Origin of the sequence: Pseudomonas sp. SWRI68 (assembly GCF_014269165.1) — a bacterium.
Classification (GTDB): domain Bacteria; phylum Pseudomonadota; class Gammaproteobacteria; order Pseudomonadales; family Pseudomonadaceae; genus Aquipseudomonas; species Aquipseudomonas capeferrum.
Genome location: NZ_JABWRU010000020.1, coordinates 1 through 57,671 on the forward strand (window position 1 = coordinate 1; position 57,671 = coordinate 57,671).

51 protein-coding genes and 2 tRNA genes (1 of these 53 running past the window's edge) are annotated in these 57,671 nt (G+C 61.9%); 18 read left to right on the plus strand and 35 right to left on the minus strand.

Annotation, left to right across the window (positions count from 1 at the left end; all coding sequences use genetic code 11):
• Positions 1 to 421 precede the first annotated feature (421 nt).
• From msrQ to mrcB, 9 genes are all read right to left on the minus strand, one after another.
• Positions 422 to 1,036 carry a protein-methionine-sulfoxide reductase heme-binding subunit MsrQ gene (gene msrQ, locus HU770_RS22120; RefSeq protein ID WP_186665523.1) on the minus strand — a complete coding sequence of 205 codons (615 nt, stop codon included), beginning with the start codon at positions 1,034 to 1,036 and terminating at the stop codon, positions 422 to 424.
• A complete protein-coding gene (gene msrP / locus HU770_RS22125) occupies positions 1,036 to 2,049 on the minus strand; it encodes a protein-methionine-sulfoxide reductase catalytic subunit MsrP (RefSeq protein WP_186652583.1) in 1,014 nt (337 codons plus the stop codon). The genes msrQ and msrP overlap by 1 nt, the downstream gene beginning before the upstream one ends.
• A 79-nt stretch (positions 2,050 to 2,128) precedes the next feature.
• Entirely contained in the window at positions 2,129 to 2,980 is an 852-nt protein-coding gene (gene pssA / locus HU770_RS22130) for a CDP-diacylglycerol--serine O-phosphatidyltransferase (protein WP_027594991.1), read from the minus strand.
• Between the two features lie 149 nt (positions 2,981 to 3,129).
• Positions 3,130 to 4,146: a ketol-acid reductoisomerase gene (gene ilvC, locus HU770_RS22135; RefSeq protein ID WP_033701544.1), complete on the minus strand. Its 1,017-nt coding sequence runs from the start codon at positions 4,144 to 4,146 to the stop codon at positions 3,130 to 3,132.
• Between the two features lie 55 nt (positions 4,147 to 4,201).
• On the minus strand, positions 4,202 to 4,693 hold the full coding sequence (ilvN, locus tag HU770_RS22140) for an acetolactate synthase small subunit (RefSeq protein ID WP_003250040.1): 492 nt from the start codon (positions 4,691 to 4,693) through the stop codon (positions 4,202 to 4,204).
• A gap of 1 nt (position 4,694) precedes the next feature.
• Positions 4,695 to 6,419 carry an acetolactate synthase 3 large subunit gene (locus HU770_RS22145; RefSeq protein WP_033702567.1) on the minus strand — a complete coding sequence of 575 codons (1,725 nt, stop codon included), beginning with the start codon at positions 6,417 to 6,419 and terminating at the stop codon, positions 4,695 to 4,697.
• A 414-nt stretch (positions 6,420 to 6,833) separates the two neighbouring features.
• Positions 6,834 to 7,160 carry a YqcC family protein gene (locus HU770_RS22150; RefSeq protein WP_186652584.1) on the minus strand — a complete coding sequence of 109 codons (327 nt, stop codon included), beginning with the start codon at positions 7,158 to 7,160 and terminating at the stop codon, positions 6,834 to 6,836.
• Complete coding sequence (locus HU770_RS22155; protein WP_186665525.1) at positions 7,160 to 7,948, minus strand: tetratricopeptide repeat protein; 789 nt, start codon at positions 7,946 to 7,948, stop codon at positions 7,160 to 7,162. Before HU770_RS22155 ends, HU770_RS22150 begins: the two co-directional genes overlap by 1 nt.
• Before the next feature lie 15 nt (positions 7,949 to 7,963).
• The gene (mrcB, locus tag HU770_RS22160; RefSeq protein WP_033701549.1) at positions 7,964 to 10,285 is read right to left on the minus strand and encodes a penicillin-binding protein 1B; all 2,322 of its coding nucleotides are present in this window, start codon (positions 10,283 to 10,285) and stop codon (positions 7,964 to 7,966) included.
• A gap of 116 nt (positions 10,286 to 10,401) precedes the next feature.
• Between mrcB and HU770_RS22165 the strand changes: the two genes are divergently transcribed.
• Positions 10,402 to 11,964 (plus strand): AAA family ATPase, encoded by a 1,563-nt coding sequence (locus tag HU770_RS22165; protein WP_186652586.1) that lies wholly within the window; start codon positions 10,402 to 10,404, stop codon positions 11,962 to 11,964.
• 215 nt (positions 11,965 to 12,179) lie between these two features.
• Complete coding sequence (locus HU770_RS22170; RefSeq protein WP_047583985.1) at positions 12,180 to 12,458, plus strand: TfoX/Sxy family protein; 279 nt, start codon at positions 12,180 to 12,182, stop codon at positions 12,456 to 12,458.
• A 178-nt stretch (positions 12,459 to 12,636) separates the two neighbouring features.
• Here HU770_RS22170 and HU770_RS22175 read toward each other — a convergent pair whose 3' ends face one another.
• Genes HU770_RS22175 through HU770_RS22190 form a run of 4 tightly spaced genes read right to left on the minus strand, consistent with a single transcriptional unit; the run spans position 12,637 to position 16,222 of the window.
• Positions 12,637 to 13,524, minus strand: coding sequence for a ChaN family lipoprotein (locus tag HU770_RS22175; protein WP_186665534.1), 888 nt, complete (start codon positions 13,522 to 13,524; stop codon positions 12,637 to 12,639).
• Positions 13,525 to 13,536: 12 nt separating this feature from the next.
• Complete coding sequence (locus tag HU770_RS22180) at positions 13,537 to 14,304, minus strand: heme ABC transporter ATP-binding protein (protein WP_186652588.1); 768 nt, start codon at positions 14,302 to 14,304, stop codon at positions 13,537 to 13,539.
• Complete coding sequence (locus tag HU770_RS22185) at positions 14,304 to 15,287, minus strand: iron ABC transporter permease (protein WP_186665562.1); 984 nt, start codon at positions 15,285 to 15,287, stop codon at positions 14,304 to 14,306. Before HU770_RS22185 ends, HU770_RS22180 begins: the two co-directional genes overlap by 1 nt.
• 50 nt (positions 15,288 to 15,337) lie before the next feature.
• Positions 15,338 to 16,222 carry an ABC transporter substrate-binding protein gene (locus tag HU770_RS22190; protein WP_186665536.1) on the minus strand — a complete coding sequence of 295 codons (885 nt, stop codon included), beginning with the start codon at positions 16,220 to 16,222 and terminating at the stop codon, positions 15,338 to 15,340.
• 149 nt (positions 16,223 to 16,371) lie between these two features.
• Between HU770_RS22190 and HU770_RS22195 the strand changes: the two genes are divergently transcribed.
• Positions 16,372 to 16,689 carry a Rieske (2Fe-2S) protein gene (locus HU770_RS22195; protein ID WP_186652590.1) on the plus strand — a complete coding sequence of 106 codons (318 nt, stop codon included), beginning with the start codon at positions 16,372 to 16,374 and terminating at the stop codon, positions 16,687 to 16,689.
• Here HU770_RS22195 and sfsA read toward each other — a convergent pair.
• Both sfsA and HU770_RS22205 read right to left on the minus strand, forming a co-directional pair.
• Positions 16,679 to 17,392 carry a DNA/RNA nuclease SfsA gene (gene sfsA / locus HU770_RS22200; RefSeq protein ID WP_186652591.1) on the minus strand — a complete coding sequence of 238 codons (714 nt, stop codon included), beginning with the start codon at positions 17,390 to 17,392 and terminating at the stop codon, positions 16,679 to 16,681. The genes HU770_RS22195 and sfsA overlap by 11 nt on opposite strands.
• Complete coding sequence (locus HU770_RS22205) at positions 17,392 to 18,564, minus strand: pyridoxal phosphate-dependent aminotransferase (RefSeq protein ID WP_033701559.1); 1,173 nt, start codon at positions 18,562 to 18,564, stop codon at positions 17,392 to 17,394. The genes sfsA and HU770_RS22205 overlap by 1 nt, the downstream gene beginning before the upstream one ends.
• Positions 18,565 to 18,774: 210 nt before the next feature.
• On the opposite strand from HU770_RS22205, the gene dksA reads away from it, so the two are divergent.
• The 13 genes from dksA to HU770_RS22270 all read left to right on the plus strand — a co-directional run bounded on the left by dksA (position 18,775) and on the right by HU770_RS22270 (position 37,494).
• Positions 18,775 to 19,221, plus strand: a complete 447-nt coding sequence (gene dksA, locus HU770_RS22210) for an RNA polymerase-binding protein DksA (protein WP_095063786.1) — start codon at positions 18,775 to 18,777, stop codon at positions 19,219 to 19,221.
• Positions 19,222 to 19,284: 63 nt separating this feature from the next.
• A complete protein-coding gene (gluQRS, locus tag HU770_RS22215) occupies positions 19,285 to 20,172 on the plus strand; it encodes a tRNA glutamyl-Q(34) synthetase GluQRS (RefSeq protein WP_095063787.1) in 888 nt (295 codons plus the stop codon).
• Between the two features lie 301 nt (positions 20,173 to 20,473).
• Positions 20,474 to 20,650: a hypothetical protein gene (locus HU770_RS22220; RefSeq protein WP_003250005.1), complete on the plus strand. Its 177-nt coding sequence runs from the start codon at positions 20,474 to 20,476 to the stop codon at positions 20,648 to 20,650.
• Positions 20,634 to 23,609: a sensor histidine kinase gene (locus HU770_RS22225; RefSeq protein WP_077068659.1), complete on the plus strand. Its 2,976-nt coding sequence runs from the start codon at positions 20,634 to 20,636 to the stop codon at positions 23,607 to 23,609. The genes HU770_RS22220 and HU770_RS22225 overlap by 17 nt, the downstream gene beginning before the upstream one ends.
• Positions 23,610 to 23,613: 4 nt before the next feature.
• Positions 23,614 to 25,053 carry a sigma-54 dependent transcriptional regulator gene (locus HU770_RS22230; protein WP_047583820.1) on the plus strand — a complete coding sequence of 480 codons (1,440 nt, stop codon included), beginning with the start codon at positions 23,614 to 23,616 and terminating at the stop codon, positions 25,051 to 25,053.
• 798 nt (positions 25,054 to 25,851) lie between these two features.
• On the plus strand, positions 25,852 to 27,240 hold the full coding sequence (locus tag HU770_RS22235; protein ID WP_033701566.1) for a polynucleotide adenylyltransferase PcnB: 1,389 nt from the start codon (positions 25,852 to 25,854) through the stop codon (positions 27,238 to 27,240).
• The gene (gene folK / locus HU770_RS22240; RefSeq protein WP_186652592.1) at positions 27,237 to 27,716 is read left to right on the plus strand and encodes a 2-amino-4-hydroxy-6-hydroxymethyldihydropteridine diphosphokinase; all 480 of its coding nucleotides are present in this window, start codon (positions 27,237 to 27,239) and stop codon (positions 27,714 to 27,716) included. The genes HU770_RS22235 and folK overlap by 4 nt, the downstream gene beginning before the upstream one ends.
• A gap of 246 nt (positions 27,717 to 27,962) precedes the next feature.
• A complete protein-coding gene (gene panB / locus HU770_RS22245) occupies positions 27,963 to 28,763 on the plus strand; it encodes a 3-methyl-2-oxobutanoate hydroxymethyltransferase (protein ID WP_033701569.1) in 801 nt (266 codons plus the stop codon).
• Entirely contained in the window at positions 28,760 to 29,623 is an 864-nt protein-coding gene (gene panC / locus HU770_RS22250) for a pantoate--beta-alanine ligase (protein ID WP_033701570.1), read from the plus strand. Before panB ends, panC begins: the two co-directional genes overlap by 4 nt.
• A gap of 196 nt (positions 29,624 to 29,819) precedes the next feature.
• Positions 29,820 to 31,484, plus strand: coding sequence for a glucose-6-phosphate isomerase (pgi, locus tag HU770_RS22255; RefSeq protein WP_186652594.1), 1,665 nt, complete (start codon positions 29,820 to 29,822; stop codon positions 31,482 to 31,484).
• Positions 31,485 to 31,638: 154 nt separating this feature from the next.
• Positions 31,639 to 33,573, plus strand: a complete 1,935-nt coding sequence (gene acs / locus HU770_RS22260; RefSeq protein ID WP_186665538.1) for an acetate--CoA ligase — start codon at positions 31,639 to 31,641, stop codon at positions 33,571 to 33,573.
• A gap of 42 nt (positions 33,574 to 33,615) precedes the next feature.
• A complete protein-coding gene (locus tag HU770_RS22265) occupies positions 33,616 to 34,485 on the plus strand; it encodes an oxygenase MpaB family protein (protein ID WP_033701574.1) in 870 nt (289 codons plus the stop codon).
• Positions 34,486 to 34,563: 78 nt separating this feature from the next.
• Entirely contained in the window at positions 34,564 to 37,494 is a 2,931-nt protein-coding gene (locus HU770_RS22270) for a DUF748 domain-containing protein (RefSeq protein WP_186652596.1), read from the plus strand.
• Positions 37,495 to 37,559: 65 nt separating this feature from the next.
• On the opposite strand, the gene HU770_RS22275 is transcribed toward HU770_RS22270, so the two are convergent.
• Positions 37,560 to 37,973 (minus strand): VOC family protein, encoded by a 414-nt coding sequence (locus tag HU770_RS22275; protein ID WP_047583816.1) that lies wholly within the window; start codon positions 37,971 to 37,973, stop codon positions 37,560 to 37,562.
• Between the two features lie 60 nt (positions 37,974 to 38,033).
• Between HU770_RS22275 and HU770_RS22280 the strand changes: the two genes are divergently transcribed.
• Positions 38,034 to 38,336, plus strand: a complete 303-nt coding sequence (locus HU770_RS22280; protein ID WP_186652597.1) for a putative quinol monooxygenase — start codon at positions 38,034 to 38,036, stop codon at positions 38,334 to 38,336.
• An 81-nt stretch (positions 38,337 to 38,417) separates the two neighbouring features.
• Here HU770_RS22280 and HU770_RS22285 read toward each other — a convergent pair whose 3' ends face one another.
• From HU770_RS22285 to rlmE, 16 genes are all read right to left on the minus strand, one after another.
• A complete protein-coding gene (locus tag HU770_RS22285; protein ID WP_186652598.1) occupies positions 38,418 to 38,768 on the minus strand; it encodes a BON domain-containing protein in 351 nt (116 codons plus the stop codon).
• A 262-nt stretch (positions 38,769 to 39,030) separates the two neighbouring features.
• Positions 39,031 to 41,136 carry a polyribonucleotide nucleotidyltransferase gene (gene pnp / locus HU770_RS22290; protein ID WP_033701582.1) on the minus strand — a complete coding sequence of 702 codons (2,106 nt, stop codon included), beginning with the start codon at positions 41,134 to 41,136 and terminating at the stop codon, positions 39,031 to 39,033.
• 247 nt (positions 41,137 to 41,383) lie between these two features.
• Positions 41,384 to 41,653 (minus strand): 30S ribosomal protein S15, encoded by a 270-nt coding sequence (gene rpsO, locus HU770_RS22295; protein ID WP_016489163.1) that lies wholly within the window; start codon positions 41,651 to 41,653, stop codon positions 41,384 to 41,386.
• 147 nt (positions 41,654 to 41,800) lie between these two features.
• Positions 41,801 to 42,718, minus strand: coding sequence for a tRNA pseudouridine(55) synthase TruB (truB, locus tag HU770_RS22300; RefSeq protein ID WP_033701583.1), 918 nt, complete (start codon positions 42,716 to 42,718; stop codon positions 41,801 to 41,803).
• Between the two features lie 3 nt (positions 42,719 to 42,721).
• The gene (gene rbfA, locus HU770_RS22305; protein ID WP_033701584.1) at positions 42,722 to 43,120 is read right to left on the minus strand and encodes a 30S ribosome-binding factor RbfA; all 399 of its coding nucleotides are present in this window, start codon (positions 43,118 to 43,120) and stop codon (positions 42,722 to 42,724) included.
• 116 nt (positions 43,121 to 43,236) lie between these two features.
• Complete coding sequence (gene infB, locus HU770_RS22310) at positions 43,237 to 45,762, minus strand: translation initiation factor IF-2 (protein WP_033701587.1); 2,526 nt, start codon at positions 45,760 to 45,762, stop codon at positions 43,237 to 43,239.
• A 27-nt stretch (positions 45,763 to 45,789) separates the two neighbouring features.
• Entirely contained in the window at positions 45,790 to 47,271 is a 1,482-nt protein-coding gene (nusA, locus tag HU770_RS22315) for a transcription termination factor NusA (protein WP_027595024.1), read from the minus strand.
• Between the two features lie 59 nt (positions 47,272 to 47,330).
• The gene (rimP, locus tag HU770_RS22320) at positions 47,331 to 47,789 is read right to left on the minus strand and encodes a ribosome maturation factor RimP (protein ID WP_033702568.1); all 459 of its coding nucleotides are present in this window, start codon (positions 47,787 to 47,789) and stop codon (positions 47,331 to 47,333) included.
• Positions 47,790 to 47,919: 130 nt separating this feature from the next.
• Positions 47,920 to 47,996 (minus strand) — tRNA-Met (locus HU770_RS22325).
• A 99-nt stretch (positions 47,997 to 48,095) separates the two neighbouring features.
• Positions 48,096 to 48,181, minus strand: a tRNA-Leu gene (locus HU770_RS22330).
• Positions 48,182 to 48,202: 21 nt separating this feature from the next.
• Positions 48,203 to 48,598 (minus strand): preprotein translocase subunit SecG, encoded by a 396-nt coding sequence (gene secG / locus HU770_RS22335; protein WP_047583813.1) that lies wholly within the window; start codon positions 48,596 to 48,598, stop codon positions 48,203 to 48,205.
• A 4-nt stretch (positions 48,599 to 48,602) separates the two neighbouring features.
• On the minus strand, positions 48,603 to 49,358 hold the full coding sequence (gene tpiA, locus HU770_RS22340; RefSeq protein WP_186665540.1) for a triose-phosphate isomerase: 756 nt from the start codon (positions 49,356 to 49,358) through the stop codon (positions 48,603 to 48,605).
• A gap of 65 nt (positions 49,359 to 49,423) precedes the next feature.
• Positions 49,424 to 50,764, minus strand: a complete 1,341-nt coding sequence (glmM, locus tag HU770_RS22345; RefSeq protein WP_186652599.1) for a phosphoglucosamine mutase — start codon at positions 50,762 to 50,764, stop codon at positions 49,424 to 49,426.
• Between the two features lie 16 nt (positions 50,765 to 50,780).
• Positions 50,781 to 51,632, minus strand: coding sequence for a dihydropteroate synthase (gene folP / locus HU770_RS22350; RefSeq protein ID WP_186665543.1), 852 nt, complete (start codon positions 51,630 to 51,632; stop codon positions 50,781 to 50,783).
• A gap of 8 nt (positions 51,633 to 51,640) precedes the next feature.
• Entirely contained in the window at positions 51,641 to 53,545 is a 1,905-nt protein-coding gene (ftsH, locus tag HU770_RS22355) for an ATP-dependent zinc metalloprotease FtsH (RefSeq protein ID WP_186652601.1), read from the minus strand.
• Between the two features lie 203 nt (positions 53,546 to 53,748).
• Complete coding sequence (rlmE, locus tag HU770_RS22360; RefSeq protein WP_186665545.1) at positions 53,749 to 54,375, minus strand: 23S rRNA (uridine(2552)-2'-O)-methyltransferase RlmE; 627 nt, start codon at positions 54,373 to 54,375, stop codon at positions 53,749 to 53,751.
• A gap of 102 nt (positions 54,376 to 54,477) precedes the next feature.
• Between rlmE and HU770_RS22365 the strand changes: the two genes are divergently transcribed.
• Positions 54,478 to 54,786: a YhbY family RNA-binding protein gene (locus tag HU770_RS22365; protein WP_186665547.1), complete on the plus strand. Its 309-nt coding sequence runs from the start codon at positions 54,478 to 54,480 to the stop codon at positions 54,784 to 54,786.
• Positions 54,787 to 54,798: 12 nt separating this feature from the next.
• Here HU770_RS22365 and HU770_RS22370 read toward each other — a convergent pair whose 3' ends face one another.
• The 3 genes in view from HU770_RS22370 to carB are tightly spaced (each overlapping or abutting the next) and all read right to left on the minus strand, a layout consistent with a single transcriptional unit that may run on beyond the window.
• Positions 54,799 to 55,248: an MFS transporter gene (locus tag HU770_RS22370; protein ID WP_081874760.1), complete on the minus strand. Its 450-nt coding sequence runs from the start codon at positions 55,246 to 55,248 to the stop codon at positions 54,799 to 54,801.
• Positions 55,226 to 55,708 (minus strand): transcription elongation factor GreA, encoded by a 483-nt coding sequence (gene greA, locus HU770_RS22375; RefSeq protein ID WP_077068663.1) that lies wholly within the window; start codon positions 55,706 to 55,708, stop codon positions 55,226 to 55,228. Before greA ends, HU770_RS22370 begins: the two co-directional genes overlap by 23 nt.
• A protein-coding gene (carB, locus tag HU770_RS22380; RefSeq protein WP_033701599.1) for a carbamoyl-phosphate synthase large subunit crosses the window boundary here: on the minus strand, positions 55,705 to 57,671 show its 3' portion. The gene runs 1,255 nt beyond the window's last position; only the last 1,967 of its 3,222 coding nucleotides appear in the window; its start codon lies beyond the right edge, outside the window; the stop codon is at positions 55,705 to 55,707. The genes greA and carB overlap by 4 nt, the downstream gene beginning before the upstream one ends.

Consider the following 57,671-nt stretch of genomic DNA (forward strand, 5'->3'; position numbering starts at 1 on the left):
TTTCGATCGGAGCACTTCCACCACTACCTGGCTCGATCAACTCATTGAAACTCAAGGAGTTTTTCGTTCCGACTACGCTGGAAGTGGGGCGCATTATAAGGGGATTCGAAATCGCGTCAACCCTTAATGTTCATTAAAGTGAAATAACCGCAGAAAAGACCGCATCAAGGCTGACAGGTGCCCGCCATTACCCTTTCGGCGCCTATGAGATCGAGCGCCGCCCGCGCGGCGCATCGCGACGCAAGGCCGCTCCTACATTTGTTTCGGGCCAGTTATTCCAGAGGCATTGGCGCGCGACCCCTTGGTGTTCGCCTCAATATCGCGTCGTACGAACAAGGCGGTCGCGCGCAAATGGCACAGGCCTCACTGGTCCGAAACAAATGGAGCGACGGTTCGGCGCCCCCCGCAACGAGCATAGCCCCTACGAAGCCACTCTCCCCCGCCGCCCCACCAACCGCGGCACGCGCCGCGCCACTGCGGGAATCCGCAATACCATCAGCAAACCACCAATGCCCGCATAGATAGCCCACTCCCGCAGGTCCGAGCGCACAATCCACAGAAAATGCAGCAACCCCAACCCCAGAATCACATACACCAGCTTGTGCAGCTTTTTCCAACGGGCGCCCAACCGCCGCTGGCTGTACCGATTGGAGGTGACCGCCAGGGCCAGCAAACCAAGAAAACCCAGCGCACCCACAAAAATGTAGGGCCGCTTGCGTAGCTCGACAGCCAACTGCCCCCAGTCCAACCCCAGAATAAAGAACAGATAACAAAGGATGTGCAGCACGATATAAGCAAAACACCACAACCCCAGCTGCCGGCGCACGACGATCCAGCCCGACCACCCGGTCAGCCGCTGCAACGGCGACATGCTCAACGTCACCAGCAAGAACGTCAGCGCACCCAAACCCAGCCGGTCCATCAGGATCTTGCCCGGGTCAGGCCCCAGCAGGCTCATCGCCGCTTCATACAACCACCAAAGCGGCAACGCGCCCCCCACTATAAAGATGGCCAGGCGCAACCAGGGATAACGCATCAATAGTTCTTCCGCAGGTCGAGGCCGGTATACAGCGACGCCACCTCATCGGCGTAGCCATTGAACATCTGGGTCTGCCGCACATTGGGGCTGAACAGGCCACTGGGTAAACGGCGTTCACGCGCCTGGCTCCAACGCGGGTGATCGACTTCCGGGTTGACGTTGGCATAGAAGCCATACTCGTCTGGCGCCAGCCCCTCCCAGGTGGTTTGCGGCTGCTCGGCCACCAAGCTGATACGCACGATCGACTTGATGCTCTTGAACCCATACTTCCACGGCACCACCAGCCGCAGCGGCGCGCCATTCTGGTTAGCCAGCTCGCGGCCATACATGCCCACCGCCAGAATCGCCAAGGGGTGCATCGCCTCATCCAGGCGCAACCCTTCTCTATAAGGCCAGTCGATCAAGGCAAAGCCTGAGCGCTGCCCGGGCATATGCTCCGGGTCCTTCAACGTCTCGAATCGCACGTAGCGCGCTTTCGATGTCGGCTCTACCTGTTTGAGTACCTGCGCCAGCGGGAAGCCAAGCCAGGGGATGACCATTGACCAGGCCTCGACACAGCGCAACCGGTAGATGCGCTCTTCGAGCTGATACGGCTTGACGAAGTCTTCGAGGGCATAGCGCCCTGGCTTACCAACCTCGCCATCGACCACCACCGACCACGGCTCGGTCTTCAAGCTATCGCCATTGGCCGCTGGGTCGCCCTTGTCAGGCCCGAACTCATAGAAGTTGTTGTACTGGGTCGCATCTTTGAACGGGGTGATGGCCTCACCCTTGACCGTTACCGCCTGCCATTGCGTGGCAGCAAGCTTGTCGCTGAACCAGCCTGGTGCGGCGCCCGCCTCGACATCAGCGTAACGGCTGGCCTCGGCCGCATGCGCCAGGCCTGGCAGTGCGCCCAGGGCTAGCCCTGCCAGCGAACCACCGAGCAAGCTGCGACGAGAGAGATAGAGACCTTCGGGGGTGATCTCCGATGCATTGCACTCGGACGACCTGGGTAGCTTGATGAGCATGGACGGCTCCACAGCACTGGATAACGGATGTACCAGTAAGACTATGGAGCCGGAGGGTTATTCCATCATTAAATCATTGTCACGACTTACGACGGCGAGACCGCAGCAGGAACTGGATCGGCCCAGACGCCGCGTAGGCAAGGAAGATCAGCAGCAGAATGCGGGGCGGGTCACTGAAGACCACCGCGAATACCAGCACCACAGCCAGGATAGCCACAAACGGCACGCGCCCTTTGAGGTCGAGCTCCTTGAAGCTGTTGTACTTGATGTTACTGACCATCAGCATGCCCGCAGCCGCAACCAGCAGCGCCACCAGGAACGACAGCTTGGAGCCCTGGATGCCGTAGTCACTGAAGGCCCACACGGTACCTGCAACCACCCCGGCAGCCGCGGGGCTGGCCAGGCCGATGAAGTAACGCTTGTCGGCGGTACCCACCTGGGTGTTGAAGCGCGCCAGCCGCAGAGCGGCGCCCGCCACATAGATGAAGGCGACCATCCAGCCGACCTTGCCCATGTCGCCCAGTGCCCAGCCAAAGGCCAGCAGCGCCGGGGCCACACCGAAGGCGACCATGTCCGACAGCGAATCGTACTCGGCGCCGAAGGCGCTCTGGGTGTTGGTCATGCGTGCTACACGGCCATCAAGGCCATCGAGCACCATGGCAACGAAGATAGCGATGGCGGCGAAGGCGAAGTACTTGCTTGCCTCGCGCGGGTCACCGGCGCTCAGCGCACTCTGCGCGCTCATCGAGTTGATGATGGAATAGAAGCCGGCGAACAGGTTGGCGGTGGTGAACAGGTTGGGCAGCAAATAAATGCCGCGATGCCGGACCTTGCGCCCTTCGGCGTCATGGCCTTCTTCAATGTGCTCATCGACAGGTAGCAGGCTTTCGGCGTCGGAGGGCTTGTTCGGCTCTTCGGGACGTTCGCTCATGTAGGGTACCTTGCAACAGGGTGGAATATGTTCGACACGGGCCTGCGAAACAGGTTCTGACGGCAGGCCACTGGTCTGCTTTATACCAGATGCCGGCTGCCTAAACGAAAAAACGCGGCCGAAGCCGCGTTTTTCATGTTGCGAGAAACTTAGTTCTTGGCTTTGTCGACGATCTTGTTCGCCGAGATCCAAGGCATCATCGAGCGCAGTTGCTCGCCGATGACTTCGATGCCGTGGGCAGCGTTGTTGCGGCGCTTGGCGGTCATCGATGGGTAGTTGGTGGCACCTTCGGAGATGAACATCTTCGCGTACTCGCCGTCCTGGATGCGCTTCAGAGCGTTGCGCATGGCCTTGCGGGATTCTTCGTTGATGACTTCTGGGCCGGTGACGTACTCACCGTACTCGGCGTTGTTCGAGATCGAGTAGTTCATGTTGGCGATGCCGCCTTCGTACATGAGGTCAACGATCAGCTTCAGCTCGTGCAGGCACTCGAAGTAGGCCATTTCTGGCGCGTAGCCCGCTTCGACCAGGGTTTCAAAGCCGGCTTTGACCAGCTCGACGGTACCGCCACACAGAACAGCCTGCTCACCGAACAGGTCGGTTTCAGTCTCGTCCTTGAAGGTGGTTTCGATGATGCCGGTACGGCCGCCACCGACGCCTGCAGCGTAGGACAGCGCAACGTTCTTGGCGTTGCCGGAAGCGTCCTGGTAGATAGCGATCAGGTCAGGGATGCCGCCGCCTTTGACGAACTCGGAACGCACGGTGTGGCCCGGGGCTTTCGGCGCGATCATGATCACGTCGAGGTCGGCACGCGGAACAACCTGGTTGTAGTGGATAGAGAAGCCGTGGGAGAAGGCCAGGGTGGCGCCTTTCTTGATGTTCGGCTCGATCTCGTTCTTGTACAGAGCGCCTTGGAACTCGTCCGGGGTCAGGATCATGACCAGGTCGGCAGCAGCGACAGCGGTAGCCACGTCGGCAACTTTCAGACCGTGGGCTTCGGCCTTGGCAACGGTGGCCGAGCCTTTACGCAGACCGACGGTAACGTCTACACCGGAGTCTTTCAGGTTGCACGCCTGGGCGTGGCCTTGGGAACCGTAACCGATGATGGCGACTTTCTTACCCTGGATGATGGAAAGGTCGCAGTCTTTATCGTAGAAAACTTTCATGAAAATACCCCTGGTTATATCTCGGCCCCTGCGGAGCCATCGCTAATTTTTGAATTTAGATGCTGAGCACTTTGTCGCCACGGGCAATGCCGGTGACGCCACTGCGCACGGTTTCGAGAATCGATGCGGTGCCGATGGCCTGGATGAAGCTGTCCAGTTTGTCGCTGGTGCCGCTCAGTTGCACGGTGTACACACTGGCGGTCACATCGACGATCTGGCCACGGAAGATATCCGTGGTGCGCTTGATCTCGGCGCGCTGGGCTCCGGTGGCCTTGACCTTGACCAGCATCAGTTCGCGCTCGATATGAGCGCTTTCCGACAGGTCGACAAGCTTCACCACTTCGACGAGCTTGTTCAGGTTCTTGGTGATCTGCTCGATCACTTCGTCATGGCCAACGGTGGTCAGCGTCAGACGCGACAGGGTCGGGTCTTCGGTCGGCGCCACGGTCAGGCTTTCAATGTTGTAGTTACGCTGGGAGAACAGGCCAACGACGCGAGACAAGGCACCGGGTTCGTTTTCCAGCAGCAGGGAAATGATGTGCCGCATATCAGGTACGCTCCGTCTTGCTCAGCCACATGTCACGCATCGAGCCATCCTTGATCTGCATCGGATAGACGTGCTCGGTACGGTCAACCGCGATGTCGATGAACACCAGGCGGTCCTTCATCGCAAACGCCTCTTCCAGCTTCGGCTTGAGGTCCTTCAGGCTGGTGATGCGGATACCCACATGGCCATAGGCCTCGGCCAGCTTGATGAAGTCAGGCAGCGACTCGACATAGGAGTGCGAATGACGGCCGTTGTACGCCATGTCCTGCCACTGGCGGACCATGCCCAATACACCGTTGTTCAGGTTGACGATTTTTACCGGCAGGCCGTACTGCATGCAGGTAGACAGCTCCTGGATGTTCATCTGGATACTGCCTTCGCCAGTGACGCACGCCACGTCCTGATCCGGGAAGTTGAGCTTGACGCCCATGGCCGCCGGGAAACCGAAGCCCATGGTGCCCAGGCCACCGGAGTTGATCCAGCGATTCGGCTTGTTGAAGCGGTAGTACTGCGCCGCGAACATCTGATGCTGGCCAACGTCGGAGGTGACGAAGGCATCGCCCTTGGTCACTTCGCACAGGGTTTCGATCACGGTCTGCGGCTTGATGACGCTACCGTCCCCTTTGTTGTAAGGGAACAGGTCGCCATCGCCACGCCACTCGTCGATCTGCTTCCACCAGGCTTCTGCGGCGGCCTTGTCAGGCTGCTCGCCGATTTCCTTGAGGATGCCGAGCATCTCGTTCAAGACGCTGTCGACCGGGCCCACGATAGGCACGTCGGCCTTGATCATCTTGGAAATCGACGCAGGGTCGATGTCGATGTGGATGATCTTGGCATTCGGGCAGAACTTGGCCGGGCCGTTGACCACGCGGTCATCGAAGCGCGCGCCGACGGCGAAGATGACGTCGGCATTGTGCATGGCCATGTTGGCCGTGAAGCTGCCGTGCATGCCGAGCATGCCGACGAACTGACGGTCAGTACCCGGGTAGCTACCCAGACCCATGAGGGTATTGGTAACCGGCAGGTTCAGCGACTTGGCGATTTCGGTCAGGGCTTCGGAGCCACCGCCGAGGATCACGCCACCACCGGCATAGACGATGGGGCGCTTGGCAGCCAGCAGCATCTCGGCGGCCTTGCGGATCTGGCCGGAGTGGCCACGTACCGCCGGGCTGTAGGAGCGCAGCTTGACCTTCTTCGGATAGACGTACTCGAACTTCTCGGCCGGGTTGGTCATATCTTTTGGAATGTCGACCACGACCGGGCCGGGACGGCCGGATTGCGCCAGATAGAAGGCTTTTTTCAGAACTTCAGGGATCTCGGTGGCGTTCTTGATCATGAAGCTGTGCTTCACGATCGGCCGCGAGATACCGATCATGTCGGTTTCCTGGAAGGCATCGGTACCCACCATGGTGCTAGGCACCTGGCCGGAGAGGATGACCATCGGAATCGAATCCATGTAGGCGGTGGCAATGCCGGTGATGGCATTGGTCGCACCCGGGCCGGAGGTTACCAGCACCACACCGGCCTTGCCGGTGGCACGGGCGTAGCCGTCCGCCATATGGGTCGCAGCCTGTTCGTGACGAACCAGGATGTGTTCGACTTCCGGTTCCTTGAACAGGGCGTCGTAAACATGAAGAAGAGCACCGCCAGGGTACCCGTAGATGTGCTTAACGCCTTCGTCACGCAAGAAGCGGACGACCATCTCAGCGCCAGATAAAAGCTCCACGTTGTTCACCTCTAAAACGCCAGAATACCGTCCCTAGTGGACGGGTCTTAATAGGTTTACTGCCAAGCAGAGCACGAGCGAACGTCAGCACTGACTGAGCAAGTATTGGGAGCGCCCCAGAGTGTTGCGGGGTTTTCCCACCCAGCGCGAGGTAACGCGTTGCGGGGTGTTACAGGTCGGCGCGGGTGTGCGCCTCATGATCTGCTTAGCGGGTCTGCTTCTGGCAGTCCCTCTACAGCGGAAGTTGGATTCTTGTGATTTGGCGGCTACAAGTCAAGAAAAATTATTGCCAATTTTTCCTCAAGATGAATTCCTGCCACCACTAAAAAGGATAGCAGCAGCAGAATTAAGAAGATTTCCATAAAAAAGGGCCACAATCTGCGGCCCTTGAAGGAAAAAGAGAAGAAATCAGGCTCAAGCAGCGATCAATTGATCGAACTCTGCTAGCAGGCGCCGTAGCTCGCGACTCTGCTCCGGGCGATCGGTGAACACCGTTTCGGCCATTACCAGAATGCCCGATGCGTTAGGCAGCGGCTGGCCGAGCTCGATGATGATCTTCATGCGCGGCAGGAAGATCCATTGCAGCCACTGCTCCAGGCTCATGGTGTCGACCGCGAAGGGCACGGTGCTGGCCAGCGCTTCATCGCTGGGCGGCTCATCGTCCCACCAGCCCTGCACCTTCAGTTCACGCTCGATCAGCAGCAGGTGGTCGGCGATGTCCAGAATGCGTTGCTCGATCATTACGAGTTCACCCGTGCCTTCTGCCGCGCCAGCGCCGCACCGGCACTGTCACCTTGCTTCTCGCGGGCCTGGGCGATGGTGTTCCACAGTTCGGCCTGCAGGTCAGGGCGGCCATTGGCATAGGTCAGGGCTCGGCGGGCCAACTGCTCGGCCTGCGCGGCATCACCCTGGGCCAGGCGCACCTGGGCCAGGCGGAACAGCACCTGCGGTTCGCGCGGCGCGATACGCTGGGCACGCTCCAGGCTCGACGAAGCACCATTGAAGTCGCCACTGCCCTGTTGTTGCTGGGCAGTGGTCAACAGCGCCAGCACTGGCCCGTCGAGCTGTTCATCGGCAGACAGCCCACCGGCTGCGGCAGTGCTACGCGGAATACCGGTCGGCGCGCTGCTGGCTTTCACCGGGCTGTTCATCGACGCGATGTCGAACGGTTCGTCGGCAATCGGGTTGGGGTTGGTGGTCATCGGCCCGGTGGAGACCGGGCCAGGGGTAATCGGCATGGCGCTGATCGGTGCCGCCCCATTGGCGGCCGGGAACGTCTGGATGCCCGAGGCACCGGCACCCTGCGGAATCATCACAGTCACGCCGGAGTCCTCAGGCAGCGTTTGCGCTTGTGAGGTGCCGCTGTTCATGCCAGCCGCCGAGCGGTTGGCCGTTACGCGTTCACTGTTGGACACGCGCGTGCTCGAGTCGACCACCGGGATATTGCCACGCTGGACGCTGGAGCAACCCTGAAGCACAACCAACGCCGTCAAGGCAGGAAACAGCCACTTATTCACTTCACACCTCATCAATGCAGCTCGCGCTTAATTCATCCAGCCTTTGACCCAGTCCATGACCGATTCTGCCGGATTCTGCTCACCGCCACAGGTTGCCCCGGCGGGCGGTTCGCTGCCGCGAATATACGGCATCTGCACCGCTCCCGGACAGCTGCCATCAGAACCTTGCCCGCTGTACGGGTCGATCCAGGCTTGCACGATGTTGTCCGGCTGCGGCATGTCCAGCGGCAACGGGTCGGCCTTCTTCATGAAGCTGGTCCAGACCTGCAGGGCGCCAGTGGCACCGGTGAACGGCGTCTTGCCGTTATCGTCGCGGCCCATCCACACCACCGCCAGCAGGTCCTGGCTGAAGCCGGAGAACCAGCTGTCACGCGAGTCGTTGCTGGTACCGGTCTTGCCGGCCAGGGTGAGCGAACGCGGCAACACGTTGTACACCGAACGGCCGGTACCTTCGCGCATCACCCGTTGCATGGCGTTCTGCACCAGGTAGATGGAACCCGGGTCGAAGGTTTGCTGAATCTGGAACGGGTAGCGCTTGAGCGGTTCGCCCTCGGCGGTCAGCACGCTGCGGATACCGCGCATCGGCGTGTTGAAACCACCGTTGGCAATCGTCTGGTACATGGTCGCGACCTGCATCGGCGACATGCCACCGGCCCCCAGCAGCATCGCCGGGAAGGCTGGCCAATCGACATTCACGCCCAGCCGACCAATGGTCTTGATCACATTGGGCACGCCCACTTCCAGGCCGAGCTTGGCCGTCGACAGGTTGTAGGAGTTGGCCAGGCCCTGGTACAGATAAATGGTGCCATGGGGCCGGCGGTCATAGTTCTGCGGGCGCCAAACCTGGCCGTTGGCCCCTTTGACCGAGAACGGCTCGTCCTGTATCCAACTGGTCAGGGTGTATTTGCTGGGCTGCTCCAGGGCGGTCAGGTACACCGCCGGCTTGACCAGCGAACCGATCGGCCGCACTGCGTCGATGGCCCGGTTGAAGCCGGCAAAGCCCGACAGACGGCTGCCGATCAGCGCTTGGACTTCCCCGGTTTCCGGGTTGGTCACGACCATCGCCGACTCGACCTCATCAGCCCCCTTGCGCCCGGCCAGGCGCTTGAAGGTCTCGTTCATCGAGGTTTCGGCCTTCATCTGCAGGATCGGGTCGAAGCTGGTGAAGATACGCAGGCCTTCTTCGGTCAAGTCTTCGTCGCGGTAGTCCTGGCGCAACTGGCGCTTGACCAGGTCGAGGAACGCCGGGAACGAGCTGTCTGCCAGGCTGCCGCGCTTGGTCACGCCCAGCGGCATCTTCTTCGCCGCCTCGATCACGTCCTTGCTCGCCACGCCCTGCTCGGCCAGCAGGTCGAGCACCAGGTTACGACGGGCCAGGGCGCGGTCAGGATAACGCCGCGGGTTGTAGTAGGACGGCCCCTTGACCATGCCCACCAGCAAGGCGATCTGGTGCAGCTTGAGCTCTGACAGCGGTTGGCTGAAGAAGAACTGGCTGGCCAGGCCGAAGCCATGCACCGCACGCTGGCCGTCTTGGCCGACGAATACCTCGTTGAGGTAGGCCTCGAGGATCTCGCGCTTGTCGTAATGCAGCTCCAGCAGCACGGCCATCATCGCTTCAGTCAGCTTGCGGCTGAGGCTGCGCTCGCTGGTGAGGTAGAAGTTCTTCACCAACTGCTGGGTCAGGGTACTGCCGCCCTGGCGCATGGCCCCGGACGAGGTGTTGACCCACACCGCACGGGCGATGGACTTGGGCGACACGCCAAAGTGGCTGTAGAAGTCGCGGTCCTCGGTTGCCACCAGGGTTTCGAGCAGGTACGGCGGCACCTGATCGATCTTGATCAGGATGCGGTCTTCGAGGTTTTTCGGGTAAATGCCGCCGATCATCAGCGGCTCCAGGCGTACCACATCGAGCTTGCCGTTGTTGGCGCCGGAAAGCCCGGCGACATAATCGCCAGAGAAGCGCACGCGCACGAACTGCGCCGGCTCCATCCCTTCGTAGAACTGGAAGCCACGGGTATTGAGGTCGACGGTATTACCGTTGACTGCCGCTGCGCCCGGGCCGTTGGCCGCGCTTTCACGGCGATAGCCAAGGGCGTCGAGTTCGGTGAGGAAGTCGTTCTTGCTCAGTTTTTGGCCGACGAACAGCTCCAACGGCCGGGCATACACCTTGGCCGGGATGGTCCAGCGCTTGCCGGAGAACTTTTCCTGGACGACAGCATCGAGGTAAACCGCGAAGCCGGCGATGATCACCAGGCCGACCAGGCTGAGCTTCAAAGCCCAGCCCAGCCAGGCGCGAGAGCGGCCGGTCGGGCGTTTCTGAGGGGTACGAGCGTTTCGAGTTCGAGTCATGGCGGCGGATTATACGCACTTTGTAAAGGCTGGGCAGGCGCCCCCGGCGGTATGCAGGGACGGCACCATTGACCATAATGGCGCATTCGAATTCCCTGCCCTCGGAAGGATTTCCCGTGAGCCAAGCTCTTATTACTGCGTTGCAGAACCCAGCCCTCTACCCTCACCCCGTGGATGGGTTCCAACTCATCGAGACGCATATCTCCTGGGTCCTGCTGACTGGCGACTACGCCTACAAGGTCAAGAAGCCAATGAACTTCGGCTTCCTCGACTTCACCCGCCTGGATCAGCGCGCGCATTTCTGTAACGAAGAATTGCGCCTGAACCAGCGCCTGACCGAAGACCTGTACCTTGAAGTGCTGCCGATCACCGGCAGTGCCGAAGCCCCGCAAATCGGCGGCGAGGGCGAGGCCATCGAGTACGCACTGAAGATGCGCCAGTTCCCCCAAGGGCAGATGCTCAGCACCTTGCAGGCCAACGGCGAGCTCAACGCCGAGCACATCGACCAGATGGCCCGGCAGGTTGCCGAATTCCACCTGCAGACGCCCAAGGTGCCGGCAGAGCAACCTTACGGCTCACCTGAAAGCGTGATGGCCCCGGTCGAGCAGAATTTCGAACAGATCCGCCCATTCCTCACTGACAAGGCCGACCTGCAGCAACTGGACAACCTCCAGGCCTGGGCACGTAGCAGCTTCGAGCGGCTCCAAGGCCTGTTCGCGGCCCGCAAGGCCAATGGCTTCACCCGTGAATGCCACGGTGACATCCACCTGGGCAACGCCACCGTGATCAACGGCAAGGTGGTGATCTTCGACTGCATCGAGTTCAACGAACCGTTCCGCATGACCGACGTCTGGGCCGACACCGGCTTCCTGGCCATGGACTTGGAAGACCGCGGCCTCAAGTGCCTGGCCCGGCGCTTCGTCAGCCAGTACCTGGAACTGACCGGCGATTATGAAGGCCTGGAAGTGCTGAACTTCTACAAGGCCTACCGCGCCTTGGTGCGCGCCAAGGTGGCGCTGTTCAGCATGCCGGCCGATGCCGATGGCGTGCAACGCGCCACGACCCTGCGCACCTACCGCAACTACGCCAACCTGGCGGAAAGCTACAGCGCCATCCCTTCGCGGCTGTTGGCCATCACCCATGGCGTCTCGGCAGTGGGCAAGAGCCACGTGGCGATGCGCCTGGTCGAGGCCCTGGGCGCGATCCGCGTGCGCTCCGATGTCGAGCGCAAGCGCCTGTTCGGCGAACAGCAGCAAGCAAACGTCGGCCAGCTGACTGCCGGCATCTATGACCAGGATGCCAGTGCCGCCACCTACCAGCGCCTGCACGAGGTAGCGGAGACGGTATTGCGCGCGGGCTTCCCGGTCGTGCTGGATGCCACCTACCTCAAGCGTGAACAGCGCCAGGCGGCGGCAGATGTCGCCAACCAGACGGGCGTCCCCTTCTTGATCCTCGATTGCCACGCACCGGAGGCGGTCATTGCCAGCTGGCTGGCCCAGCGCCAAGCCGCAAACAGCGACCCGTCGGACGCCACCCTGGAGGTGGTCAAGGCGCAACAGGCCAGCCGTGATGCGTTGAGCGAGGAAGAACTGCTGGTCAGCAAGCGCGTCGACACCCAGGAAGGTGCCAGCATGGACCAGGTGATCGAACAGGTGCGTCAGCGCTTGCCGGGCCTGTAATCCTCGCAGGGCCCCTGTGGTAGCGGGTAAACCCGCCCCACTGGGGCCCTGCCACACCAAAAGAGGCGGCTACTGAAAGCCAGAGGCCCCGTATTCAGGGCTGCTCGTCGCCACAGATGGCAAAAAGCCGCGCATTTTCCAAGCCCCGCTACACTCCTCTCTGACCTGCTCGCGATTTATCCCCAAGACCCGTTCAGCCATCGCAAGGAGGCTCGATGAACGATGAATTGCAGCATCTGAAGAATCTTGGCAAGACCTCTGCGCAGTGGTTGCACGCAGCCGGTATCCACAGTGCGTCGGATTTGCGCCGCCTGGGCGCGGTGGGTGCGTACCAGGCGGTAAAAACGCGAGGGTTCCGGGCCTCTAAAGTGCTGTTGTACGCCATAGAAGGCGCGTTGCTGGACATGCACTGGAATGATTTGCCGATCGAACGAAAGGAAGCGCTCAATCAACAACTGGATGAAAAAAGACCTCCGCAAAAAAATTCAAAATAAACCTGTGCAGGGGATTGACTCCGAAATGAGAATCGTTATGATTATCACAACTGGTCGCGAGACTGGTTGGATAAACTGAAAGCCCCTGGTTCGGACTCTCAGATTATCTCCTCATCAGGCTAATCACGGTTATTGACCCGGCTTTTTGCCGGGTCTTTTTTTTGCCTGCCGTTTGGCCTTACTGACGCAGTTGAGCGCAATAGTCCTGCTCAGGCACCGCCGCCGTGAACCAGACATAGTCGGCCATACCCGCCTCGACCTCTTCCCCCACCTCGGCCAACAGCACGACCGCGCTGCGCCCCTGCGCCCCGAGGTCGGCCAGATGCAACGGCACCCCCAGGTCCTTGCGTACGTGGTAAGCGCCCGCCAACAGCAAGGCGGGCTGCGGTGCCGCCATCAAGCGTTCGGCCATGCGCCGGTCACGTTGCTGCTGGACCGCAAGCATGGCTGGCAACTGGCTTTGCGGTAGCAGGCCGCAGTGCCCGATACGCACCTGCTCAAGCAGCGCGGCCTTCACCCCTGGGGCATTGGAACGCGCGCCCGACAACGGCGCCGGCTGGCGATAGGCTTGGCGCATCTGCGCGGGCGAAAGGTTGGCGGCCAACAGCGCAATGTTGCCCTGCAAAGCGTGCGTCACAATAGGCCCGTACAGCTGCCAGTCCCAGCCATCCTCCCAGGCCAGTGCCTTGGGCAGGTCCGCAGGCAGCGTTTGCTGCGCCTCAAGTGTGTCGACCAGCGGCTGCTGCTCGGGCTGCAGCATCTCCAGCAGCAGGCTGCCCTGGGGGCGCTGAGCCTGCAGGGCGCGCAACAGCCACAACTGCAACGCATGATGATCGGGGTTGTCATGCTTCTCCCCTACCAGCACACGTGGCGCGTCGGCCAACTGCCTGACCAGTTGCTCAGGGCTGATGAGCCGGCCGCTGGCCAGGTCCGTGATTTGCCCAAGCTGGGCGTGGGCACGCCCTTCGGGGCTCTGCCAGCCCGGTAACGGCGGCAGGCTGGCCTGGCACCCCGCCAACGCCAGCACCAGGCACAGCGCAAGACCGGACAGCAACGGATGGCGCATCGGCAATGCCTCCTAACGCGTGATGATCAGCGGGTGGCCGCGCTCGGGGTGCGCCTGCACCAGCACATCGATGCCGAACACCGCCTTCAGTGCCCCCGGCGTCAACACCTCCTGGGGTGATGCAAGGGCATGGCAGCGGCCCTGTTCGAGCAGCAGGATACGATCACAGTAGCGTGCCGCCAGGTTCAGGTCATGCAGGATCACCAGCACCGCAGCGCCGCGATCAGCGAAACGCCGCACCGCTTGCAGGGTCGTGTGCTGGTGCAGCGGGTCGAGCATCGAGGTCGGTTCGTCAAGCAGCAGTGTAGTGCCCTGCTCACCTGGCCACAGCTGGGCCAGCACGCGGGCCAGGTGTACCCGTTGCCGCTCACCGCCCGACAATGCCAGGTAGCTGCGCCCCAGCAGGTGCCAGGCATCCGCCGCACGCAAGGCCGCTTCGACGATCTCGGCGTCGCGCAGCTGGCCGCTGCCATGGGGCATCCGCCCCATGGCCACCACCTCTTCGACCCTGAACGAAAAGCCCAGGCTGGACACCTGCGGCAGCACCGCCAGGCGCTGTGCCCGCGCCTGCCCGGCCCAGTCAGTCAATGGCCTGCCCTGTAGCGTCACTCGCCCCTGGCCGGGGGCCAGTTCGCCACACAACACCCCCAGCAGGCTGCTCTTGCCCGCGCCATTGGGGCCGAGCACACCCACGACCTGCCCCGGGGTCAGTTGCAGGTGGACGTCATGCAGCACTTCATTGCTGCCCCGCCGCAGGTGCAGGCCCTCGACTTGCAACATCAGCTACGCCCTCGAATCAGCAGGGCCAGGAAAAACGGCGCACCGATAAGGGCGGTGACGATACCGATCGGCAGCTCGGCCGGCGCCAGCACCAGCCGCGCCACCAGGTCGGCGAACAGCATCAGCACACCGCCGGCCAGCAACGAGGCGGGCAACACCACCCGATGGTCGGGCCCTGCCAGCAATCGCACCAAGTGCGGCACCACCAAGCCAATGAAGCCGATCAGCCCGGCGGCGGCCACCGCCGCACCCACCCCCAACGCGGTACAGAACACCAGTTCGCGCTTGAGCCGCTCCACCTCGATACCCAGGTGCCGCGCCTCCGATTCACCCAGCAGCAAGGCATTCAGCGCCCGCGCACGACGCGGCAACCACAGCGCCACGCCCCCGGCCACCATCAGCAGCGGCCACAACCGCTCGTAGCTGGCGCCATTGAGGCTGCCCAGGTTCCAGAAGGTCAAGGTGCGCAAGGTGGCATCATCGGCCAGGTAAGAGAACAAGCCCACCGCTGCGCCGCCCAATGCGGTCATCGCCACGCCGGCCAGCAACATCGTGGCGACATTGGTCTGGCCGTCACGCCGCCCCAGGCGATAGACCAGCGCGGTCACCCCCAGGCCACCGATAAAGGCACACAGCGACAACAGATAGGGCGCGAGCACATCGGGCATGCCGCCAAACCAGCTGCCACCGACGATGGCCACCGCAGCGCCCATCGCCGCCCCGGCAGCGACCCCCACCAGCCCCGGGTCGGCCAGCGGGTTGCGGAACAGCCCCTGCATGGCCACGCCGGACAGCGCCAGCACCGCCCCGACCGCCAGCCCCAGCAAGGTGCGCGGCAGGCGGATCTGGCCGAGGATCATCTCGGCCTGCTGCAGGTCATCACCCGCCACGGGCAGCCCCAACAAACGCAGGCCCGCGCGCAAGGTATCGAACAGCGGCAGGCTGACCGGCCCCAGGGCCAGGGACAACCACACCGCCAACAGGCACAACAGGCTCAGGCAGACGATCAGTGTGCGTGGCTGAACGCGCTGCTTCATTGCGCGAAGCTGGCCTTGGCTGCTGGGTAGAAGGCCCCAGCCAGCGTGCGCAGGGTCGCCGGCAAGCGTGGCCCAAGGCCGCCCACCAGCAGCGTCGGGTCGAGTGACACCAGGCGCTGCTCACGCACCGCACGGGAGGCCGCCAGCGCCGGGTTCTCCTTGAGCAACGCCTGCAGCGCCTGCTGATCGGCCAACGCACGGTCGGAAAACACCACCACGTCCGGGTCCAGCGCTGCCAGCGCTTCGCTGGAGAAGTTCTTGTAGCCTTGGTGCTCCGCCAGGTTGCGCGCCCCGGCCTGTCGCAGCAGCCAATCGCCCGCGGTGCCTTGGCCAGCGATCAACGGCTTGGCACCGGCATGGCCAACCAGCAGCAACACGCCGGGCGCCTTCTGGCCCGCCTGGGCCTGCTTGACCTCGGCCTGCAGCGCATCCAGCTGCTGGCGATAGCCTGTTGCCAGCGCAGTGGCTTGTTGCTCTGCACCAAGCAATTGCCCCAGGTGCCTGAGGTTTTCATCGACCGCGTCGAGTTCGGCCTTGCCCGAGAACAGTTCAACCCGCACGCCCGCCTTGCGGATCTGCGCCAGCACCGGTGGCGGCCCCATCTCTTCGGTACCCACCAACACATCAGGACGCAGGCTCAGAACGCCTTCGGCGGACAACTGCCGCTGATAGCCGACACTCGGTAGCGCCTTCAGCGACTCGGGGTGTTGGCTGGTGGTATCGACGCCAACCAGGTGCGCTTCGCCGCCCAGCGCACTGACCCATTCGCTAAGCGCGCCACCAGCGCTGACCCAACGCTGCGGCAGTTCGGCAGCCAGGGCCTGGGTAGACAGCACTAAACCTGCGCACAGGGCGATCAGGGCGACGGGACGGCGCATCATCGGATTTCCTTCTGAAGGCGGGCCGCGCGCCTTGTGGCGGGCGGCGGAACTGCGCACCATAGACGGCTGGGCGCAGCGAATGCGGGCAATTTGATAATTATTCGCATTGAAGCGTCAAGCCATCACGTGTTTCACGAGTCTTCCTTGCCATGCACTTGCTTTGTACTTCCAGCTCATTGGCCGAGGGCCACAGCCGCGCCTTCAGCGTAGACGGCGTCGACCTGTTCGGCGTCCGCCGCCAGGGCCAGGTGTACCTTTATCGCAACCGCTGCCCACACCGGGGCATCCCCCTGAACTGGGCAACCGATGCGTTTCTCGATGACAGCGCCAGCCTGATTCACTGCGCCCATCATGGCGCCTTGTTTCTTATAGAGAACGGCGAATGCGTGGCTGGGCCTTGCGAGGGCGAGGTGCTGCAGGCCCTGGGCTGCCACGAAGACAGCCAGGGCATCTGGCTCACGGGTTGAGCAACACGGGCAATGGGCGGTTGATGACAATGCGTTCGGCATCCAGATGGGTGCCGTAGGCCAGCACCTCGACCCCTTCAGCCACGGCGGCGCGCAATGCCTGGGCATAGGCCGCGTCGATTTCCTCGGCTGGGCGCACCGCTCCGACCCCGGTCAGGTTCACACAATAAAGCTGCACGGCACGAACACCATTGCGGGCCAACGTCGCCAGCTCGCGCAGGTGCTTGGCGCCGCGCTGGGTGACGGCATCGGGGAATGCCGCAACGTCAGTGTCGGGGTAGCCCAGGGTCACGCTCTTGACCTCGACATAGGCCGGGCCGCTGTCGAACTCCAGGCGAAAATCGATGCGGCTGCCCTCTTCGCCATAGGCCACTTCGCGCCTGAGCGCCGTGAACCCGGCCAGCTCGCTGATCACACCGGCCCGCAACGCCTCTTCAACCAGTGCGTTGGCGCGCCCGGTGTTCACGCAGGCCAGCCGCCCCTGTGGCGTTTCGCTGATTTCCCAGGTGCCGGGCAGCTTGCGCTTGGGGTCGTTGGAGCGGCTGAACCATACCTGCCCGCCTTCGCGCATGCAGTTGAGCATGGAACCGGTGTTGGGGCAGTGAATGGTCAACTGCTCGCCACTGGCCAGTTCGATGTCCGCCAGAAACCGTTTGTAGCGACGCAGCAGGCGCCCCTGCTCGAGTGGAGGGAAGAATGCCATCAGCCTTGCCAACTGCGCAGGCCGCGAGCGATACGCTGCACCGCCTGTTCCAGGCGCGGCAGGCTCTGGGTGTAGGCAAACCGCACGTGATGCCCTGCCAGGTGGCGGCCAAAGTCCAGCCCAGGGGTGAACGCCACGTGCTCGGTTTCGAGGAAGTGCCGGCAGAAGGCGAAGGCATCGCCGCCGAAGGCGCTGATGTCGGCATACAGATAGAAGGCCCCCTGGGGCTCCACGGCAATGCCGAAGCCCAGCTCGCGCAACGCCGGCAGCAGGTAGTCGCGACGGCGGGCGAACTCGGCACGGCGCGCTTCCAGAATCGCCAGGGTTTGCGGCTGGAAGCACGCCAGCGCAGCATGCTGGGCCATGCTCGGCGCACTGATGTACAGGTTTTGCGCGAGTTTCTCCAGGTCAGCCACCGCGCCAGGCGGCGCCACCAGCCAGCCCAAGCGCCAGCCGGTCATGCCGAAATACTTGGAAAAACTATTCAGCACAAAGGCTTCATCGTCCACTTCCAGCACACTGGGGGCATCCATACCGTAGGTCAGCCCGTGGTAGATCTCGTCCACCACCAGGTGGCCATGGCGTTCGCGGGTGGCGGCGGACAGGCTGGCCAGCTCGGCACGGTCCAGCACCGTTCCGGTCGGGTTGGCCGGCGAGGCGACCAGGGCGCCGACCGTGTCCTTGTCCCAGTAGCGCTCAACCAGGTCGGCTGTCAGTTGGTAATTGACCTCTGGCCCCACCGGCACCAACTGTGCGCCGCCTTCAACCAGGCGCAGGAAGTGGCGGTTGCAGGGGTAGCCCGGGTCGGCCAGCAACCAGTGCTTGCCGGGGTCGACCAACAGGCTGCTGGCCAGCAACAGCGCGCCAGAGCCGCCTGGGGTGATCAAAATGCGCTCGGGGTCGACACTCACCCCGTAACGCTGCCCATAGAAACCGGCGATCGCCTCACGCAGCGCCGGCAGGCCACGGGCGGCGGTATAGCGGGTGTGGCCCGCAGCCAATGCCGCCTGGCCGGCCTCGACGATGGGCGCAGCCGTGGTGAAGTCCGGTTCGCCGATTTCCAGGTGGATCACGTCGTGCCCGGCCGCCTGCAGCTCGTTGGCCCGCGCCAGCAGCGCCATGACGTGGAAGGGTTCGATGGCGCGGCTGCGCGCACTGTAGGGGTGGGCCATGACCTTCTCTCAATTGGGTCTAAACTGGAGATTCTACCTCTGCGCACTACCGAACGTGTGGCTCGCACCGCTGTCAATTATCTGGATCGGGCGGGGTAGCGCACCCCTGATCTATCTGGTAAGTTCGGCGGCTAGCAGTCGCAGGGCCGGTAGTTGCCGGAGATGGAGCAGCCTGCGCATTGGATCAGATGAGTAAGAGGCGGTCTATTCATGTCCACCCTAGAAAAGCAAAAATCGAATCAATCTCTTCATGGCGTCGATCCTTACGAGGTAAAAAAGGGTGAGGAGTACATGGGTAAGCCCATGCGAGATCACTTCACCAAAGTCCTCAACGCCTGGAAACAAGACCTCATGGAGGGTGTCGATAAAACCGTCGACCACATGAAGGAAGAAGCGGCCAACTTCGCTGACCCTGCAGACCGTGCAAGCCAAGAAGAAGAGTTTGCACTGGAACTGCGTAGTCGGGATCGCGAGCGCAAGCTGATCAAGAAGATTGATAAAACCCTGCAGTTGATCCAGGACGAAGAATACGGCTGGTGTGAATCCTGCGGCATCGAGATCGGCCTGCGCCGTCTGGAAGCCCGCCCAACCGCCGACCTGTGCTTCGACTGCAAGGAAATCGCGGAGAAAAAGGAAAAAACCGTCGGCAAAGGCTGATCCTTTTCCCATCCGAACGGGGCGCATCTTGCGCCCCGTTTCATTTTCAGACGCACGACAGCCATGAACGACTCCAGCTACATCGGGCGCTTTGCCCCTACCCCCAGCGGTTTTCTGCACTTCGGCTCGCTGGTGGCCGCCCTCGCCTCCTGGCTCGATGCCCGCGCCGTCAATGGCCGCTGGCTGCTGCGCATGGAAGACACCGACCCGCCCCGGGAAATGCCCGGCGCCCGCGATGCCATCCTGCAGACTCTGGAGCGCTACGGGTTGGCGTGGGACGGCGAGGTGGTGTTCCAGAGCCAGCGCCACGATGCCTATGCAGCCGTGGTCGACCGCCTGTTCAACATGGGCCTGGCCTACGCCTGCACCTGTTCGCGCAAACAGCTCGAAGGCCACAACGGCATTTACCCGGGGTTGTGCCGTAACGCCGGGCATGCCCGCGAAGGTGCGGCGATCCGCCTGCGGGTGCCGGAGTTGATCTACCGGTTCAGCGACCGGGTGCAGGGCACGTTCGAGCAGCATCTGGGCCGCGAGGTAGGCGACTTCGTCATCCAGCGCCGTGACGGGTTGTACGCCTATCAGTTGGCCGTGGTGCTGGACGATGCCTGGCAAGGTGTTACCGATATCGTGCGCGGGGCCGACCTGCTGGACAACACACCGCGCCAGCTGTACCTGCAAGAGCTGCTGGGGTTCTCGCAGCCGCGCTACCTGCATATTCCGCTGATCGTGCAGCCGGATGGGCACAAGCTGGGCAAGTCGTACCGTTCGCCACCCCTGCAGGCGGAGCATGCTACACCGCTGCTGTTGCGGGCATTGCGGGCGTTGGGGCAGGAAGCAGACCCCGATTTGCTGTTGGCTACGCCGGCTGAAGTGTTGGCGATAGCCCGCCAGCAGTGGCGGCCGGAGGCGATTGCGCAGCGGACCACAGTGCCTGAAGCTGATTTGCGCTGAGCCTCGGATCTGACCGGCCAATGCGGTCAGTGTAGGAGCGGCCTTGTGTCGCGAAGGGCTGCAAAGCAGCCCCGGTAATAGGTGCGGCAGAGCTGAAATCCTGGGGCCGCTACGCGCCCCATCGCGACACAAGGCCGCTCCTGCAGGAATCGCGTGATGCTAAACACCGCGCATCTCACCAAAAACAAAAGCCCAATACTTTCAAAACCTTGGCTAACGCAATGGATTCCCGCTAGCATCCCCCCCGCCATTTGCGCCAATAATAAGTCCAAGCCCGCAGCGCCCAACCATCGAGGCCAGCATGTACATCTATCGTTTGGTCCTGCTTCTGGTCGTGGGGATCTACCTGTTCTCCCCGGCCATCATGGACTGGTGGATCGAACCAACCGGTGCCTGGTACCGCCCCTACCTGCTCTGGCTGATCCTGATCGTCGTCACCTTCATCCTGCAGAGCCAACGAGATGCCGATGAGCTTTAGCCTGACCCAGATGATCCTGATCAGCGCCGCGTACCTGATGGTACTGTTCGGCGTGGCCTGGATCAGCGAGCGCGGGCTGATTCCCCGTTCGATCATTCGCCACCCGCTGACCTACACCCTGTCTCTGGGCGTGTATGCCAGTGCCTGGGCCTTCTATGGCTCGGTCGGCCTGGCCTACCAGTACGGTTATGGCTTCCTGGCCTGCTACCTGGGGGTTTCCGGGGCCTTCCTGCTGGCGCCGGTGCTGCTCTACCCGATCCTCAAGATCACCCGCACCTATCAGCTATCGTCCCTGGCCGACCTGCTGGCGTTTCGCTTTCGCAGCACTTGGGCCGGCGCGCTGACCACCGTCATCATGCTGATTGGCGTATTGCCGTTGCTGGCCCTGCAGATCCAGGCGGTGGCCGATTCGATCAGCATCCTTACCGGCGAGCCGGTCAAGGCCAGGGTGGCCTTCGCCTTTTGTGCACTGATCACCCTGTTCACCATCTTCTTCGGCTCGCGGCACATCGCCACGCGCGAGAAGCACGAAGGGCTGGTGTTTGCCATTGCCTTCGAGTCGGTGATCAAACTGCTGGCCCTGGGCGGTATCGGGCTGTATGCCTTGTACGGTGTGTTCGGCGGCCCGCACGAGCTTGAAGTGTGGCTGCTGCAGAACCAGACCGCCCTGGCCGCACTGCACACACCGCTGCAGGAAGGGCCATGGCGCACCCTGCTGCTGGTGTTCTTCGCCTCGGCCATCGTCATGCCGCACATGTACCACATGGCCTTTACCGAAAACCTCAACCCGCGCTCGCTGGTCAGTGCCAGCTGGGGCCTGCCGCTGTTCCTGTTGCTGATGAGCCTGGCCGTGCCGCTGGTGCTATGGGCCGGCCTGCGCCTGGGCGCCAGCACCAACCCCGAGTACTTCACGCTGGGCCTTGGCATTGCTGCCAACAACGAGGCGCTGGCGCTGCTGGCGTATATAGGCGGCCTGTCAGCGGCCAGCGGGTTGATCATCGTCACCACCCTCGCGCTGTCGGGCATGGCCCTCAACCACCTGGTGCTGCCGCTGTACCAGCCGCCGGCCGAAGGCAACATCTACCGCTGGCTGAAATGGACACGCCGCGCGCTGATCGTCGCCATCATCACCGCCGGCTTCATGTTCTACCTGACCCAGAACAACCACCAGAGCCTGGCCAACCTGGGCATCGTCGCGTTTGTCGCCACCTTGCAGTTCCTGCCGGGCGTGCTGTCGGTACTGTATTGGCCGACCGCCAACCGCCGCGGCTTCATCGCCGGCTTGCTGGCCGGCACCCTGGTGTGGATGGTGACCATGCTGCTGCCGCTGTTGGGCAACCTGCAGGGCTTCTACATCCCGTTGCTGGACATGATCTATGTGCTCGACGACACCAGCTGGCACATGGCGGCCATCGCCTCGCTGGCGGCCAACGTCTTGCTGTTCACCCTGATCTCGCTGTTCACCAACGCCAGCAGCGAAGAGGTCAGCGCCGCCGAAGCGTGCGCGGTGGACAACGTGCGGCGCCCGCAGCGCCGTGAGCTGCATGCCGCCTCGCCGCAGGAGTTTGCCACCCAACTGGCCAAGCCATTGGGCGCCAAGGCCGCGCAGAAAGAAGTGGAACAAGCACTGCGCGACCTCTACCTGCCATTCGACGAGCGCCGCCCCTACGCGTTGCGCCGCCTGCGCGACCGCATCGAGGCCAACCTCTCGGGCCTGATGGGCCCGAGCGTGGCCCAGGACATGGTCGAGACCTTCCTGCCCTACAAGTCCGGCAACGAAAACTACGTCACCGAAGACATCCACTTCATCGAAAGCCGCCTGGAAGACTATCACTCACGCCTGACCGGCCTTGCCGCCGAGCTCGACGCCTTGCGCCGCTACCACCGCCAGACGCTGCAGGAACTGCCCATGGGCGTGTGCTCCCTGGCCAAGGACCAAGAGATCCTGATGTGGAACAAGGCCATGGAAGAGCTCACCGGCATCGCTGCCAAGCACGTGGTCGGGTCGCGCCTGGTGACCATCGGCGAACCGTGGCGCGGCCTGCTGCAAGGCTTCATCGACCTGCCCGACGAACACTTGCACAAGCAACGCCTGGCCCTCGACGGCCAGCCCCGTTGGCTGAACCTGCACAAGGCCGCCATCGACGAGCCACTGGCACCGGGTAACAGCGGCCTGGTGCTGCTGGTCGAAGACCTGACCGAAACCCAGGCCCTGGAAGACAAGCTGGTGCACTCCGAGCGCCTGGCCAGCATCGGCCGCCTGGCGGCGGGCGTGGCCCACGAAATCGGCAACCCGATCACCGGCATCGCCTGCCTGGCGCAGAACCTGCGCGAGGAACGCGAGGGCGATGGCGAGATCACCGAGCTGTCGAGCCAGATTCTGGAGCAGACCAAACGGGTATCGCGCATTGTCCAGTCGTTGATGAGCTTCGCCCATGCCGGTGGCAGCCACCAGAACAGCGAAGAGCCGGTGTGCCTGGCCGAAGTGGCGCAGGATGCCATCGGCCTGCTGGCGTTGAACCGGCGCAACTTCGAAGTCCAGTTCTTCAACCTCTGCGACCCGGAACACTGGGCCGAAGGGGACCCCCAGCGCCTGGCCCAGGTGCTGATCAACCTGCTCTCCAATGCCCGCGACGCGTCGCCGCCCGGCAGTGCCGTGCGCGTGCGTAGCGAAATCAGCGAACACACCGTCGACCTGATCGTCGAAGACGAGGGCAGTGGCATCCCGAAGAACATCATGGACCGCCTGTTCGAACCCTTCTTCACCACCAAGGACCCGGGCGAAGGAACCGGACTGGGGCTCGCTCTGGTCTATTCCATCGTGGAAGAGCATTATGGGCAAATCACCATCGACAGCCCTGCCGATATCGAACGGCAACGTGGCACCCGGATCCGCGTGACCCTGCCCCGGCATGTCGTAGCGACGTCCCCTGAAATTCGAGACCGTCGAGAGAATTGAATCAATGCCGCATATTCTGATCGTCGAAGACGAAACCATCATCCGCTCGGCCTTGCGTCGCCTGCTCGAGCGGAACCAGTACCAAGTCAGCGAAGCCGGCTCGGTGCAGGAAGCCCAGGAACGCTTCAGCATTGCCACCTTCGACCTGATCGTCAGCGACCTGCGCCTGCCGGGCGCACCTGGCACCGAGCTGATCAAGCTCGGCCAGGGCACCCCGGTGCTGATCATGACCAGTTACGCCAGCCTGCGCTCGGCGGTGGATTCGATGAAAATGGGCGCGGTGGACTACATCGCCAAGCCCTTCGACCACGACGAGATGCTACAAGCTGTGGCGCGCATCCTCCGTGACCGGCCAAGCGCGCCCGCTGCCGCACCGGCTACCGAGCCGCGCAGCAACGGCAAGGCCGCCGCTGCCGACAAGGGCAGCAATGCCTCGGCCAACGGCGAAATTGGCATCATCGGCTCGTGCCCGCCGATGCAGGACATGTACAGCAAGATCCGCAAGGTGGCGCCGACCGATTCCAATGTCCTGATCCAGGGCGAATCGGGCACCGGCAAGGAGCTGGTCGCCCGCGCCCTGCACAACCTGTCGCGGCGGGCCAAGGCACCGATGATCTCGGTGAACTGCGCGGCCATCCCCGAGACCCTGATCGAGTCCGAGTTGTTCGGCCACGAAAAAGGCGCCTTCACCGGCGCCAGCGCAGGGCGCGCCGGGCTGGTTGAAGCGGCGGACGGCGGCACCTTGTTCCTCGATGAGATCGGCGAATTGCCACTGGAAGCACAGGCTCGCCTGCTGCGCGTGCTGCAGGAAGGCGAAATCCGCCGGGTCGGCTCGGTGCAGTCGCAAAAGGTCGATGTGCGCCTGATTGCCGCGACCCACCGCGACCTGAAAAACCTGGCCAAGGCCGGCCAGTTCCGTGAAGACCTTTATTACCGCCTGCACGTGATCGCCCTGAAACTGCCCGCCCTGCGTGAGCGCGGCAGCGACGTCAACGAGATTGCCAGCGCCTTCCTGGCCCGCCAGAGCGCACGCATCGGCCGTGATGACCTGCACTTCTCTGCCGACGCCGAACAGGCCATTCGTCATTACAGCTGGCCGGGTAACGTGCGTGAGCTGGAAAACGCCGTCGAGCGCGCGGTGATTCTCAGCGAGAGCGCAGAAATTTCCGCCGACCTGCTGGGCATCGACATCGAGCTGAGCGACCTGGAAGACGACGACCTGCTCGACAACGCCCTGGGCGGCGCCAGCGCTGGCAATGCCAGCCATGAGCCGACCGAGGACCTGTCACTGGAGGACTACTTCCAGCACTTCGTCCTGGAGCACCAGGACCACATGACCGAGACAGAGCTTGCCCGCAAGCTTGGCGTCAGCCGCAAATGCCTGTGGGAACGCCGTCAGCGCCTGGGCATCCCGCGGCGCAAGAGTAACGCTACCAGCGAGTAATTCAACCTGCCCAGTGTTCGCCGCAGCAAGTGCGGCGCCTGGGAGATCGAGCGCCGCCCGCGCGGCGCTCGATCGCATAGGCGCTGAACAGGTTGTGGCGAACACACTTGGCCTTGGGCACACCCCAGGTAACACATCAGTTACCGCAAAAATCTGTTACCCAACCTTTCAGACGTAACAGTTGCCGAGGTGTACGGTAACGAAACCCCGCCATTTTCCGCCCACCAGAATCCTGCAAAAACCTGCAAACCCTTGATTTCATTGGGTTTCGAAAAGTTGGCACGGCACCTGCTATATGCTTAGTACAAAAACAATAACAAGCACTGCAACTCATAATAAGAACAAGACGAAACGGCTCACGCACAATAAAAACAAGACGGCGGAGGCGCAGCTAACTGATTCTTTTGGAGAGGATGCGTGTTTGGGGCTTGCCCCACGACCAGGCAGAGAACAACAAAAACTGCACTAAAAAGCAGCGCCTGAACTGGTTGGATCGACAGATCAACGTGACATCAGCGGCCAAAGCAATCCGTTTGCTCTTTACCCCTGGATTAGGGGTCGTCCACAAGCTTTGCGATTTGTGGGCAGGGCACTCAACAAAAACAAAAAGCCCAGCAAAAAAATAATAAGAGCACGCAACGACTTCTTGGGGAGCTTAGGCTCCCCTTGTCGTTTCTCCCTTCTGGCAGTCATCCTGCTACCCGCCTACACCATTCCTTGAGTAAATGCTAGAATCCCCGCCCATCATGCGGCCATTCTCCTATTCTTGGCCGAACATTCCTTCAAACAGTGCATCCCATGCTGAAGAAGCTGTTCCAGTCGTTCCGCCCTCCCGTACCGGGCCAGCACCACAGGCGCACCACGCCCGAGGTGATCAACAAGAGCCAACACTCGCTGCAACGCCACCAGTTCAGCCGCCACGCGGTGAACATCGTCGAGCGCCTGCAGAGTGCGGGCTACCAGGCTTACCTGGTCGGTGGCTGTGTCCGCGACCTGATGCTGGGCATCACGCCCAAAGACTTCGACGTCGCCACCAGCGCCACGCCCGAACAGGTCCGTGCCGAGTTCCGTAACGCGCGCATCATTGGTCGCCGCTTCAAGCTGGTCCACGTGCATTTCGGCCGTGAAATCATCGAAGTCGCCACCTTCCGCGCCCACCACTCGGAAGACGACCAAGGTGATAACCACCGTTCGTCGCACAATGCCAGTGGCCGCATCCTGCGTGACAACGTGTACGGCACCCTGGAAGAAGACGCGCAACGCCGCGACTTCACCATCAATGCCCTCTACTACGACCCCGTCAGCGAGCGCATCCTCGATTACGCCAACGGCGTGCACGATGTGCGCAACCGCCTGTTGCGCCTGATCGGTGACCCAACCCACCGCTACCAGGAAGACCCGGTGCGCATGCTGCGTGCCGTGCGTTTCGCCGCCAAGCTCGACTTCGGCATCGAGAAGCACACGGTGCAGCCGATCCGCGAGTTGGCCCCGCTGCTGCGCGAGATCCCGCCTGCGCGCCTGTTCGAGGAAAGCCTGAAGCTGTTCCTCTCGGGCCAAGGTGCGATGGCCTTCGAAATGCTGGTCGACCTGCAGCTGTTCGAGCCGTTGTTCCCGGCCAGCGCGCAAGCCCTGGACGAACGCCCGAGCTACACCCACACCTTGATCAGCCAGGCGCTGACCAACACCGATCTGCGCGTCAAACAGGGCAAACCGGTCACGCCGGCCTTCCTCTTCGCCGCGCTGCTGTGGCCCGCCCTGCCGGCCCGTGTGCTGCACCTGCAAAACCAGGGTGTGCCACCGATCCCAGCCATGAACGGTGCGGCCCACGACCTGATCGCCGAACAGTGCGCACGCATTGCTATCCCGAAGCGGTTCACCCTGCCGATCCGCGAGATCTGGGACATGCAGGAACGCCTGCCACGTCGCAGCGGCAAGCGCGCCGACCAACTGCTGGACAACCCGCGCTTCCGTGCCGGTTACGACTTCCTGCTGCTGCGTGAAAGCGCTGGCGAGGAAACCGATGACCTCGGCCAATGGTGGACTGACTACCAAGATGCCAACGACAGCCAGCGCCGCGACATGATCCGTGAGCTGGGCAGCCGCGACGAAGGTACCGGCGCCGGCCCGCGCAAGCGCAAACGCAGCCCCAGCAAGCGTAAACGCGGTGGCGACGAGGCGTTCGAGTGACAACGCGCGCCTACATCGGCCTGGGCAGCAACCTGGACGCGCCTGCAGAACAACTGCAGAACGCCTTCCAGGCGCTGGGCCAGGCCGAAGGCACCCGCCTGGTGGCGGCCTCGGGCCTGTTCACCAGCGACTCGCTGCTGCCTGGCCAGCCGCGCTACACCAACGCCGTGGCGGCGCTCGACACCTCGCTCGAGCCATTGGCCCTGCTCGACGCCCTGCAGGCCATCGAAAATGACCAGGGCCGCGTGCGCAAGGAGCGTTGGGGCCCTCGCACGCTCGACCTGGATATCCTGCTGTTCGGCGACCAGCTGATCGACGTGCCGCGCCTGCAGGTACCGCATTACCACATGCACGCCCGCGCCTTCGTGCTGTACCCCCTGGCCGAACTGGTGCCAGACGGCTTCTGCCTGCCCGATGGCCGCGAACTCGCCGAGCTCATCAGCGCCTGCCCGTTCGTCGGTCTCGAGCGCCTGTAATTCGGGCGCTCCAGGCGACGGTAACGCCAGTAACACCCTGTTCGTAACAATGCGGTAACAGGGTGATTGACTTCCCCCACCTCGCTCACGACTATAGGCGTCCCGTGTGGCACCCCTGTGCCGCATACCCGTATTTAGGCCCGGACGGACCTGCGAACATCACGCGCGATGATGTGCCGCTCCGGAAGATGACTACACGCGTTGTATGCAGTCGTTTTAACAGCGCCTGAACGAGGATTTTCCTACATGCCTGAAGTAACCCTGACCACCCTGCATGGCCTCAAGGCCAAGGGTGAAAAAATCACCATGCTGACCTGCTACGACGCGACCTTCGCCAAGGCCGCCAGCCAGGCCGGTGTCGAAGTGTTGCTGGTGGGCGACTCGCTGGGGATGGTCCTGCAAGGCCACGACAGCACACTGCCTGTGACCACGGCGGAAATGGCCTACCACACTGCCTGCGTCAAGCGTGGCAACGATGGCGCGCTGATTCTGGCCGACCTGCCGTTCATGGCGCACGCCACCCCCGAGCAGGCCTTCGCCAACTGCGCCACGCTGATGCAGGCCGGCGCCCACATGATCAAGCTCGAAGGCGCCGCCTGGCTGGCCGAGACCGTTCGCCTGCTGGCCGAGCGCGGTGTACCGGTGTGTGCGCACATGGGCCTGACGCCACAGACCGTCAACGTGCTGGGCGGTTACAAGGTGCAGGGCCGCCAGGAAGCCCAGGCGCGGCAGATGCGTGCCGACGCCATTGCCTTGGAACAGGCCGGCGCGGCCATGCTGCTGCTCGAATGCGTGCCAAGTGAACTGGCAGCGGAAATCACCCAGGCGGTGAGCATTCCGGTGATCGGCATCGGCGCCGGCAGCGCCACCGATGGCCAGGTGCTGGTACTGCACGACATGCTCGGCCTGTCGCTGAGTGGCCGGGTACCGAAGTTCGTGAAGAACTTCATGGCCGGCCAGCCGGACATCGACAGCGCCCTCGCCGCCTACGTGAAGGCGGTCAAGGACGTCAGCTTCCCCGCCAGCGAACATGGGTTCAGCGCATGAACACTGTCAAGACCGTCCGTGAACTGCGCGCCGCCGTTGGCCGCGCCCGCGGCGAAGGCAAGCGCATCGCGTTCGTGCCGACCATGGGCAACCTGCACAGCGGCCATGCCGCCCTGGTGACCAAGGCCGCCCAGCGAGCCGATTTCGTGGTTGCCAGCATCTTCGTCAACCCGCTGCAGTTCGGCGTCAATGAAGACCTCGACGCCTACCCGCGTACCCTGGCTGCCGACCAGGAGCGCTTGCTCCAGGCCGGCTGCAACCTGCTGTTTGCCCCGACTGTCGACGAGATGTACCCCGACGGCATGAGCGTGCAAACCCGGGTAAGCGTGCCCCAGCTCTCCGAAGGCCTGTGCGGCGCCAGCCGGCCAGGGCATTTCGAGGGTGTGGCAACGGTGGTCAGCAAGCTGTTCAACATGGTCCAGCCGGACCTCGCCGTGTTCGGCGAGAAGGACTTCCAGCAGTTGGCCGTGATCCGCGCCATGGTGCGCGACCTGAACATGCCCATCCAGATCATCGGTGAGCCTACCGTGCGCGCCGAGGACGGCCTGGCGCTGTCGTCGCGCAACGGTTACCTCACGCCCGAGCAACGTGTTACCGCGCCTGCGCTGTACCGCACCCTGCAGCACATCGGGGCGGCGCTTGGCCGTGGCCAGCGTGATTTTGCGGCACTGGCCGCAGAAGGGCTGGCGCAACTGACCGCTGCGGGGTTGCGCCCGGACTACCTGGAAATTCGCCATGCCGTGAGCCTGCGCCCGGCGCTGATCGATGATCGGGACCTGGTGGTGATCGCGGCGGCTTACCTGGGTAACACCCGGTTGATCGACAACCTGTACCTGCACGTGGAAGACAAGACCGCCTGATCACGCGGTTTTCCGGGGGCGTTTTGCGCCCCTTTCGCGGCGCAAGGCCGCCCCCGCAACACACCGTGCAGATGCCCCGCGATATCCCGTCACGCCCCCCATTCCCCCCGCGCCGCCAATGCCTATAATGACTGCCTGCAACTGACAGCCAAGGCCAATGTCCAAGGCCTCACAACGCACCAAGGAACCCTCCGCAATGGCGTATTACCGTACACCCCATGATGTGACGGCCCTGCCCGCATGGCAGGCGCTCCAGCAACACCGCGACGCCATGCAAGACTTCAGCATGCGTGACGCCTTCGCCGCCGACCCCAAGCGCTTTGACCAGTTCTCGCTGAGCTGCTGCGGCTTGTTTCTCGACTACTCGAAGAACCTGATCAACGAACAAAGCCGTGACCTGCTGGTGAACCTGGCCAAAGAAGTCGGCTTGCAAGATGCCATCAAGTCGATGTTCAACGGCGAGATCATCAACGCCTCCGAAGGCCGCCCGGTGTTGCACACCGCCCTGCGCCGCCCGGTCGGCGACAAGCTCAGCGTCAACGGCGTCAACGTGATGCCCGAAGTGCACAAGGTGCTCAACCAGATCACTGAACTGGTGGGGCGCATCCACGACGGCCTGTGGCGCGGTTACAGCGAAAAACCGATCACCGACGTGGTCAACATCGGCATCGGTGGCTCGTTCCTCGGCCCCGAGCTGGTCTCCGAGGCACTGCTGCCCTACGCGCAACGTGGCGTGCGCTGCCACTACCTGGCGAACATCGATGGCAGCGAGTTCCACGAACTGTCGGCCAACCTGCGCGCCGAAACCACCCTGTTCATCGTTTCGTCGAAGTCGTTCAACACCCTCGAGACGCTGAAGAACGCCATGGCCGCGCGTACCTGGTACCTGGCCCAGGGCGGTTCGGAAGCCGAGCTGTATCGCCACTTCATCGCTGTTTCCAGCAACAAGGCCGCCGCCGTGGCCTTCGGCATTCGTGAAGAAAACATCTTCCCGATGTGGGACTGGGTGGGTGGGCGCTATTCGCTGTGGTCGGCCATCGGCCTGCCGATCGCCCTGGCCATCGGCACCGCCAACTTCAAGGAGCTGCTGTCTGGCGCCTACACCATGGACCAGCACTTCCAGACCGCGCCGTTCGAACAGAACATGCCAGTGCTGCTGGCCCTGCTGGGCGTGTGGTATGGCAACTTCTGGGGCGCGCGCAGCCATGCGATCCTGCCGTATGACCACTACCTGCGTAACATCACCAAGCACCTGCAACAGCTGGACATGGAGTCCAATGGCAAGCGCGTGCTGCAGGACGGCACACCGGTGAACACCGACACCGGCCCGGTAATCTGGGGTGGCGTTGGCTGCAACGGCCAGCATGCCTACCACCAGTTGCTGCACCAAGGCACCCAGCTGATTCCGGCTGACTTCATCGTGCCGGTGGTGAGCTTCAACCCGGTTGCCGACCACCACCAGTGGCTGTACGCCAACTGCCTGTCGCAGAGCCAGGCGCTGATGCTCGGCAAGACCCGTGACGAAGCCGAGACCGAACTGCGCGGCAAAGGCCTGAACGAAGCAGACATCGAGAAGCTGGCACCACACAAGGTGATCCCGGGCAACCGCCCGAGCAACACCCTGGTGGTCGAGCGCATCAGCCCGCGCCGCCTGGGCGCACTGGTGGCGATGTATGAGCACAAGGTCTTCGTGCAGAGCGTGATCTGGGGCATCAATGCCTTCGACCAGTGGGGCGTGGAGCTGGGCAAAGAGCTGGGCAAGGGTGTCTACCAGCGCCTTGTAGGCAGCCTGGAAGACAGCGCCGAAGACGGTTCGACCCAGGGCCTGATCAACTACTTCCGCGGCCGTCACCGCGGTTGATGCCAGCGGGGCCACCCGCCAGCTGAGATGACAGAAGGGCTCACCGCCAAGGTGGGCCCTTCGTCTTTCATGCCCAGGCGAACCCAGCCTGGCTACACTTGTCCATCGAATAGCCGTTGCAGTCCATCGCCCCGACAAGAGCAGGACAACCGCCATGTTCGATATACGCGACTACCCCCAGGCCCTGGCCGTCAGCCAATCGGCCGCCCTCACTGACGAAGAGTACCGCCGCCTCTACCAGCAATCGGTCGACGACCCCGATACGTTCTGGGCCGAGCAGGCCAAGCGCCTGGGCTGGGTCAAGCCCTGGTCGAGCGTGCAGCAATGCGACCTGAAAACCGGCAAGGCCCGTTGGTTCGACGGCGGCCAGCTGAACGTCAGTTACAACTGCATCGACCGCCACCTGGCCACGCGCGGCGAACAGACCGCCTTGCTCTGGGAAGGCGACGACCCTAAAGACGCCAAGGCCATCAGCTACCGCGAATTGCACCGCCAGGTCTGCCGCCTTGCCAATGCCCTGAAAGCGCGTGGGGTGAAAAAGGGCGACCGGGTCTGCATCTACATGCCAATGATCCCTGAAGCGGCCTTTGCCATGCTCGCCTGCACGCGGCTGGGCGCTGTGCACTCGGTGGTGTTTGGGGGCTTTTCGCCCGATGCCCTGCGCGACCGCATCCTCGATGCCGATTGCCGCACCGTGATCACCGCCGATGAAGGCGTGCGCGGGGGCAAGCGCATCCCGCTGAAGCTGAACGTCGACAAGGCACTGGCCAACTGCCCCGATGTCAGCAGCGTATTCGTCGTGCGCCGCACCGGTGGCGACATCGCCTGGGATGAACGCCGCGACCTCTGGTATCACCAGGCAACCGAGCAGGCGGGTGACGACTGCCCGCCCGAACCCATGGGCGCAGAAGACCCGCTGTTCATCCTCTACACCTCTGGCAGCACCGGCAAACCCAAAGGCGTGTTGCATACCACCGCAGGCTACCTGCTGCAGGCCACACTCACTTTCAAGGTGGTGTTCGACTACCGCGAGGGTGAGGTGTTCTGGTGCACGGCGGACGTGGGCTGGGTCACCGGCCACAGCTACATCGTCTATGGCCCGCTGGCCAATGGTGCGATTTCACTGATGTTCGAAGGCGTGCCCAATTACCCGGACACATCGCGCTTCTGGCAGGTGGTGGACAAGCACCAGGTGAACATCTTCTACACCGCGCCCACGGCCTTGCGCGCCCTCATGCGCGAAGGCTCCGGCCCGCTGCAGAGCACCTCGCGCCAGAGCCTGCGCCTGCTCGGCAGTGTTGGCGAGCCGATCAACCCGGAAGCGTGGGAATGGTATTTCGAAGAAGTCGGGCGCAAGCGCTGCCCGATCGTCGATACCTGGTGGCAGACTGAAACCGGCGGCATCATGCTCACCCCGTTGCCCAGCACGCAGCGGCTCAAGCCCGGCTGCGCCAGCCAGCCCATGTTCGGTGTGCAGCCAGTGCTGCTGGACGAAAAAGGCGCACTCATCGAAGGCCCCGGCGCCGGCCTGCTGGCCATCAAGGCCAGTTGGCCCGGGCAGATTCGCAGCGTCTATGGCGACCATCAGCGCATGGTCGAAACCTACTTCAAGCCCCTGCCCGGCTACTACTTCACCGGTGACGGCGCACGCCGCGATGCCGATGGCGACTACTGGATAACCGGGCGCATCGACGACGTTATCAACGTGTCCGGCCACCGCATCGGCACGGCCGAGGTGGAAAGCGCGCTGGTCCTGCACGACAGCGTCGCCGAAGCGGCAGTGGTCGGCTACCCCCATGACCTCAAGGGCCAGGGAGTGTACGCCTTTGTCACGACCATGAACGGCGTGGACCCGGACGACGCGCTCAAGGCCGAACTGCTGGCCCTGGTCAGCAAGGAAATCGGCAGCTTCGCCAAACCGGAACTGATCCAATGGGCGCCGGCGCTGCCCAAAACCCGCTCGGGCAAGATCATGCGGCGTATACTGCGCAAGATCGCCTGCAACGAGCTGGAAAACCTCGGCGATACCTCGACCCTGGCCGACCCGAGCGTGGTCCAGGGCTTGATCGACAAACGCCTCAACCAATAGCCGGCGGCACATGTTAATGGCCGCCCTGAACGACAGGTCGCCATGGAAGCCCTTCGCCGCCGCATCGAAACCCAGGTCATGAGCCTCACCGGGCTGGCCCTCGGCCAGCTCGACCTGGAATCGCCCAAGGGCGACCCTGGCCTGTTTGGCCCGCAAAGCATCAGTTGGCAGGTACACGGTGACTTCCCGAGCATGCTGGTCGGCGGCATCAGTGCCCTCATGCTGCAACTGCTGCACCCTCTGGCCCTGGCCGGGGTGTGGGACCACTCGAACTTTCGCCAGGACCTGCTCGGCCGTTTGCGCCGCACCAGCCAGTTCATTTCCGGCACCACCTTTGGCTCGACCCGCGACGCCGACTGGCTGATCGAAAAGGTCCGCACCATTCACCTGCAAGTCACCGGTACCGCCCCGGATGGCCGCCCCTATGCGGCCAGCGACCCGGGCTTGCTGACCTGGGTGCACGTCGCCGAGGTGAGCAGTTTTCTCGCCGCCCACCTGCGTTACCGCAACCCGCACCTGCCGCGTGCCGAGCAGGATGCCTACTACAACGAGATTGCCCTGATCGCCGAACGCCTTGGCGCCCGTGATGTACCGCGCTCCTGCCAGCAAGTCGAAGACTACCTGCGGCAGATGCGCCCGCAGTTGCAGAGCGATGCGCGCAGCTTCGAGGTGGTCGACATCCTGCTTGCCGCACCGGCCCCCAGCCGCCTGGCGCAACCTGTCGGCAAGCTGATGCTGAACGCGGGCATCGACCTGCTGCCCGATTGGGCCCAGGCCATGCTGGGCCTGCAACAAGGCCCCTTGCAGCGCCGCATGATCCGCCTTGGCCTGCAACGCACGGCGCCGGTACTGCGCTGGGCCATGCGCGACGGCTCGGCGCATCGGGCAAAGCGCCGCATGGGCATCGAATGAGGCGAAATGGTCGCCTCAGCGGAACTGATTTAACGTGCCATACTCCAAGCACTCCTGCTTAGACAGACGAAGCGACACATGTACAAAGGATTGACTCGCGCCCTCGGCGCCATGCTGGCCCTCGTAGCCCTCTATAGCCTGCTCGGCTTTCTCATTCTTCCCGGTGTCGCCCTGCGCATCGCCAACCAGCAGTTGGCGCACTATGCCAGCGTGCCGGCGCACCTGCAGCGCATCGAGCTGAACCCCTTCAGCCTCGAACTGACGCTATGGGGCTTGCAGATCGGCGAGCCTGGCAAGGAACAAGTCGGTTTCGAGCGGCTGTACGCCAACCTCTCGCTCGACAGCCTGTGGAGCGGTGCCCTGCACCTGACCGCGGTGGAACTCGACAAACCGCGCAACGAAGTGCTGTTTGCCAAGGACGGGACGCTCAACCTCACCCAGTTGTTCAAGTTGCCCGCCAGTGAGGCCAAGCCGGACCAGCCGCCCAGCGACCCGTTCCCGCTTCGCATCGGCAGCATCAAGCTCACCGAAGGTTACCTGCACTTCGAGGATCAACGCCCGAGCGAGCCGATCGAATTCCTCTACGACAACATGAACCTGGAGCTGAAAAACCTCAGCACCCTGCCGGACGACAATGCCGACATGACGCTGGTGGCCAACGGCCCCAACGGTGGGCGCATCGACTGGAAAGGCACCCTTGGCCTGTCGCCGATCGCCTCCGAAGGCACGCTGAAGATCACCGACGGCAAGATGAAACTGTTCTGGCCGTATGTGCGTGATGCCGTGCCGCTGGTGCTCGAAGACGGCGTGATCAGCCTCGATACCCACTACAAGCTCAACCTGTCCAAGCAGACCGAGCTGTTGCTGGACAACACCTCGGTACGCATCGCGCCTTTCGCCATCAAGGCGCCAGATGGGCGCAAACTCGCGCGTCTGGCCAGCCTTGAGGTGAGTGAAACCTCCATCGACCTGGCCAAGCAACAGGTGATCGTCGGCAAGATTCGTAGCGAAAAACTCGAAACCTGGGCTGCGCTGGAAAAAGATGGCCAACTCGATTGGCAGAAGCTGTTCGCCAGCCAACCGGCCAAGCCCACCCCCAAGGAAAAGGCCGAACCCGCCGCTGCCGAGCCTGCGCCCGATGCGCAAACCGCCAACACGCCAAGCAAGCCCTGGCAGGTGCTGCTCAAGGACGTGCAGCTGCGCAACTACAGCGTGCACCTGGCAGACCGCAGCCAGAAGGAACCCGTGGCCCTGGACGTCGGCCCGCTGAATGTCGACCTGCAAGGCTTCGACAGCCTCAACCAGACGCCTTTCACGCTCAAGCTCGATACCGGTGTGGGCAAGCAAGGCAAGCTGCAGGCCACTGGCCAGGTCAACCTGGCGCCGATCTGGGCCAAGCTGGATGTCAGCACACGTGACATCGACCTGCGTGTGGCCCAGGCCTACATCAGCCCGTTCATCCTCCTGGAACTTCGCAGCGGCATGCTCGCCAGCGACCTGAAGGTCGACTTGAAAAGTACCGAGCCACTGGCCTTCAACGTCGCCGGCAAGGCCCAGGTCAACCAACTGCATACGCTCGACACCATCAAGGGCCGCGACTTCGTGAAGTGGCAGCAAGTGAACGTCGACGGCCTGTCGTATGTGCACGGTGATGCCCTGTCGATCGACAAGGTGACCCTGCTGCAGCCTTATGCGCGCTTCATCATCAACGAAGACCGCACCACCAACATCAACGACCTGCTGATCCCGCAACCGGCCGACGCGCCTGCGTCCAAGGCTGCCAAACCGGCCAGCAACGACAAGCCGTTGGGCATACACATCGGCCAGATCGACATCAACGACGGCTCGGCCAACTTCGCTGACCTGTCCCTCACGCCCAACTTCGCCACGGCCGTGCAACAGCTCAACGGCCAGGTCGGCACGATCGACAACCGTAAGCCGAACCCGGCCAAGGTGGACATCAAGGGCAAGGTCGACCGCTATGCGCCGGTTACCATCAAGGGTGCGCTCAACCCGTTCAACCCGCTGGCCAGCCTGGATATCGCCACCAGCTTCAAGCGGGTCGAACTGACCACGCTGACGCCCTACTCCGGCAAGTTCGCAGGCTTCCGTATCCGCAAGGGCCGGCTCAACCTTGACCTGCACTACCTGATTACCAACGGCCAGCTCAAGGCCGAGAACAAGGTGGTGGTCGAGCAATTGCAGCTGGGTGAGAAGGTCGACAGCCCGGATGCCGTGGACCTGCCGATCCGCCTGGCGGTTGCGCTGCTCAAGGATACCGAAGGCAAGATCTCCATCGAGTTGCCGGTGACGGGTGACCTCAACAACCCGCAGTTCAGCGTCATGCCGATTGTCTGGCAAACCCTGCGCAACCTGGTGTTGCGCGCGGCCCAGGCACCGTTCAAGTTCATTGGCGGGCTGATTGCTGGCGGGGGCTCGGAAGACCTCGGCAACGTGTCATTCGCCCCAGGCTCGAGTGAACTCAGTGGCGACGCCCAGTCGTCGCTGGACAAACTGGCCTCGGCCCTCAAGGAGCGCCCGGAGCTGCGCCTGGAAATCGAAGGCACCAGCGCGCAGACCAGCGACGGCCCGTTGATCGCCCAGCAGCGCCTGGACCGCGAGTACCAGGCCACCTGGTACAAGATCCTGCAGCGTCGTGGCGACAAGGTGCCTGCCAATGCCTCGATGCTGGTGGTCGACGACAGCGACAAGCCGGCGATGCTCGAAGGCATCTACCGCAATCGCCTGAAGCAGCAACCACCGGCTGAGTGGGAACAACTGGGGCGCGACGAGCGCACCGCCAAGCTGCGTGAAGCGGTGATCAAGTCCTGGGCCGAGAGCGCCCCCTTGCTGCGTACGCTCGGCCAGGAGCGGGCCAGCAGCATCAAGGACTACCTGGTGGACAAGGGCAAGCTGGAAGACGACCGGGTGTACTTCATCGATACCACCCTGGGTCAGGCTGAGAAGGATGGCCGGGTGATCACCCCGATGCACCTGGATGCCGAGTGATCAACCCCGGGCCGCTTCGCGGGCTTGCCCCGCGAAGCGGCCGGTACCGGCAATAAAAGCTGCAATCAGGCCAACCGCTGGCCCGACACCGCCGGGTGATACAGCGGCTGTACCTTGTTACCTGCCGGGTCCAGCAAATGGAAGCTGCGCGCGCCGTCCCCATGGTTGAATGGACGGTCGAGCAAGGTCACCCCGCGCGCCTTGAAGTACTGGTACCAGGCCTCCAGCTCTTCCACGCTGTCGACGATGAAGCCGTAGTGGTCGAGAGTCTGCAAACCATTGGCCGCCCCCGCCCCGCGCCCCAATGACAAATTGTCGTTACCGCAGGTCAGGTAGACCAAGTCTTCATTGGCCCGGTTGAGCACCTCCATACCAAGCACGTCGACGTAAAAGCGCTCGCACTCCTCAAGGTTAGGGACTAGCAAGGCAATATGGCGCAGGCCATTCAGACGGCCAGGGCGGGCAGGCAACTCGGACATTGGCGAAACTCCTTTTTTGTATACAATTCAGATCTGAATTTAAAACAAAAGGAGCGCCATGTGTATAGCCTGTTTATCAAGACACGCGTGAAGCCCGGCAGCGCCGAGGCTTTTCTGACCGCCATCAAGGCCAATGCCGCTGCTTCCGTGGCAACCGAGCCCGGTTGCCTGGTGTTCGACGTGTCTCAGGACCGCCTCGATCCCGACGTGATCTACCTCTACGAGATCTACCGTGACGATGCCGCCTACGAGGCACACACCCTGACAGCGCACTTTCGCGACAGTCGCCCGCTGGTCGAACCGCTGATCGTCGAGCAGGCGTGTTTCGAGAGCGACGTTATCGCCCGTAACCCGGTTTTCTGAGGCGCACAGTAAAAAGCCCCGGCAGTGATGCCAGGGCTTTCCTGAAAAGTGGCCAATTCCGTTTGGCCTATGGGACATTCCTTATTCGGACTTCAGGCCATCAGACATTACGCTTTTGACACCCTTGATGTTTTTGGTGATCCGTACCGCTTCTTCCTTCTGCGAATCGGTGACTTTCACATCCGAAGACAGCGACACCACACCTTGGCTAGTCTCGACTTTGATGTCGCTGCCTGGGATGCCTTTTTCAGTCAGCAGATCAGCTTTGACCTTGGTGGTGATCCAAGTATCAGAGCCTTCCTGTTTCGCATCGTCCACTGTATTGGCAGCCAACATGACTGGAGCCTGGGTGGCTTGGGCTGCAAATGCCGCGTTAGCCATGGTCAGGGTCAGAGCGGTAGCAGTAGCGGCAGCAATGGCGAACTTCTTCATGTGAGTCACTCCTGTTTTTCGAAAGGTCTGCGCCGTTATTCCTGGCTGCAGGTATGAAGGTAGTTGCACGTGCTGTGCCAGTTTCCCCTCTTCCATTTAACCTTTATAAATCAATGACTTATACATACTGGCGATTTGCATGAGTCGTGCAATTTGCAACCTGCGGGGTAAACCTGCGTGCAAGATGCAACTGTGCAAAAGGTTCCCTGCGGGCATAAAAAAAGAGCCCCGAAGGGCTCTTTTTTCATTGCGCGTCAGTCGCTTAGACGCCGGAGGCCTTGGCCGCGGCAACGTCTTTGATCGACAGCTTGATACGGCCGCGGTTGTCCACGTCCAGTACCAGTACTTCCACTTCCTGACCTTCTTTCAGAATGTCGGTGACCTTCTCGACGCGAGCATCGCTCAGCATGGAGATGTGCACCAGGCCATCCTTGCCAGGCAGGATGTTGACGAAGGCACCGAAATCAACGATGCGCTCGACCTTGCCGACATAGATCTTGCCGATTTCGGCCTCTGCAGTGATGCCCAGGATGCGCTGACGAGCTGCTTCAGCCGCTTCCTTGGTTTCGCCGAAGATCTTGATCGAGCCATCGTCTTCGATGTCGATCGAAGCCTTGGTCTCTTCGCAGATGGCACGGATGGTGGCGCCGCCTTTACCGATGACGTCACGGATCTTGTCGGTGTCGATCTTCATCGCGATCATGGTCGGGGCGTTGGCCGACAGCTCGGTACGCGATTGACCAATGATCTGGTTCATCTGGCCGAGGATGTTCAGGCGCGCTTCCAGGGCTTGGCCCAGGGCGATTTCCATGATCTCTTCGGTGATGCCGTTGATCTTGATGTCCATCTGCAGTGCGGTAACACCCTTGGCGGTACCGGCAACCTTGAAGTCCATGTCGCCCAGGTGGTCTTCGTCACCCAGGATGTCGGTCAGAATGGCGAACTTCTCGCCTTCCTTGACCAGGCCCATGGCGATACCGGCCACTGGCGCCTTCATCGGTACACCGGCGTCCATCAGGGCCAGGGAAGCACCGCAGACCGAAGCCATGGAGCTCGAACCGTTGGACTCGGTGATTTCCGATACCACACGAATGGTGTACGGGAACACGTCGGCGGCAGGCAGCATGGCCTGTACCGAACGGCGGGCCAGACGGCCGTGGCCGATTTCACGACGGCCAGCACCGCCCATGCGGCCACACTCGCCCACCGAGAACGGCGGGAAGTTGTAGTGCAGCATGAAGGGGTCTTTCTTCTCGCCTTCGAGGGTGTCCAGCAGCTGGGCGTCACGCGCAGTACCCAGGGTCGCGACGACCAGGGCCTGGGTTTCACCACGGGTGAACAGTGCCGAACCGTGAGTCTTCGGCAGCACGCCGACTTCGATGCTCAGCGGGCGAACGGTCTTGGTGTCACGACCATCGATACGTGGCTTGCCGTTTACGATGTTTTCGCGAACGGTGCGGTATTCGATTTCGCCGAAGATTTCTTTGACTTCGGAAGCCGAAGGCTGGCCTTCTTCACCGGAGAACTTGGCGATCGCCTGATCACGCAGCTCGCCCAGGCGCGCGTAGCGGTCGGCCTTGACGGTGATGGTGTAGCCCTGCGAAACAGCCTCGCCGAACTCGGCGCGGATGGCGTTGAGCAGCTCGGTGTTGGCAACAGCGGGTTTCCAGTCCCAGGTCGGCTTGCCCGCTTCGGCGGCCAGCTCTTTGACAGCCTGGATAACGGACTGGAATTCGTCGTGGGCGAACAGTACGGCGCCCAGCATCTGGTCTTCGGTCAGTTCTTGGGCTTCCGATTCAACCATCAGTACGGCGTCGGAGGTACCGGCAACGACCATGTCCAGGCTCGAGGCAGCCAGTTGCTCATAGGTCGGGTTCAGCAGGTAGCCGGTGCTTTCGTGGAAGGCTACGCGGGCGGCGCCGATCGGGCCTTCGAACGGAATGCCGGAAATAGCCAGGGCAGCCGAGGTACCGATCATCGCAGCGATGTCCGGGTCGGTCTTCTTGCTGGTGGAAACCACGGTGCAGACGACCTGGACTTCGTTCATGAAGCCTTCAGGGAACAGCGGGCGGATCGGACGGTCGATCAGGCGCGAGGTCAGGGTCTCTTTCTCGGAAGGACGGCCTTCACGCTTGAAGAAGCCACCCGGGATCTTGCCGGCGGCGTAGGTCTTTTCCTGGTAGTGGACCGACAGCGGGAAGAAACCCTTGCCTGGATCGGCCTGCTTGGCACCTACCACAGTCACCAGCACGGTGACGTCGTTGTCGACGGTAACCAGCACTGCGCCGGTTGCCTGACGGGCAATGCGGCCCGTTTCGAGAGTAACGGTCGATTGACCGAACTGGAATGTCTTGATTACCGGGTTCACGGTTTCCTACCTTTTCAGTGGCTCTGGGGGGAACTGGTTTCTTGCGAATTCTTGGGCAGAACGGGGAATCGGCCCCATTGACCGTCCAGATACAACACGAGGCTGGGAGCCTGGCCGAAGTGCGGAAAACCGCTCAACGTAACCAGGCTGCCAACCTCGGAGATACGCATGGCGTGCCCAAAGACAACGCTGCCAGGCAGCGTTGCCAATGCATGAGACGCCATGCACACCACTGACCAGGCCGCTATTAGCGACGCAGGCCCAGGCGACCGATCAGGGCGCTGTAACGAGTGGTGTCTTTACCCTTCAGGTAGTCCAGCAGCTTACGACGCTGGTTAACCATACGGATCAGGCCACGACGCGAGTGGTGGTCTTTACCGTTGGCCTTGAAGTGGCCTTGCAGCTTGTTGATGTTCGCGGTCAGCAGAGCAACCTGAACTTCCGGGCTACCAGTGTCGCCAGCAGCTTGCTGGTAGTCGGTAACGATTTGAGCTTTTTCTTCAACGCTGAGGGCCATTTGGCTTCTCCTGATAACGGATCCCGCGAGCGGGGTCCAATAGGCCAGGGACAAATCCCTGTATTAATAAGAAAGGTGTGACCGTGCCTACTGACAGCCACCCTTGATCCCGTAGGGCCCGGCCGAAGCCAGACCCTGCGGTTTCGGTCATTCCGACCGAATCAGCCGACGTGGCGCAATGCGCCCGTCTTCGCTCACTTCACCGATACCGATGAAGCGCGCATTGTGATCCTGTACGCGGACCATGCCAAACTGCGGTGCATCCGGCGCACGTACTGCCTGGCCATGCAGCCAGTAGAACGCACTGTGCTCGGACAAACTCACCATTGGCCAGTCCTGCAGCCCGCTGTCGGAAGGCATCAGGAAGCGATCGAGCGCTTCGTTGCCACCTTCGGCATGGGCCTGTTCGAGTTCCTCGAGGGTCACCGTCTGTGCCAGCTCGAAGGGCCCGGCCTGGGTCCTGCGCAGCTCGGCGACATAAGCGCCACAGCCAAGGGCTTCGCCGATATCCTCCACCAGGGTGCGGATATAGGTGCCTTTGCTGCATCCTACCGTCAACCGTGCACGGGTGCCTTCGCACTCGAGCAACTCCAAGCGGTTAATAGTAACAGAACGCGCCTCGCGCTCCACTACCTCTCCAGCACGAGCCAGTTTGTACAGTGGCTGGCCGTCACGCTTGAGCGCCGAGTACATCGGCGGTATCTGGCTGATCGGGCCACGAAAACGGGGCAGCAGCGCCTCGATGTCGGCACGACCAACGGTCACTTCACGGGTCTGCAGGACCTCGCCTTCAGCATCGGCAGTATTGGTAGTCTGCCCCATCTGCATGACGGTTTCGTAGCCCTTGTCGGAATCGAGCAGGTACTGCGAAAACTTGGTCGCTTCGCCGAAGCACAGTGGCAGCACGCCGGTTGCCAGCGGGTCGAGGCTGCCGGTGTGGCCGGCCTTCTCCGCGTTGAGCAACCAGCGCACTTTCTGCAGTGCCGCGTTGGAGGTGAAGCCCAGTGGCTTGTCCAGCAGGATGATGCCGCTGACGTTGCGGCGGATACGTTTGACCTGGGCCACCGCTTACTCCTTGGTGTCCAGCTCGTCGGTAGCCTTGTGCAGGCGGTCTTCAGCCACTGCACGCTCGATCAGCGCCGACAGGTGTACACCGCGGCTGACGCTTTCATCGAAGTGGAAATGCAGCTGGGGCACGCTGCGCAGTTGCATCGAACGCCCCAGGTGCAGGCGCAGGAAGCTGGCGGCGCTGTTCAGTGCCTTGAGCGACTGCTTCACGGCATCTGGCGTTTCCTCGCCCATGACGGTGATGAACACCTTGGCATGGCCCAGGTCGCGGCTGACATCCACGGCGGTGATGGTCACCAGGCCGACACGTGGATCCTTGACTTCGCGGCGGATCAGCTCAGCCAGCTCGCGCTGCATCTGATCACCGATACGTTGGGTACGGCTATATTCTTTGGCCATTCTTGCTACCTGTAACTTAAAGCGGCAAACGCCCGGTCAAGCTGATGCCTGACCGGGCGCTACCTGTAAAGGCGCCGCCAACCGCCCTGTAGCGGGGGCTTGCGGCAAGCTCGCCCTTAGAGGGTACGAGCCACCTGGACTTTCTCGAAGACTTCGATCTTGTCGCCGACCTTGACGTCGTTGTAGCTCTTGACGCCAATACCGCACTCCATGCCCGAACGTACTTCGGCAGCGTCGTCCTTGAAGCGACGCAGCGATTCCAGCTCGCCTTCGAAGATCACAACGTCCTCGCGCAGAACGCGGATCGGACGGTTGCGGTACACGGTACCTTCGATGACCATACAGCCAGCGATGGCGCCGAACTTCGGCGAACGGAACACGTCACGCACTTCGGCGACACCCAGGATGTTCTCGCGAACATCGCTGCCGAGCATGCCGGTCAGGGCCTTCTTGACGTCTTCGATGATGTCGTAGATCACGTTGTAGTAACGCATATCCAGACCTTCCTGCTCGACGATCTTGCGCGCACCGGCATCGGCACGCACGTTGAAGCCGAACAGCACCGCGTTGGACGCCAGCGCCAGGTTGGCGTCGCTCTCGGTGATACCACCCACACCGCCGCCAATCACGCGAACCTGTACTTCCTCGTTGCCCAAGCCGCCGAGCGAGCCGTTCAACGCTTCCAGGGAACCACGTACATCGGTCTTGAGGACGATGTTGAGGGTTTTCTTCTCTTCCTGACCCATGGTCTCGAAGATGTTTTCCAGCTTGCCAGCGTGAGCACGGGCCAGCTTGACCTCGCGGTACTTGCCTTGACGGAACAGGGCAACTTCGCGGGCTTTCTTCTCGTCAGCAACCACCGACAGCTCGTCACCGGCTTCCGGGGTACCGTCCAGGCCAAGGATCTCGACCGGGATCGACGGGCCAGCTTCCTTCACAGGCTTGCCGTTCTCGTCGAGCATGGCACGTACACGGCCATAGTTGGAGCCGCACAGGACCATGTCGCCCTGACGCAGGGTACCGTCCTGAACCAGGATGGTCGCCACTGGGCCACGGCCCTTGTCCAGGCGCGATTCGACGACGACACCACGACCAGGTGCGGTCGGGGTAGCGCTCAGTTCGAGGATCTCGGCCTGCAGCAGAACGGCTTCGAGCAGCTCGTCCACACCGGTACCCATCTTCGCCGAAACCTTGACGAAAGGCGTGTCACCACCCCATTCCTCGGAGGTCACGCCTTCGACGGACAGCTCGTTGCGGATGCGATCGAGGTCGGCACCAGGCTTGTCGATCTTGTTCACGGCAACAACCAGTGGCACGCCAGCTGCCTTGGCATGCTGAACGGCTTCACGGGTTTGCGGCATCACGCCGTCGTCCGCCGCCACCACCAGGATGACGATGTCGGTCGCCTTGGCACCACGAGCACGCATCTGAGTGAACGCAGCGTGGCCCGGGGTATCGAGGAAGGTGACCATGCCGCGGTCGGTTTCCACGTGGTAGGCGCCGATGTGCTGGGTGATACCGCCGGCTTCGCCAGCAGCAACCTTGGCACGACGGATGTAGTCGAGCAGCGAGGTCTTACCGTGGTCAACGTGGCCCATGACGGTAACGACCGGGGCGCGCGATTCGGTTTTGCCTTCGAACTTCAGCGATTCGGCCAGGGAGTCTTCCAGGGCAGTATCGCTGACCAGGGTGACCTTGTGGCCCAGCTCTTCTGCGATCAGCTGAGCGGTTTCCTGGTCGAGCACCTGGTTGATGGTAACCGGGGTGCCCATCTTGAACATGAACTTGACCACTTCAGCGCCCTTGACGGACATCTGGTTGGCCAGTTCCGAGACCGTGATGGTCTCACCGATGGTCACGTCACGGATGACGGGGCCGGTCGGGCTCTGGAAGCCGTGCTGGTTACGCTTCTTCAGCTTGCCCTTGCCGCCACGACCACGACGAGCGCCATCGCTCTCTTCTTCGGTGGTACGCGGAGCAGCGCGTGGAGTCGGTGCTTTTTCCTTCTCCTTGACCTTGACCTTGATCGACACGCGAGGCGCCTCGCCACGACGACGGTCGTCATCACGAGTGCGGCTTTCGTTGCGACGGGTCTCGTCCTTCTTGCGCTCGGCAGCACGCGCAGCGGCATCTTCCGAGGCAGGCGCGTCAGCGACTACCGGTGCCGGTGCAGGTGCGGCAGCAGCGGCAGCCGGCTTGGCAGCTGGGGCCGCAGGGGCGGCATCAGCAGCCTGACGGCGGGCCTGATCTTCGTTGCGCTGGCGAACGTCGGCGTCAACCTTGTCGCGCGCAGCGTTTTCCGCCGCACGGCGCTCATCCTGCTCGCGTTTCTGCTCAGCCTGGATTTCTTCCGGGCTGCGCTGCACGAATACTTTCTTCTTGCGTACTTCTACGCTGATACTTTTGCTACCGGCGACACGCAGGGTGCTGGTGGTTTTGCGCTGCAAGGTAATCTTGCGCGGCTCTTCCGCCTTGCTCTTGTGGCTGCTTTTCAAATGAGTCAGCAGAGTCTGCTTCTCATTGTCGGTCACTACCTGACCGGCGTCGGTGTGCGGCAGACCTGCCTCACGCATCTGCTGCAGCAGGCGCTCTACCGGTGCCTCGACCTCTTGGGCCAGTTCTTTCACCGTGACTTGCGTCATGCACTTCTCTCCTCAGGCCGCGCCTAATTACTCGAACCAGTGGGCTCGGGCGGCCATGATCAACTTGCCGGCACGCTCTTCGTCGATGCCGTCGATGTCGAGCAGATCGTCGATCGACTGCTCGGCCAGGTCTTCGCGGTTAACCACGCCGCGCACCGCCAGTTCCGCCGCCAGGTCCTTGTCCATGCCCTCAAGGGAGAGCAGGTCTTCGGCCGGATGGGCGTCTGCCAGTTTTTCTTCGGTAGCGATGGCCTTGGTCAACAAACGGTCCTTGGCTCGAGCGCGGAGCTCATTGACGATATCTTCGTCAAAGCCATCGATGTTGAGCATTTCTTCCAACGGTACGTAGGCAATTTCTTCGAGGCTGGTAAAGCCTTCGTCGACCAGCACTTGGGCCAGCTCCTCGTCGACTTCCAGTTCATCGATGAAGTTGCGCAGGATGTCACCGGTTTCTGCTTGCTGCTTGGCCTGGATGTCCTTTTCGGTCATCACGTTCAAGGTCCAGCCGGTCAACTGACTGGCCAAACGAACGTTCTGACCGCCACGGCCAATGGCCTGGGCAAGGTTGTCTTCGGCGACGGCGATGTCCATGGCATGGGCATCCTCGTCAACGATAATCGCCGCGACTTCAGCCGGCGACATGGCGTTGATGACGAACTGCGCCGGGTTATCGTCCCACAGGACGATATCCACACGCTCACCACCCAACTCTCCGGATACGGCTTGGACACGCGAACCGCGCATGCCGATACAGGCACCTTGCGGGTCGATGCGCTTGTCCTTGGAGCGGACGGCGATCTTGGCTCGCGAACCCGGATCACGGGAGGCAGCCATGACTTCAATGAGGCCCTCGGCAATTTCCGGCACTTCAATGCGGAAAAGCTCGATCAGCATCTGTGGCGCAGTGCGCGACAGGATCAGCTGGGGGCCACGGTTTTCAGTGCGGATTTCCTTGAGCAGCGCACGCAGGCGCACGCCAACCCGGAAAGTCTCGCGGGGAATGATGTCTTCGCGAGCCAGCAAGGCCTCGGCGTTGTTGCCCAGGTCAACGATGACGTTGTCGCGGGTAACCTTCTTGACGGTACCGGAGATGATCTCGCCCACGCGTTCGCGGTAGGCATCGACCACCTGGGCGCGCTCGGCCTCACGGACCTTCTGCACGATGACCTGCTTGGCGGTCTGGGCGGCGATACGACCGAACTCGATAGACTCGATCTTCTCCTCGATCACGTCACCGACCTTGGCTTCAGGGTGGGTCTCGTGGATCTTGCTCAACCAGGTCTCGATTGCCGGATCATCAAGATCGGCTTCATCGACCACGGTCCAGCGACGGAAGGTCTCGTAGCTACCGGTGTGGCGGTTGATTTCCACACGCAGGTCGACTTCGTCCTCAAAACGTTTTTTGGTTGCAGTGGCCAGGGCCACTTCCAGCGCTTCGAAAATGACGCCGGGCGGTACACCCTTTTCGTTGGATACCGATTCAACAACCAGCAGTACTTCTTTGCTCATCGTACGCCTCGCCTTGCGCAAGCCATTGGGCCCGGATAGTCCGCCGGGCCCGGCACGTCTCAGTCAAAACTGGGAATAATATTGGCCTTGTCGATCGAGTCGATCGGCAACAGGAACTCCTGGTCGTCCACCTGGACCACCACATCCTGCTCCTCCACACCGCGGAGAAGGCCCTGGAAGTTACGACGACCCTCGAAGGGTGAGCGCAGCTTGATCTTCACTTGTTCGCCGGCATGCGAGGCAAACTGTTCAAGCGTGAACAGCGGGCGTTCCATGCCAGGAGAAGAAACCTCTAGGGTATATTCAGAGCTGATCGGATCTTCCACATCGAGGACGCTGCTGACCTGACGGCTGACTTCAGCGCAGTCGTCCACCAGAATGCCGCCTTCCTTATCGATGTAGACACGTAGTACCGAATGCTTGCCCTGGGAGACGAATTCGATCCCCCAGCATTCGAAGCCCAGCCCCGTGACCACCGGGGCCAACAAGGCCTGCAACTGTTCTAGCTTGCTCGACACCTGAACCCCCTCGTGCATGCTGTGCAAATAAAAAATGGGCGAAGCGCCCATCCCTGAAAGCGCCGTTGGACAACGACGCCGAAAACTGTTCGGCTAGCAAAAAGCCCCTGAAAAGGGGCTCCGCTAAAGCTGGTTGCGGGGGCTGGATTTGAACCAACGACCTTCGGGTTATGAGCCCGACGAGCTACCAAGCTGCTCCACCCCGCGACAAAGCTGGGGCGAAAGTATAAGACCGAACCCCGTACGGGGTCAATCCGACCTCCACCTACAAGAAAGCCCGCATAAAGCGGGCTCTCTTGCTTCAATTGGTACCGAGAAGGGGACTCGAACCCCTACACCCTATGGGCACAACCACCTCAAGGTTGCGTGTCTACCAATTCCACCACCTCGGCAATACTACTTCTTGAAACCCGTTACTTCTGCTCTTCTGCCGGAGGAGGTACATCACCCGTACTCGGAGTGGCTTCGCTCTTCTGCTGTTGGAGCACCGGTACATCATCATTCACTGCCGGCTTTTGCTCTTTCACTTCCAACACTGCTGGATCTGGAAGGCCCGCCTGGGTCAGCTTGTGAGCTTGTTCCTTGGCGAAGTATCCTAACCCAAGTGCTGTCAAAAAGAAAGTGGCAGCGAGTATTGCAGTGAATTTACTTAGGAAGGTTGCAGAGCCTTGGCTTCCGAACACAGTATTTGAGGCACCTGCGCCGAAAGATGCACCTGCTTCCGCACCCTTACCCTGTTGCAACAGAACCAGCACTACTAGCGACAGCGCTGCCAACAGATGAAAAACAACGATAACTGTTTCCAGCATTTGTTCAGTTTCCTGCGGCGCGACAAATTGCACCGAATTCGTCTGCGTTCAGGGACGCTCCACCAATGAGCCCCCCATCGATATCCGGCATGCCGAACAGTTCGGCCGCATTGGCCGCCTTCACGCTGCCGCCGTAGAGCAGCTGCACCTTCGCAGCCACTTCAGCATCTTCTGCCGCCAACTGACCGCGGATGGCAGCATGCACATCCTGAGCCTGTTGGGGCGTGGCCGTAAGGCCAGTGCCGATGGCCCATACAGGCTCATAAGCAATTACTGCATTGGCAAAAGCCTTAACACCGAACGCTTCGATGATACTGCTTAGTTGACGCCCGACAACTTCGAGCGTCTTGCCCGCCTCGCGCTCTTCAAGGGTTTCCCCAATACACAGCACGGGCTTCAAACCTTTGGCCTGTGCGGCTGCAAACTTGCGGTTCAGCACTTCATCACTCTCGCCGATGACCTGGCGACGCTCCGAATGCCCAACCAACACCAACTTGCAGCCCACTTCGGCCAGCTGTTCCGGGCAAACTTCCCCGGTCAGCGCACCCTGTTCGGGTTGTACAGCAGAATTCTGTGCGCCGACAGTTATTTCTTTACCTACCAGGCCATCGATCACTTGATTGATGAACAAGGCCGGTGGAAATACCGCGACTTCCACTCCGCTCGGCAGGGCAAGATTGCTCAAGCCCTCGGTCAGCTCAGCGACGCTGGCGCGGGTACCGTGCATCTTCCAGTTACCAGCTACCATAGGGCGACGCATGCTTTACCTCGTCGGTCAAAGTGGGCGCAGATCTTACCCAACCAGATCTGCGCTGGCAAGCGCCTTCAGACACAAACTTCGCTGACCAGTTTCGCCAGGGCTTCGGCATGGCCGCGAACCTGACTTTCGTCGTCGCCTTCGACCATGACCCGCACCAACGGCTCGGTACCGGACTTGCGCAGCAGCACGCGACCGCGACCGGCCATCGCCTCGGTGACCTTGGCACTGGCTTCCTGCACCGCAGGGTGCTCCAGAGGGTCGACCTTGCTTGCCCCATAGCGCACGTTGATCAGTACCTGAGGGCACTTGCGCAGGGCCTGACGGGCCTGGGCCAGTGTCTCCCCGCGACGCTTGAGGGCCATCAGCACCTGCAGCGCGGCGATGATCGCATCACCGGTGGTGGTGTGGTTGCAGCACACGACATGCCCGGAGTTTTCACCCCCGACCAACCACTCGCGCTCGATCAGTTCGGCCATGACGTAACGGTCGCCAACCTTGGCCCGCACGAACGGGATATCCAGCTCCTTGAGCGCAAGCTCAAGGCCGAGGTTGCTCATCAGCGTCCCCACTACCCCGCCTTGCAGCTTGCCGCGGTCATGCAGGTCACGGGCGATGATGAACAGCAACTCGTCGCCGTCGACGATGGCACCCGTGTGATCGACCATCAGCACCCGGTCACCGTCGCCATCGAAGGCGATACCGAGGTCGGCATGGCCCACCAGCACGGCGGCCTGCAGCGACTCGATATGGGTAGAGCCACAGCCTTCGTTGATGTTCAAGCCATCAGGCTGAGCATTCAGAATGGTCACGTCGGCACCCAGTTCGCGGAACACGCTTGGCGCGACCTTGTACGTGGCGCCATGGGCGCAATCGACCACCAGCTTGAGGCCGTCGAAGCTGGTGCTCGAAGGCACGCTGCTCTTGCAGAACTCGATGTAGCGGCCAGCCGCATCGTTGATGCGCGAGACCTTGCCCAGCTTGCCCGACTCGACCACCGTCATCGGCTGGTCGAGCAACTCTTCGATCATCAACTCGACTTCGTCAGGCAGCTTGGTGCCCTGGCCAGAGAAGAACTTGATGCCGTTGTCGTCGTGCGGGTTGTGCGACGCGCTGATGACAATGCCGGCTTCAGCGTGGAAGGTACGCGTGAGGTAAGCGATGGCCGGGGTCGGCATCGGCCCGAGCAGCATCACATCGGCACCGGCCGCAGAAAGCCCGGCCTCGAGCGCAGATTCGAACATGTAACCGGAAATACGCGTGTCCTTGCCCACCAGTACCCGGCAATGGCCCTGCTTGCGGAAAGCCATGCCAGCCGCCCAGCCGAGCTTCAGCATGAAGTCCGGCGTGATCGGGAATTCGCCGACGCGGCCACGAATGCCGTCGGTACCAAAGTATTTTCTGCTCATAGCGACTCCAATGTTCTTATTCGGCGTGTTGAACCGCAGCGATCATGCGTACCACATCGACAGTTTCGGCCACATCATGGACGCGAAGGATGCTCGCCCCCTTGGTCATGGCCAACGCTGCCAGCGCCAGGCTGCCGTACAAACGCTCGCCGACCGGACGATCCAGCGTCAGGCCGATCATGCTCTTTCGTGAAACACCCACCAGCAGTGGGCGCCCAAGGCGATAGAGCGCTTCCATGTGCTTGAACAGGCTCAGGTTGTGCGCCAGTGTCTTGGCGAAACCGAAGCCTGGGTCAAGAATGATTCTGCTTGCATCGATGCCCGCCGCAGCGCAAGCGGCCATCCGTTGTTCAAGATATCGCGTAACGTCCGCTGTCACATCATCGTAATGCGGGTCGTCCTGCATATTGCCCGGCTCACCGCGCATGTGCATCAGGCACACCGGCAGGCCGGTATCGGCCGCCGCGTCCAGGGCACCATCGCGCTCCAGCGCGCGTACGTCGTTGATCAGCCCAGCCCCCAGCCGCGCAGACTCGCGGATGACCGCAGGCGTGGAAGTATCAACCGAAATGACCACATCCAGGCGGCTATTGATTGCCTCGACCATCGGCGCCACGCGCTCGATTTCTTCGATCACGGACACGGCACGCGCCCCAGGGCGCGTCGACTCGCCACCGATGTCGATCAGCGTGGCGCCTGCGGCGACCATCGCTTCGGCATGCCGCAGCGCAGCGTCGCGCTGGCTGAAGCGCCCGCCGTCGGAGAAGGAGTCGGGGGTGATATTGAGGATACCCATGACATGGGTACGCGACAAATCAAGAACCCGGTTGCCGCAAGGCAACCGGGTCGGGTACTGCACTGAACTCATAGATGCCCTTAGTGTTGAGCCGCTGGGCCGCCAATCGGCGATTCCGGGCGATCATCCTGGGCTGCCGGGGTACCCGAAGCCGAGTCACCATCCCAATCGCGAGGCTCGCGCGGGGCACGACCATTCATGATGTCGTCGATCTGGTCGGCATCGATGGTCTCGTACTTCATCAGCGCTTCAGCCATGGCATCGAGCTTGTCACGGTTGTCGGTGAGCAACTGCTTGGCCGTGGCGTAGCACTGGTCGATGATGCTGCGCACTTCCGAGTCGATCAGCTTGGCGGTTTCACCCGACACGCTGGCGTGCTGGCTGCCGGCGCTACGACCGAGGAACACCTCGCCTTCTTCTTCGGCATACATCAACGGGCCGAGCTTCTCGGAAAGGCCCCACTTGGTGACCATGTTCCGGGCAATCTGGCTGGCACGCATGATGTCGTTGGAGGCACCGGTGGTGACGCCGTCGAAGCCCAGGGTCATTTCTTCGGCGATACGGCCGCCGTACAGCGAGCAGATCTGGCTGATCAGCGCACGCTTGGACAGGCTGTAACGGTCTTCTTCAGGCAGGAACATGGTCACACCCAGGGCACGACCACGCGGGATGATCGAAACCTTGTAGACCGGGTCATGCTCAGGCACCAGGCGACCGACGATGGCGTGACCGGCTTCGTGGTAGGCGGTGTTCTGTTTTTCTTTCTCGGACATGACCATGGTCTTGCGCTCGGCGCCCATCATGATCTTGTCTTTGGCCAGCTCGAACTCTTTCATTTCGACCAGGCGCTTGTTGGAGCGAGCAGCGAACAACGATGCTTCGTTGACCAGGTTGGCCAGGTCGGCACCGGAGAAGCCTGGGGTACCACGGGCAATGACCGCCGGGTTGACGTTCTCGCCGATCGGCACCTTGCGCATGTGCACCTTGAGGATCTGCTCACGGCCGCGGATGTCCGGCAGGCCAACCACCACCTGGCGGTCGAAACGACCAGGACGCAGCAGTGCCGGGTCGAGGACGTCCGGACGGTTGGTCGCGGCGATGACGATGATGCCATCGTTCATCTCGAAGCCATCCATCTCTACCAGCAGCTGGTTGAGGGTTTGTTCGCGCTCATCATGACCACCGCCCATACCGGCGCCACGGTGGCGACCCACGGCGTCGATTTCGTCGATGAAGATGATGCACGGGGCGTGCTTCTTGGCCTGCTCGAACATGTCGCGCACACGGCTGGCACCGACACCGACGAACATTTCAACGAAGTCCGAACCGGAAATGGTGAAGAACGGCACTTTCGCCTCACCGGCAATGGCCTTGGCCAGCAGGGTCTTACCGGTACCCGGTGGGCCGACCATCAACACGCCGCGAGGAATACGGCCGCCGAGGCGCTGGAACTTGCCCGGGTCACGCAGGAATTCGACCAGCTCGCCGACTTCTTCCTTGGCTTCGTCGCAACCCGCGACGTCTGCCAGGGTGGTCTTGACCTGGTCTTCGGACAGCAGGCGCGCCTTGCTCTTGCCGAAACTCATCGGCCCGCCCTTGCCGCCTGCACCGCCTTGCATCTGGCGCATGAAGAACATGAATACCGCGATGATCACCAGGATCGGGAAGCTGGCTACCAGCAACTGAGTCCAGATGCTCTGCTGCTCGGGCTGCTTGCCTTCGACGACCACGTGGTTGTCGACCAGGTCGCCGATCAGGCCATTGTCGGTAATGGCCGGGCGCACGGTCTTGAAGCTGTCGCCGTCAGCGCGCTTGCCGGTAATGATGTAGCCGTCGACGGTCACACGCTCGACTTTCCCGTCCTTGACCTGCTGGATGAAGTCGGAGTAGTTGAGGGTCTGCGGCTCGTTAGGGCTTGAGAAGTTGTTCATCACTGTCACCAGGACAGCTGCGATGATCAACCACAGGATCAGATTCTTTGCCATGTCGTTCAATTCGCTACCCTCTGAGGCCGGCGCACGACGCAGCCGTGCCTCGCATGATATTCATCGCCCTAACTTACTACATTACCTACGCATCCGCAGGCACCGTCTGTAACCCTTTGTGAAACCTAGACTACACGAAGTTCGGACGATCCTGACGGGCTGGCCGATTGGAATTAACTATCAGCCACCCCGTAGCACGCCTTTCACATGCCTTTGAAACCTTTACCCAGCAGGTACTGCTCACGCGAGCGATCCCGCGAAGACGACGGCTTGCGCATCTGCACCTTGTCGAACTTGGTGCGAACGTCCTTCAAGTACATGTCGAAGCCTTCGCCCTGGAAAATCTTGATCAGGAAGTCACCACCAGGCTTCAGCACGCGGGTTGCCAGGTCAAGCGCCAACTCACAAAGGAACATGGCGCGCGGCATGTCCACTTCAGGCGTACCACTCATATTGGGGGCCATGTCGGAAATCACAAGGTCTACATGCGAATCGCCGACCGCTTCCAGAATCTGCTGCAGCACTTCATCGTGGGTGAAGTCACCCTGAATGAAGGTCACGTCCGGGATCGAGTCCATTTCCAGGATATCGGAGGCAATCAGACGGCCCTGGCCACCAATCAGACGACTGGTCACCTGCGACCAGCCTCCTGGGGCTGCGCCGAGGTCGATCACACTCATGCCCGGGCGGATCAACCGGTCCTTTTCCTGGATCTCAAGCAGTTTGTAGCTTGCACGCGAACGGTAGCCATCCTTCTGCGCTTGTTTGACGAAAGGGTCGTTAAAATGCTCACGCAGCCAGTTAGCGCTGCTTTTGGAACGTTGTACCACGGGGCACCTCGATGATATGCGTCGTGATTGACTGGGCGGAGCCGGGGGCCCTCGGGTAAAATGCCTGTCAATTTTACAGAATCAGACGGAAAGGGTCAGATTATGCCGCTCAATAACGAGCAGAAGAAGCAATACAAGTCCATTGGTCATGACCTGAAGCCGGTCCTGATCGTTGCTGGCAATGGTGTTAACGAAGGCGTTGCCGCCGAACTGGAACGCGCACTCGCCGATCATGAACTGATCAAGGTCGAGATTCGCTCCGAAGATCGCGAAGAACGCGCTGCCGCCATTGCCGAGTTGTGCAAGGTCGGCCGTGCTGAACTGGTGCAGACCATCGGCAAGAGAGCGCTGATCTACCGCAAGAACCCACAGCCGAACAAGCAGCTGTCGAACGTCCACCGCTTCAAGTAATAGCGGCTCCGATCAGTGGCGCGCCTTGCGCGCCCTGACCGGTACTGGCTGGGCCACCAGTACGATGCCGGAAAAACCCAGCACCAGGAAACAGAACATCTGCCAGCGCTCGCCCACGGATATACCGTAGCGCAAGGTGTAATACCCCACGCAGGCACCAAAGCCGAGCAACAGCATCTGGCCACGGAACTGTCGCCACCAGGCCGCCAGGCCATCCACCCTCGCCAATACCGCCAGCTGGGTCAACAAGCCAAGCAAGGCCACGCCAATCAACCAGCGGTCGATCTGCCCGGCAATATCCTGCACCAGCAGGGGCGCCAGGCCACTGACCTTGAGCGCGGGCACCAGCCCCACATGAAACACCCACAAGCCGCCGACCCAGAAAACCTGGGCCAGCTGCCAGAGGATCCCTTCAAGGGATGGCGCCCGCAGGCGCCGGTCAGATGTGCTGGACTTCGACAATCTCGTACTCGACCGTGCCACTTGGCGTCTTGATGACGACGATATCACCTTCTTCCTTGCCGATGATGGCACGGGCAATCGGCGCGCCTGCCGACAGCTTGCCCAGCTTGATGTTGGCTTCGTCTTCACCCACGATCTGGTACTTCACGCGCTCGTCGGTTTCGGTATTGGCCAGCTCGACGGTAGTGCCGAAAATGACCTTGCCGGTGTGCGGGATAGAGGTCACATCGATCACCACCGAGTTCTGCAGGCGGCCTTCGATATCGCGGATACGCGCCTCGACCATGCCCTGCTCTTCACGGGCGGCATGGTATTCGGCGTTTTCCTTGAGGTCACCCAGCTCGCGTGCTTCACCGATAGCCTGGCTCAGGCGCGGGCGCTCGGTCTTGCTCAGGAACAGGTGCTCCTCTTCCAGGGCGCGAGCGCCCTGGACGGTCATCGGGTATTTGGTAATGCTCATGCTTTGAGTCCTGCATGCAGATCCTGCAAGCGACGAACGGTCTTCTCGGGACCAAACTTCAGCGCTTCGCAGATGGCTTCACCGGCCGCAATGGTGGTGGTGCAGTAAATCTTGTGCTGCAGCGCATTGCGACGAATCGAGTAGGAATCAGCGATCGACTGACGGCCTTCGGTGGTGTTGATGATCAGCGACACTTCGTCGTTCTTGATCATGTCGACCACGTGCGGGCGACCTTCGGTCACTTTGTTCACACGGCGCACTTTCAGGCCTGCCGCCTCGATAACCTTGGCGGTGCCGGCAGTGGCAACCACTTCGAAGCCCAGGGCGATCAGGTCGCGGGCAACGCCAGCCACTTGTGGCTTGTCATCGTCACGCACGCTGATGAACGCGGTACCGCCGGTTGGCAGCACTTCGCTGGCACCCATCTGAGCCTTGGCGAACGCTTCACCGAAGCTGTCACCGACGCCCATGACTTCACCGGTCGATTTCATCTCAGGGCCGAGGATCGGGTCAACCCCTGGGAACTTGGCGAACGGGAAGACGGCTTCCTTGACGCTGTAGAAGTTCGGGATGATTTCTTTGGTGAAACCGATCTCTTTCAGGGTTTTACCCGCCATCACGCGGGCGGCAATCATGGCCAGCGAGGTGCCGATGCACTTGGAGACGAACGGCACGGTACGCGAAGCGCGCGGGTTGACTTCGATCACGTAGATCTTGTCGCCCTGCAGGGCCAGCTGAACGTTCATCAGGCCGACAACGCCCAGCTCCAGGGCCATTTTCTTGACCTGTTCGCGGACTTCGTCCTGCACGTGAGCCGGCAGCGAGTACGGTGGCAGCGAGCACGCCGAGTCACCGGAGTGAACGCCGGCCTGTTCGATGTGCTGCATGATCGCGCCGATCACCACGTCGGTGCCGTCGCAGACCGCATCCACGTCCATCTCGATGGCGCAGTTGAGGAAGTGGTCGAGCAGCACCGGGCTGTCGTTGGACACCTGCACGGCTTCACGCAGGTAGCGCTTGAGCTCGTCCAGCTCGTAGACGATCTCCATGGCGCGGCCACCCAGTACGTACGACGGGCGCACGACCAGTGGGTAACCGATACCGCCAGCGGCACGGATGGCCTCGTCTTCGCTGCGCACGGTCGCGTTTGGCGGCTGCAGCAGGTTCAGGCGCTGAACCATCTGCTGGAAGCGCTCGCGGTCTTCGGCGCGGTCGATGGCGTCCGGGCTGGTACCGATGATCGGTACGCCGGCTTCTTCCAGGGCGCGTGCCAGTTTCAGCGGGGTCTGGCCGCCGTAGTGAACGATCACGCCCTTCGGCTTCTCGACACGGCAGACTTCCAGCACGTCTTCCAGGGTCAGCGGCTCGAAGTACAGACGGTCGGAGGTGTCGTAGTCGGTGGAGACGGTTTCCGGGTTGCAGTTGACCATGATGGTCTCGTAACCGTCTTCACGCAGCGCCAGGGCCGCGTGCACGCAGCAGTAGTCGAACTCGATGCCTTGGCCGATACGGTTAGGGCCGCCACCCAGGATCATGATCTTGTCGCGGGTCGACGGGTTGGCCTCGCACTCTTCCTCGTAGGTCGAATACAGGTAGGCGGTGTCGGTGGCGAACTCGGCAGCGCAGGTGTCGACGCGCTTGTAGACCGGGAACACTTCCAGCTTGTGACGGTGACGACGCAGGTTCTTGTCGGTAATGCCGAGCAGCACAGCCAGGCGCTGGTCCGAGAAGCCTTTGCGCTTGAGGCGCAGCATCATGCCTTTATCGATGGCCGACAGGGCCAGGGTCTTGACCTTCTCTTCTTCCTTGATCAGGTCTTCCATCTGAACCAGGAACCACATGTCGATGCCGGTCAGGGCGAAGATCTCTTCGCAGGTCATGCCCGAACGCATGGCGTCGGCCACATACCAGATACGCTCGGCGCCCGGCACGGTCAGCTCGCGCTTGAGGATGCTGGCCGCTT

What these genes read in the sequence shown, in the direction of transcription:
- msrQ (WP_186665523.1), bottom strand. Translation starts at nt 1,036, where the DNA reads ATGCGTTATCCCTGGTTGCGCCTGGCCATCTTTATAGTGGGGGGCGCG.
- msrP (WP_186652583.1), bottom strand. Translation starts at nt 2,049, where the DNA reads ATGCTCATCAAGCTACCCAGGTCGTCCGAGTGCAATGCATCGGAGATC.
- pssA (WP_027594991.1), bottom strand. Translation starts at nt 2,980, where the DNA reads ATGAGCGAACGTCCCGAAGAGCCGAACAAGCCCTCCGACGCCGAAAGC.
- ilvC (WP_033701544.1), bottom strand. Translation starts at nt 4,146, where the DNA reads ATGAAAGTTTTCTACGATAAAGACTGCGACCTTTCCATCATCCAGGGT.
- ilvN (WP_003250040.1), bottom strand. Translation starts at nt 4,693, where the DNA reads ATGCGGCACATCATTTCCCTGCTGCTGGAAAACGAACCCGGTGCCTTG.
- HU770_RS22150 (WP_186652584.1), bottom strand. Translation starts at nt 7,160, where the DNA reads ATGATCGAGCAACGCATTCTGGACATCGCCGACCACCTGCTGCTGATC.
- HU770_RS22155 (WP_186665525.1), bottom strand. Translation starts at nt 7,948, where the DNA reads ATGAGGTGTGAAGTGAATAAGTGGCTGTTTCCTGCCTTGACGGCGTTG.
- mrcB (WP_033701549.1), bottom strand. Translation starts at nt 10,285, where the DNA reads ATGACTCGAACTCGAAACGCTCGTACCCCTCAGAAACGCCCGACCGGC.
- HU770_RS22170 (WP_047583985.1), top strand. Translation starts at nt 12,180, where the DNA reads ATGAACGATGAATTGCAGCATCTGAAGAATCTTGGCAAGACCTCTGCG.
- HU770_RS22175 (WP_186665534.1), bottom strand. Translation starts at nt 13,524, where the DNA reads ATGCGCCATCCGTTGCTGTCCGGTCTTGCGCTGTGCCTGGTGCTGGCG.
- HU770_RS22180 (WP_186652588.1), bottom strand. Translation starts at nt 14,304, where the DNA reads ATGTTGCAAGTCGAGGGCCTGCACCTGCGGCGGGGCAGCAATGAAGTG.
- HU770_RS22190 (WP_186665536.1), bottom strand. Translation starts at nt 16,222, where the DNA reads ATGATGCGCCGTCCCGTCGCCCTGATCGCCCTGTGCGCAGGTTTAGTG.
- HU770_RS22195 (WP_186652590.1), top strand. Translation starts at nt 16,372, where the DNA reads ATGCACTTGCTTTGTACTTCCAGCTCATTGGCCGAGGGCCACAGCCGC.
- sfsA (WP_186652591.1), bottom strand. Translation starts at nt 17,392, where the DNA reads ATGGCATTCTTCCCTCCACTCGAGCAGGGGCGCCTGCTGCGTCGCTAC.
- HU770_RS22205 (WP_033701559.1), bottom strand. Translation starts at nt 18,564, where the DNA reads ATGGCCCACCCCTACAGTGCGCGCAGCCGCGCCATCGAACCCTTCCAC.
- dksA (WP_095063786.1), top strand. Translation starts at nt 18,775, where the DNA reads ATGTCCACCCTAGAAAAGCAAAAATCGAATCAATCTCTTCATGGCGTC.
- gluQRS (WP_095063787.1), top strand. Translation starts at nt 19,285, where the DNA reads ATGAACGACTCCAGCTACATCGGGCGCTTTGCCCCTACCCCCAGCGGT.
- HU770_RS22220 (WP_003250005.1), top strand. Translation starts at nt 20,474, where the DNA reads ATGTACATCTATCGTTTGGTCCTGCTTCTGGTCGTGGGGATCTACCTG.
- HU770_RS22225 (WP_077068659.1), top strand. Translation starts at nt 20,634, where the DNA reads ATGCCGATGAGCTTTAGCCTGACCCAGATGATCCTGATCAGCGCCGCG.
- HU770_RS22230 (WP_047583820.1), top strand. Translation starts at nt 23,614, where the DNA reads ATGCCGCATATTCTGATCGTCGAAGACGAAACCATCATCCGCTCGGCC.
- HU770_RS22235 (WP_033701566.1), top strand. Translation starts at nt 25,852, where the DNA reads ATGCTGAAGAAGCTGTTCCAGTCGTTCCGCCCTCCCGTACCGGGCCAG.
- panB (WP_033701569.1), top strand. Translation starts at nt 27,963, where the DNA reads ATGCCTGAAGTAACCCTGACCACCCTGCATGGCCTCAAGGCCAAGGGT.
- panC (WP_033701570.1), top strand. Translation starts at nt 28,760, where the DNA reads ATGAACACTGTCAAGACCGTCCGTGAACTGCGCGCCGCCGTTGGCCGC.
- pgi (WP_186652594.1), top strand. Translation starts at nt 29,820, where the DNA reads ATGGCGTATTACCGTACACCCCATGATGTGACGGCCCTGCCCGCATGG.
- acs (WP_186665538.1), top strand. Translation starts at nt 31,639, where the DNA reads ATGTTCGATATACGCGACTACCCCCAGGCCCTGGCCGTCAGCCAATCG.
- HU770_RS22265 (WP_033701574.1), top strand. Translation starts at nt 33,616, where the DNA reads ATGGAAGCCCTTCGCCGCCGCATCGAAACCCAGGTCATGAGCCTCACC.
- HU770_RS22270 (WP_186652596.1), top strand. Translation starts at nt 34,564, where the DNA reads ATGTACAAAGGATTGACTCGCGCCCTCGGCGCCATGCTGGCCCTCGTA.
- HU770_RS22275 (WP_047583816.1), bottom strand. Translation starts at nt 37,973, where the DNA reads ATGTCCGAGTTGCCTGCCCGCCCTGGCCGTCTGAATGGCCTGCGCCAT.
- HU770_RS22285 (WP_186652598.1), bottom strand. Translation starts at nt 38,768, where the DNA reads ATGAAGAAGTTCGCCATTGCTGCCGCTACTGCTACCGCTCTGACCCTG.
- rpsO (WP_016489163.1), bottom strand. Translation starts at nt 41,653, where the DNA reads ATGGCCCTCAGCGTTGAAGAAAAAGCTCAAATCGTTACCGACTACCAG.
- rbfA (WP_033701584.1), bottom strand. Translation starts at nt 43,120, where the DNA reads ATGGCCAAAGAATATAGCCGTACCCAACGTATCGGTGATCAGATGCAG.
- infB (WP_033701587.1), bottom strand. Translation starts at nt 45,762, where the DNA reads ATGACGCAAGTCACGGTGAAAGAACTGGCCCAAGAGGTCGAGGCACCG.
- nusA (WP_027595024.1), bottom strand. Translation starts at nt 47,271, where the DNA reads ATGAGCAAAGAAGTACTGCTGGTTGTTGAATCGGTATCCAACGAAAAG.
- secG (WP_047583813.1), bottom strand. Translation starts at nt 48,598, where the DNA reads ATGCTGGAAACAGTTATCGTTGTTTTTCATCTGTTGGCAGCGCTGTCG.
- tpiA (WP_186665540.1), bottom strand. Translation starts at nt 49,358, where the DNA reads ATGCGTCGCCCTATGGTAGCTGGTAACTGGAAGATGCACGGTACCCGC.
- glmM (WP_186652599.1), bottom strand. Translation starts at nt 50,764, where the DNA reads ATGAGCAGAAAATACTTTGGTACCGACGGCATTCGTGGCCGCGTCGGC.
- folP (WP_186665543.1), bottom strand. Translation starts at nt 51,632, where the DNA reads ATGAGTTCAGTGCAGTACCCGACCCGGTTGCCTTGCGGCAACCGGGTT.
- ftsH (WP_186652601.1), bottom strand. Translation starts at nt 53,545, where the DNA reads ATGGCAAAGAATCTGATCCTGTGGTTGATCATCGCAGCTGTCCTGGTG.
- HU770_RS22365 (WP_186665547.1), top strand. Translation starts at nt 54,478, where the DNA reads ATGCCGCTCAATAACGAGCAGAAGAAGCAATACAAGTCCATTGGTCAT.
- greA (WP_077068663.1), bottom strand. Translation starts at nt 55,708, where the DNA reads ATGAGCATTACCAAATACCCGATGACCGTCCAGGGCGCTCGCGCCCTG.